The organism is Paraburkholderia haematera (assembly GCF_905220975.1).
In the GTDB taxonomy this organism is placed as follows: domain Bacteria; phylum Pseudomonadota; class Gammaproteobacteria; order Burkholderiales; family Burkholderiaceae; genus Paraburkholderia; species Paraburkholderia haematera.
This window is the reverse complement of record NZ_CAJNBK010000002.1, coordinates 576,717-634,387: the sequence shown is the minus strand read 5'-3', so window position 1 is coordinate 634,387 and position 57,671 is coordinate 576,717. Positions and strand designations below refer to the sequence as shown.

Annotated in this window: 44 protein-coding genes and 1 pseudogene (1 of these 45 only partly in view); 12 read left to right on the top strand and 33 right to left on the bottom strand. The window is 61.4% G+C overall.

Annotated features, from left to right (window positions below; genetic code table 11):
* On the bottom strand, nucleotides 1-289 hold the beginning of the coding sequence (locus tag KHO23_RS07260) for a phytanoyl-CoA dioxygenase family protein (RefSeq protein WP_211610330.1). It extends 905 nt beyond the left edge of the window; 289 of the gene's 1,194 nt are visible here — the first part of the coding sequence; its start codon is at nucleotides 287-289; its stop codon lies beyond the left edge, outside the window.
* A 115-nt stretch (nucleotides 290-404) separates the two neighbouring features.
* On the opposite strand from KHO23_RS07260, the gene KHO23_RS07255 reads away from it, so the two are divergent.
* On the top strand, nucleotides 405-1,445 hold the full coding sequence (locus KHO23_RS07255) for a LacI family DNA-binding transcriptional regulator (protein WP_328821950.1): 1,041 nt from the start codon (nucleotides 405-407) through the stop codon (nucleotides 1,443-1,445).
* A gap of 147 nt (nucleotides 1,446-1,592) precedes the next feature.
* Here KHO23_RS07255 and KHO23_RS07250 read toward each other — a convergent pair whose 3' ends face one another.
* From KHO23_RS07250 to KHO23_RS07200, 11 genes are all read right to left on the bottom strand, one after another.
* Nucleotides 1,593-2,105, bottom strand: a complete 513-nt coding sequence (locus KHO23_RS07250) for an ureidoglycolate lyase (RefSeq protein ID WP_211610328.1) — start codon at nucleotides 2,103-2,105, stop codon at nucleotides 1,593-1,595.
* Nucleotides 2,102-3,115 (bottom strand): allantoicase, encoded by a 1,014-nt coding sequence (gene alc, locus KHO23_RS07245; protein ID WP_211610327.1) that lies wholly within the window; start codon nucleotides 3,113-3,115, stop codon nucleotides 2,102-2,104. The genes KHO23_RS07250 and alc overlap by 4 nt, the downstream gene beginning before the upstream one ends.
* Before the next feature lie 73 nt (nucleotides 3,116-3,188).
* Entirely contained in the window at nucleotides 3,189-3,710 is a 522-nt protein-coding gene (gene uraD / locus KHO23_RS07240) for a 2-oxo-4-hydroxy-4-carboxy-5-ureidoimidazoline decarboxylase (RefSeq protein ID WP_211610326.1), read from the bottom strand.
* Complete coding sequence (gene puuE, locus KHO23_RS07235) at nucleotides 3,707-4,657, bottom strand: allantoinase PuuE (RefSeq protein ID WP_211610325.1); 951 nt, start codon at nucleotides 4,655-4,657, stop codon at nucleotides 3,707-3,709. The genes uraD and puuE overlap by 4 nt, the downstream gene beginning before the upstream one ends.
* 247 nt (nucleotides 4,658-4,904) lie before the next feature.
* Nucleotides 4,905-5,771 (bottom strand): aspartate/glutamate racemase family protein, encoded by an 867-nt coding sequence (locus KHO23_RS07230; RefSeq protein WP_211610324.1) that lies wholly within the window; start codon nucleotides 5,769-5,771, stop codon nucleotides 4,905-4,907.
* A gap of 24 nt (nucleotides 5,772-5,795) precedes the next feature.
* Entirely contained in the window at nucleotides 5,796-7,271 is a 1,476-nt protein-coding gene (locus tag KHO23_RS07225) for an NCS1 family nucleobase:cation symporter-1 (RefSeq protein ID WP_211610323.1), read from the bottom strand.
* Between the two features lie 345 nt (nucleotides 7,272-7,616).
* Nucleotides 7,617-8,357, bottom strand: coding sequence for a GntR family transcriptional regulator (locus KHO23_RS07220; RefSeq protein ID WP_211610322.1), 741 nt, complete (start codon nucleotides 8,355-8,357; stop codon nucleotides 7,617-7,619).
* A 314-nt stretch (nucleotides 8,358-8,671) separates the two neighbouring features.
* A complete protein-coding gene (gene ldcA, locus KHO23_RS07215; protein ID WP_211610321.1) occupies nucleotides 8,672-9,598 on the bottom strand; it encodes a muramoyltetrapeptide carboxypeptidase in 927 nt (308 codons plus the stop codon).
* 30 nt (nucleotides 9,599-9,628) lie between these two features.
* Entirely contained in the window at nucleotides 9,629-10,393 is a 765-nt protein-coding gene (gene tadA, locus KHO23_RS07210) for a tRNA adenosine(34) deaminase TadA (protein WP_407946036.1), read from the bottom strand.
* Entirely contained in the window at nucleotides 10,390-10,791 is a 402-nt protein-coding gene (locus KHO23_RS07205; RefSeq protein ID WP_211610320.1) for a DnaJ family domain-containing protein, read from the bottom strand. The genes tadA and KHO23_RS07205 overlap by 4 nt, the downstream gene beginning before the upstream one ends.
* A 564-nt stretch (nucleotides 10,792-11,355) precedes the next feature.
* A complete protein-coding gene (locus KHO23_RS07200) occupies nucleotides 11,356-11,955 on the bottom strand; it encodes a 2'-5' RNA ligase family protein (protein ID WP_211610319.1) in 600 nt (199 codons plus the stop codon).
* Between the two features lie 425 nt (nucleotides 11,956-12,380).
* Between KHO23_RS07200 and speB (KHO23_RS07195) the strand changes: the two genes are divergently transcribed.
* Both speB (KHO23_RS07195) and KHO23_RS07190 read left to right on the top strand, forming a co-directional pair.
* Nucleotides 12,381-13,352, top strand: a complete 972-nt coding sequence (gene speB, locus KHO23_RS07195; protein WP_211610318.1) for an agmatinase — start codon at nucleotides 12,381-12,383, stop codon at nucleotides 13,350-13,352.
* 121 nt (nucleotides 13,353-13,473) lie between these two features.
* Nucleotides 13,474-14,346 carry a helix-turn-helix transcriptional regulator gene (locus KHO23_RS07190; protein ID WP_211610317.1) on the top strand — a complete coding sequence of 291 codons (873 nt, stop codon included), beginning with the start codon at nucleotides 13,474-13,476 and terminating at the stop codon, nucleotides 14,344-14,346.
* A 143-nt stretch (nucleotides 14,347-14,489) separates the two neighbouring features.
* Here KHO23_RS07190 and KHO23_RS07185 read toward each other — a convergent pair whose 3' ends face one another.
* From KHO23_RS07185 to KHO23_RS07155, 7 genes are all read right to left on the bottom strand, one after another.
* On the bottom strand, nucleotides 14,490-15,632 hold the full coding sequence (locus KHO23_RS07185) for a porin (RefSeq protein ID WP_211610316.1): 1,143 nt from the start codon (nucleotides 15,630-15,632) through the stop codon (nucleotides 14,490-14,492).
* 227 nt (nucleotides 15,633-15,859) lie between these two features.
* On the bottom strand, nucleotides 15,860-17,248 hold the full coding sequence (locus KHO23_RS07180; RefSeq protein ID WP_211610315.1) for an aspartate aminotransferase family protein: 1,389 nt from the start codon (nucleotides 17,246-17,248) through the stop codon (nucleotides 15,860-15,862).
* 24 nt (nucleotides 17,249-17,272) lie between these two features.
* Nucleotides 17,273-18,709, bottom strand: coding sequence for an amidase (locus KHO23_RS07175; protein ID WP_211610314.1), 1,437 nt, complete (start codon nucleotides 18,707-18,709; stop codon nucleotides 17,273-17,275).
* Nucleotides 18,710-18,892: 183 nt separating this feature from the next.
* Nucleotides 18,893-19,933 carry an extracellular solute-binding protein gene (locus KHO23_RS07170; protein WP_211610313.1) on the bottom strand — a complete coding sequence of 347 codons (1,041 nt, stop codon included), beginning with the start codon at nucleotides 19,931-19,933 and terminating at the stop codon, nucleotides 18,893-18,895.
* A gap of 49 nt (nucleotides 19,934-19,982) precedes the next feature.
* On the bottom strand, nucleotides 19,983-20,798 hold the full coding sequence (locus KHO23_RS07165; RefSeq protein ID WP_211610312.1) for an ABC transporter permease: 816 nt from the start codon (nucleotides 20,796-20,798) through the stop codon (nucleotides 19,983-19,985).
* Nucleotides 20,795-21,748 (bottom strand): ABC transporter permease, encoded by a 954-nt coding sequence (locus tag KHO23_RS07160; protein WP_211610311.1) that lies wholly within the window; start codon nucleotides 21,746-21,748, stop codon nucleotides 20,795-20,797. The genes KHO23_RS07165 and KHO23_RS07160 overlap by 4 nt, the downstream gene beginning before the upstream one ends.
* Nucleotide 21,749: 1 nt before the next feature.
* Entirely contained in the window at nucleotides 21,750-23,006 is a 1,257-nt protein-coding gene (locus KHO23_RS07155; protein ID WP_211610310.1) for an ABC transporter ATP-binding protein, read from the bottom strand.
* Between the two features lie 140 nt (nucleotides 23,007-23,146).
* Between KHO23_RS07155 and KHO23_RS07150 the strand changes: the two genes are divergently transcribed.
* Nucleotides 23,147-24,736: an IclR family transcriptional regulator gene (locus KHO23_RS07150; protein ID WP_211610309.1), complete on the top strand. Its 1,590-nt coding sequence runs from the start codon at nucleotides 23,147-23,149 to the stop codon at nucleotides 24,734-24,736.
* Between the two features lie 142 nt (nucleotides 24,737-24,878).
* Here KHO23_RS07150 and KHO23_RS07145 read toward each other — a convergent pair whose 3' ends face one another.
* Nucleotides 24,879-27,116, bottom strand: coding sequence for an NADP-dependent isocitrate dehydrogenase (locus KHO23_RS07145; protein WP_211610308.1), 2,238 nt, complete (start codon nucleotides 27,114-27,116; stop codon nucleotides 24,879-24,881).
* A 365-nt stretch (nucleotides 27,117-27,481) separates the two neighbouring features.
* Between KHO23_RS07145 and KHO23_RS07140 the strand changes: the two genes are divergently transcribed.
* Nucleotides 27,482-28,084, top strand: coding sequence for a PAS domain S-box protein (locus KHO23_RS07140; protein ID WP_211610307.1), 603 nt, complete (start codon nucleotides 27,482-27,484; stop codon nucleotides 28,082-28,084).
* Between the two features lie 358 nt (nucleotides 28,085-28,442).
* On the opposite strand, the gene betA is transcribed toward KHO23_RS07140, so the two are convergent.
* The 3 genes from betA to KHO23_RS07125 all read right to left on the bottom strand — a co-directional run bounded on the left by betA (nucleotide 28,443) and on the right by KHO23_RS07125 (nucleotide 33,343).
* Nucleotides 28,443-30,134 (bottom strand): choline dehydrogenase, encoded by a 1,692-nt coding sequence (betA, locus tag KHO23_RS07135; protein WP_211610306.1) that lies wholly within the window; start codon nucleotides 30,132-30,134, stop codon nucleotides 28,443-28,445.
* A gap of 44 nt (nucleotides 30,135-30,178) precedes the next feature.
* The gene (locus KHO23_RS07130) at nucleotides 30,179-31,705 is read right to left on the bottom strand and encodes a purine-cytosine permease family protein (protein ID WP_211610305.1); all 1,527 of its coding nucleotides are present in this window, start codon (nucleotides 31,703-31,705) and stop codon (nucleotides 30,179-30,181) included.
* Between the two features lie 129 nt (nucleotides 31,706-31,834).
* Nucleotides 31,835-33,343: an aldehyde dehydrogenase family protein gene (locus KHO23_RS07125; RefSeq protein WP_211610360.1), complete on the bottom strand. Its 1,509-nt coding sequence runs from the start codon at nucleotides 33,341-33,343 to the stop codon at nucleotides 31,835-31,837.
* 280 nt (nucleotides 33,344-33,623) lie between these two features.
* Here KHO23_RS07125 and KHO23_RS07120 point away from each other — a divergent pair, with 280 nt between their 5' ends.
* A complete protein-coding gene (locus KHO23_RS07120) occupies nucleotides 33,624-34,550 on the top strand; it encodes a LysR family transcriptional regulator (protein WP_211610304.1) in 927 nt (308 codons plus the stop codon).
* Nucleotides 34,551-34,552: 2 nt separating this feature from the next.
* On the opposite strand, the gene KHO23_RS07115 is transcribed toward KHO23_RS07120, so the two are convergent.
* Nucleotides 34,553-35,695, bottom strand: coding sequence for a branched-chain amino acid ABC transporter substrate-binding protein (locus KHO23_RS07115; protein ID WP_211610359.1), 1,143 nt, complete (start codon nucleotides 35,693-35,695; stop codon nucleotides 34,553-34,555).
* A gap of 237 nt (nucleotides 35,696-35,932) precedes the next feature.
* On the opposite strand from KHO23_RS07115, the gene KHO23_RS07110 reads away from it, so the two are divergent.
* On the top strand, nucleotides 35,933-36,868 hold the full coding sequence (locus tag KHO23_RS07110) for a LysR family transcriptional regulator (protein ID WP_211610303.1): 936 nt from the start codon (nucleotides 35,933-35,935) through the stop codon (nucleotides 36,866-36,868).
* Here the strand turns inward: KHO23_RS07110 and speB (KHO23_RS07105) are convergent.
* The 7 genes and pseudogenes from speB (KHO23_RS07105) to KHO23_RS07075 form a co-directional block, all read right to left on the bottom strand.
* Nucleotides 36,865-37,842 (bottom strand): agmatinase, encoded by a 978-nt coding sequence (gene speB / locus KHO23_RS07105; protein WP_211610302.1) that lies wholly within the window; start codon nucleotides 37,840-37,842, stop codon nucleotides 36,865-36,867. The genes KHO23_RS07110 and speB (KHO23_RS07105) overlap by 4 nt on opposite strands.
* A gap of 247 nt (nucleotides 37,843-38,089) precedes the next feature.
* A pseudogene (locus KHO23_RS07100) lies at nucleotides 38,090-38,272 on the bottom strand (LysR substrate-binding domain-containing protein); the annotation flags it as partial.
* 37 nt (nucleotides 38,273-38,309) lie between these two features.
* Nucleotides 38,310-39,554, bottom strand: coding sequence for an acyl-CoA dehydrogenase family protein (locus KHO23_RS07095; RefSeq protein WP_211610301.1), 1,245 nt, complete (start codon nucleotides 39,552-39,554; stop codon nucleotides 38,310-38,312).
* 67 nt (nucleotides 39,555-39,621) lie between these two features.
* Nucleotides 39,622-40,386: an SDR family oxidoreductase gene (locus KHO23_RS07090; RefSeq protein ID WP_211610300.1), complete on the bottom strand. Its 765-nt coding sequence runs from the start codon at nucleotides 40,384-40,386 to the stop codon at nucleotides 39,622-39,624.
* A 42-nt stretch (nucleotides 40,387-40,428) separates the two neighbouring features.
* A complete protein-coding gene (locus KHO23_RS07085) occupies nucleotides 40,429-41,445 on the bottom strand; it encodes a phosphotransferase (protein ID WP_236066732.1) in 1,017 nt (338 codons plus the stop codon).
* 25 nt (nucleotides 41,446-41,470) lie between these two features.
* Entirely contained in the window at nucleotides 41,471-42,145 is a 675-nt protein-coding gene (locus KHO23_RS07080; protein WP_211610298.1) for a histidine phosphatase family protein, read from the bottom strand.
* A 151-nt stretch (nucleotides 42,146-42,296) separates the two neighbouring features.
* Nucleotides 42,297-43,196 (bottom strand): LysR family transcriptional regulator, encoded by a 900-nt coding sequence (locus KHO23_RS07075; protein ID WP_211610297.1) that lies wholly within the window; start codon nucleotides 43,194-43,196, stop codon nucleotides 42,297-42,299.
* A gap of 293 nt (nucleotides 43,197-43,489) precedes the next feature.
* Between KHO23_RS07075 and KHO23_RS07070 the strand changes: the two genes are divergently transcribed.
* A complete protein-coding gene (locus KHO23_RS07070) occupies nucleotides 43,490-45,451 on the top strand; it encodes an alpha-galactosidase (protein WP_211610296.1) in 1,962 nt (653 codons plus the stop codon).
* Between the two features lie 45 nt (nucleotides 45,452-45,496).
* On the opposite strand, the gene KHO23_RS07065 is transcribed toward KHO23_RS07070, so the two are convergent.
* Nucleotides 45,497-47,461 (bottom strand): beta-galactosidase, encoded by a 1,965-nt coding sequence (locus KHO23_RS07065; RefSeq protein ID WP_211610295.1) that lies wholly within the window; start codon nucleotides 47,459-47,461, stop codon nucleotides 45,497-45,499.
* Nucleotides 47,462-47,481: 20 nt separating this feature from the next.
* Nucleotides 47,482-49,713, bottom strand: a complete 2,232-nt coding sequence (locus KHO23_RS07060) for a SulP family inorganic anion transporter (protein ID WP_211610294.1) — start codon at nucleotides 49,711-49,713, stop codon at nucleotides 47,482-47,484.
* 510 nt (nucleotides 49,714-50,223) lie between these two features.
* On the opposite strand from KHO23_RS07060, the gene KHO23_RS07055 reads away from it, so the two are divergent.
* From KHO23_RS07055 to pstS, 4 genes are all read left to right on the top strand, one after another.
* Entirely contained in the window at nucleotides 50,224-53,508 is a 3,285-nt protein-coding gene (locus KHO23_RS07055) for an adenylate/guanylate cyclase domain-containing protein (protein ID WP_211610293.1), read from the top strand.
* A 335-nt stretch (nucleotides 53,509-53,843) separates the two neighbouring features.
* Nucleotides 53,844-55,505, top strand: a complete 1,662-nt coding sequence (locus KHO23_RS07050; RefSeq protein ID WP_211610292.1) for an MASE1 domain-containing protein — start codon at nucleotides 53,844-53,846, stop codon at nucleotides 55,503-55,505.
* Entirely contained in the window at nucleotides 55,502-56,167 is a 666-nt protein-coding gene (locus KHO23_RS07045) for a response regulator (RefSeq protein WP_236066731.1), read from the top strand. The genes KHO23_RS07050 and KHO23_RS07045 overlap by 4 nt, the downstream gene beginning before the upstream one ends.
* A gap of 168 nt (nucleotides 56,168-56,335) precedes the next feature.
* Nucleotides 56,336-57,511: a phosphate ABC transporter substrate-binding protein PstS gene (gene pstS, locus KHO23_RS07040; protein WP_236066730.1), complete on the top strand. Its 1,176-nt coding sequence runs from the start codon at nucleotides 56,336-56,338 to the stop codon at nucleotides 57,509-57,511.
* Nucleotides 57,512-57,671: the final 160 nt, after the last annotated feature.

Here is a 57,671-nt window from a genome sequence, read left to right as displayed (position 1 = left end):
TAGGTGCTGTGTCGGCGTACACGCGTTTCAGTACCAGCACGCCCGCTCCCACGTTCAGTACGTTCGCCCACTCGGCCTGCAAGTCCGCGCGGCGCGGCGCATCTTCAAGGGCGTTGCCAAGCTCGTGGCAGTCGTACACCGGAACGCGGTCGATTGTTTGAGCCGCGAACCTCAGGCTGTCGTCATCTGGACAGGGCCGAAGTGCCGCGACGAAGTCTTCGAGGGAGCAATCCTGCTCCCGGTACCGGTTGCGTCCGCGGGCGTCGCGACGCGATTCAGTTGCGCTCATGCTGGCTCCTTCTGGTCTTGCTACAACAATAGCCCTCCAGCGAGCACCCGCGGTACGATAAACACCTCAAAAACACCTCAACTGGAGCCTGCTCACTGTGGCGCATCGCTTTCTCATGAAGGAAATCGCCCTTCAGGCAGGCCTTGGACTCGCCACGGTCGACCGGGTGCTGAACGGACGGGAGCATGTCCGTGAACACACCCGTCAGCGCGTGCAGCACGCGATAGCGGAACTGGAGAAACAGCAGTTCCAGTTGGCGACTAGCGGGCGCAAGCTCGTTGTCGATGTTGTTGTGGAAGCGCCGCGCAGATTTTCCGATGAAATACGTGAAGCATTGGAGTCGGAACTGCCTGGCCTGCAGCCGGCCGTGTTCCGCCCACGTTTTCTGATGCAGGACACCATGACGACGGCGGAAGTCGTGGACGCACTGAAAGCGATTGGCCGACGAGGCAGCCACGGCGTATTGCTCAAGGCGCGGGATGTCCCAGACGTTGCCGACGCTATCGCGGACTTGCAGCAATGGGGGATCCCTGTCATCACCATCTTTACGGACATTCCGCAGTCCGCTCGCATGGCTTACGCAGGTCTCGACAACCGGACGGCTGGTGCAACAGCGGCCTATCTCATCGGCCAATGGCTCGCTCGCCGGGAAGGTGACGTCCTCGTCACGAAGAGTAACGAGCGCTTCCGAGGGGAAGAAGAACGCGAAGCCTGCTTTCGCGATGAGTTGCAGCGCCGATATCCGAAGCTAAAACTCGTTGATGCCAGCGGCGGTCACGGCCTGGACGCCCAAACTGAGTCAAGGGTGAAGCGAGCCGTTGGTTCAGGCAGGAAAATCGTGGCGGTGTATTCGATGGGCGGGGGCAACGTGGCGATACTTCGCGCACTCAAGTCGATGGGCCAGACGCCGAAGTGCTTTATCGGGCACGACCTGGATAGGGACAACGTCGAGCTGCTGCGTGAAGGAAAACTCAGCGCCGTGTTGCACCATGATCTCCGACAGGACATGCGGAGCGCATGCCACACCATCATGCACTTTCATCAATTGCTGCCGGCGTCGGCTGTCGGACTGTCTTCGTCGGTTGTCGTGGTCACACCGGCGAACATCCCGCAGTCCGTTGAGCAGCGATTCGGCAGACGGTCTCGTCCGCGCTGACCGTGGTCGTGGAGCGCGAATCAAGAAAGCGCAACGTTAAAAAGAGGCAACCTCAAGCCCCGCGCGGCTCGCCTATAAAAAAAGCCCACAGCATGCACTGTGGGCTTTTTTGCGAGCAACTCGCTCAAAACACTGAAGCAACCGGCCTCAAACCACCACCGCGCTCAACGCATCTTCCGTCAGCCACAGCGACTCGGCCAGATTCTGCTCGTTCAGGTTCAACCCATCCCCCCCACGATCGACGACGATAAAGTCACTCACGTCGCCCAAAGCGATCAGCGGATGGTGCCAGACACCCTTCGCATAGTTCACGCCTTGCCAGCCGCTCGTCACGAACGCACGAATCTGCTTCGGATCCAGTTCACCCGCCGGCGCCACGACCACCAGATACGGCTTGTCGTTCAGCGGCACGAAGGCCTGGCTGCCCAGCGGATGCCGTTCGAGCATCTTCACTTCGAACGGCAACGTGCGCGGCTCACCGCGAAACAGGTTCACCAGCGTACGGCCGTTCTCATCGGTCACGTCCACTTTCGCGAGATCGTGATAGCGGATCGTGGTGCCGAGGTTGATCGGAATCTGCTTCGCGCCTTCGAGTTCGACCACGTCACCGAATGCGGCGAACGCTTCCTTCGTCAAGGGTTCGATCAGCAGCGTTTTCATGATGCGAGCGTGCCCCACAGACGCAGACGCGACACGCCGCCGTCCGGAATGATGTTGAAGCGCACGTGCGTGACCGGCCCCAATGCAGCGATTTCGCTTTCGAAATAGTGCTGGTTGTCCATCTTCAGCTTCTGTTCGCCCAGCAACACCGGCCAGAACATGGCTTGCGTGATCAACGAGCTGTCCGTGCCGCCCGTCACATACGCGGCCTGGATGGAGCAACGGTCAGGAAAGTTGCCCTTGAAGTGAGCCGTATCGACTTCGATCTTCCGGATCACGCCCGGTTGCGCCAGCGCGACAATCGCCCAGTCGTTGCCCGGTTCACGGCGGCGGCGCGTTTCCCAGCCGTCACCCATGTTCACGCCACGGCCCGGCATCAGAATCGTCGATGCAGCGCCGAAGTGCTGGTTGTTCGCCGCGACCAGATACGCGCCGTTTTCCATCGCGGCCAGATCGAACTGCTCGGTGCGGCTTGCACCCGCCCAGTCGACTTGCGGCTGACCATACACACGCAGACGCGCAATACCGCCGTCCGGGTAGATGTTCACGCGCAGGTGCGTGTAAGCGTTCGTGTCGCTAACTTCGTGATAGTGGTGGCTGTTGCCTTGCAGCGTGGTCGACGGGACGATTTCGGTCCATTGCGTCGACTGGTTCGGCACGCCGTCCACCACTCGCGCAGCCTCAACCGAAGCCGCCGGCGGGAAGTTGCCCGTGAAGTGGCTGGTGTCGAGGTCGAGGCCCTTGATCACGCCCGGACGCGCGAGCTTCACGACGCACCAGTCGTAACCGTTGGCGCGCTTGCGGCGCGTTTCCCAGCCGTCCATCCACTTGCCATTGTCGTCGTACTTGCCCGGAATGAAGACGGCCGGCTCCGGATTCAGCATGCGTTCCTTCGGTGCGAAGAAATCGTCGCTGGCCTCGAGCGCCTGCGCGCCCAGACGCGGATCCGCCAGGTTCACATAGCGACGCGTGAATTCCGGTGCGTTGGGGTCGAGAATCGGGAGTGCCATCTTTGTCTTCCTTAGTGTTTGCTAGTGCTGAAAAAACGTTTCAGTTCGAGGTCCGCGACGTGTAGTTGAAGCCTTACGCGTCGATCAGGTCGTCAAGCCGGAAACGTGCGATGCGGTAGATCTGATCGAGGCTGGCGCGCAATTCATCCGCGCGGCTGTTGTTCACGCGGGCCTCGAAGTTCGCGATGATGCCGTGGCGGTCGTAACCGCGCACCGCGAGGATGAACGGAAAACCGAACTTCTCGCGATACGCGCTGTTCAACGCCACCAGCTTGTCGAATTCTTCCTGCGTGCACTGGGCGAGACCCGCGCCACTCTGCTCACGCGTCGATTCGGCCGTCAACTCGCCGCGCACCGCAGCCTTGCCAGCAAGCTCCGGGTGGGCGTTGATCAACGCGAGTTGCTTTTCTTCGCCAGCAGTCTCGACGATGGTCGACATCTTGCTATGCAGTTCGTCGATGCTGGCAAACGGTCGTTGCTGCGCGGCGATTTCCGCGACCCACGGCGAGTGCTCGAAAATGCCCGACAGCGCCGCGACGAACGCGTCGGTCGAAGTGCTGTTGAGTTGGTCAAGTGTGTATTGCATCGCCTTCATGCCGCAGCCCCGCGGTTATTTTGTTGGTAAGGGTGATGTTCGCGCCAGTGACGCGCGATATCGACGCGACGCGTCACCCACACGCGATCGTGCTGCTCGATATGGTCGAGAAAACGTTGCAGCGCGCGGAAGCGCCCCGGGCGGCCGAGCAGACGGCAGTGCATACCGATCGACAGCATCTTCGGCGCTTCGTCGCCTTCTTCGTAGAGCACGTCGAATGCGTCGCGCAGGTACGTGAAGAAATGGTCCGCGGTGTTGAAGCCTTGCGGGCTTGCAAAGCGCATGTCGTTGGTGTCGAGCGTGTACGGCACGATCAGTTGCGGACTCTTGCCGCCGCCCGTCACTTCAACATCCATCCAGAACGGCAGATCGTCGCCGTAGTAATCCGAGTCGTACAGGAAGCCGCCGTATTCGGCGACCAGGCGATGCGTGTTGGGACTGTCGCGGCCGGTGTACCAGCCGAGCGGGCGCTCGCCTGTGATGCGCTCGATCGCTTCCATGCCGAGGCGCATGTGCTCCGCCTCTTTTTCCGGCGACATGTCCTGGTAATGAATCCAGCGATAGCCATGGCAGGCGATCTCATGGCCGAGTTCGACGAACGCGCGCCCGAGATCGGGATGCCGTTCCATCGCCATGCCGACGCCGAACACCGTGAGCGGCAGGCCGCGCTTTTCGAATTCGCGCAGAATGCGCCACACGCCTGCCCGCGAGCCGTATTCGTAGATCGACTCCATGCTCATGTGACGCGCCGGATAAGACGCCGCGCCGACGATTTCCGACAGGAACTGCTCCGAGCCCGGATCGCCGTGCAGCACGCAGTTCTCACCGCCTTCTTCGTAGTTCAGGACGAATTGCACCGCGACACGCGCCCGCCCCGGCCAGTTTGCCTGCACCGGGTGGCGGCCGTAGCCGATCAGATCGCGTGGATAGTTCGAGTCGAGTGGCATGGTTTGACGAAAGCGTGATGACGGTACGTAAAATTCGCGTGGAACTCACGTGACATGCACGTGGGTTTGCGTGCCTTGCGTGCGTTTGCGTGCGTTTGCGTTGCTACGCATGCCGGCGCGGGCGGAAACAGCCCGGAATAGCGGCACCAGAAGCAACAGCAAAATAGCGTTCGGGCACCAGCGCCGAGTGGGACCAGTGTAGCGAAAACGCCCGGGTGCGCCCATACACCCGGGCAGATAGTGCGTGTCAGACTGGATGTATGTGCGGAGCCCGTCCCACCGGGCGTTCCGTGGTGTTTACCCGCAGTAAACCAGGCGAATTTACGCTTTCCGCCGCGCTTGCGGCTGAATTGCGATGAGGCTGAGGATTTGGGTCCACATCGGTCGGACTGAAGGCTTCCAGCGCGCCGTCGTAACGCTTGGGCAGTGGCCGCGCGTAGTCGCCTCGCTTGGCCGTCGACAAGCGCAGCGCGACCAGCGCCTCGGCCCATTTGACCGCCGCCGTTACGCCCTCGATCACCGGCGCACCCAAGGCGTCTTCAATCTCCGCGCACAATTCGGCCATGCCGGCGCAACCGAGCACGATCGCGTCCGAGCCGTCCTCCGCCAGCGCGCGCCGGCATTCGTCGAGGATGACCCGGCGCGCCGCCGAGCCGGGCTTATCCAGGTCCAGCACGGCGACATCCGTGGCACGCACATTGCGGCAAAAACGCTTCATGCCGTAGCGCTCGGCGAGATGCCACGCCATGCCGCACGTGCGTGCCAGGGTGGTCACCACCGAAAATCCCGGCGCCAGTACGCTCGCGGCATGCATCGCCGCTTCGGCGATGCCGATCACCGGCCCGCGCGCCAACTCGCGGGCCGCGTATAAACCGGGGTCGCCGAAGCAGGCAATGACATACCCGTCACACCCCTCACGCTCGCCGGCGATAACCTCGGCCAGCAAACCGGGCGTCGCGAGTGCTTCGTCGTAATAGCCTTCAATCGACGGCGGCCCCATTGTCGGGTTGACCGCGATCACTTCGGTGCCGGGCGCGGCGACTTCGCGCGCGCAGCGGCCCATCGCCTCGGTCATGCGTTGCGTCGTATTCGGATTGATCAGTTTGATGCGCATATCAGCTCCTGTTGCAGCCCTGGCTCAGCGAGCCAGCACGCGGTAGAACACGGCACCCAATGCAGCCCCGATGAACCACGAGAAATTGGCCAGCCCGTCGAGCGTCGGCACCATGACGCAGATCACGGCGATGACCGCGGCCGGCAACAATGCCGCGACAGCGCGGTAATTGACACCATTGCTGTACCAGTATGAGCCGCTTGGGGAGATCGAGTAGAGATCATCGAGCACGATCTTCTGACGCTTCACGAGAAAGTAATCAACGATCAGGACACCATACAACGGTCCGATGAAACTGCCGAGCACATCGAGCGTGTAGTGAATAACCGCAGGATTGTTGAACAGATTCCACGGCGTGATAAAAATCGACGCCACCGCCGCAAGCATGCCACCCGCTCGCCAGCTGATCAGACGCGGCGCGACATTCGAGAAGTCGAAGGCCGGCGACACGAAGTTAGCGACGATGTTGATGCCGATAGTCGCAATCGTGAAGGTCAATGCACCGAGAATCACCGCGGTCGGATAGTCGATACGGCCCACCGTTTCGACCGGGTCCGTGATCAGTTGCCCAAACACCGGGAGCGTGGCGGCGGTTGTGACCACCGTCACCAGCGAGAAGGCCAGGAAGTTGACCGGCAGCCCCCAGAAGTTGCCGCGCTGCACGCTGCGAAAGCTCTTTCCGTATCGGGAAAAGTCGCCGAAATTCAGCATCGGCCCGGAGAAGTACGAGACCACCAGCGAGGTCGCCGTGATCATTACCGGCACCACTTCCATGCCGTGATATTTGACACCACCCAGGTTGATGCCGATGTTTCGCCATCCTGCGCGATACACCATATAGCCCGCGAGAATGAACATCACCACGTAGACGGCCGGACCGGCGAAATCGATGAACTTCTTGATGGTCTCCATGCCGTGCCAGAACACCAGCGCCTGCAACACCCACAGCAGCATGAACCCAGCCCAGCCCAAGGTGGAAAGGCCCATGAAACCATGGTGATGCACGTCCGCATACGGCAACAGTTGCGGAACGAACTTCAACACAACGATCACCAGTGCGCTCGACGCCAGATAAGTTTGGATTCCATACCATGCGACCGCGATCAGGCCGCGAATCACGGCGGGAATATTCGCACCGAGCACGCCAAACGTTGCGCGGCAGGCTACCGGATAAGGCACACCGTTCGCCTGGCTCGGCTTCGCGATCAGGTTGCAAAGCAGGTTGACAATCGTAATGCCGACCAGCAGTGCGATCAGCACCTGCCAGCTTGTCAGTCCAAGCGCGAACAGACTGCCCGCGAACACATAGCCACCGACGCTGTGCACATCCGACATCCAGAACGCGAAGATGTTGTAAGCGCCCCAGGTTTGATGGCGCAGCGGCGCCAGGTCTTCGTTGTACAGCCTCTCGCTGTAGCCTGCGGGGATCGACGGATCGCTGGGCGCGTCTCCGTATGTGGGAATTGCGGGACTGCTGGGCGCTGCACTGAACTGAGCCATGATTCCTCCTTGGAATAGAGACCATCGAAAGTCAATCGAGGGACATTGCATCGGTCATGCCAGCCGCCCTCTTCTCCCCGATTGGCAACAAGAGGAAACATGAGGTTCGAGCCAGTTGATTGACCGCGCCGCGGGTGTCTCCGTACTTGATGTACTTGTGGTTGTCGCACCGCCAGCAGCCGCGGATTCCCGGCGATGCGTTACTACTCCAAGGCTGTCATTCCGTGACGGCCACGCGTGCGCAAGCCGGCAGCGCTCACGCCGAGCCGCCTTGCAACGCCTGATTCAGTTCAGTTCAATTCAGTGCGGCGCGCACCAGCAACGGGCGCGCACCTGCCGCGTGCCTCAGCCTGGCACGGACTTGGGTCTAACTGCTTCCTTCGCTGCGCCGTTAAGTGCGCCGAATACTTCATGCAGATCCGCCGCGCCACGTGCGGGGCGCTCCAGCATCTTCAACTCGACGCTTTGCAAATGGCGCGACATCAGTGCCGCCGCCTCTTTGGCATCGCCGGCGTCGAGGGCGGCGAGAATCGCTTCATGGTCTTCGAACGAGCAAGGGCTGCGTCCGAGCGACTCGTACAGTGCCGAAATCAGTGTGGAGCGCGCCACCAGTCCGTTCAGGCAGTCGCACAGCACGGCGTTACCGGTGAGCCCGGCCAACTCGGTATGGAACTCGCCAGACAGACGAATCCACGCCGGAAAATCACGTGTTTCGAACGCTTTGCGTTCACGGCCGATCATGCTGCCGATGCTCTTCAAACGGCGCATGCCATGACCGCCGCAAATCTTTTCAACGACAGCCAGTTCGATGATCCGGCGCATTTCGAACACTTCATGCACTTCCTGCAGCGACGGACTGGCGACAAACGCGCCACGATTCGGTTCGAGGTCGACGAGGTGGTCGGTGGCCAGCTGCGCGAGCGCCTGCCGGATCGGGCCGCGCTTCACGCCGAATACTTCGCACAACTGTGCTTCTGTCAGCTTGGCGCCCGGCGCGAGCCGATGCTCGAGGATCGCGGCGCGGATGCGCTCGGCGATCGCTTCGGGTTTCGAACTATTCGCGGCGGCGGAGTCTGTCTCGGACATGATGTTCGTCTCGGTATGTTGGTCATCATAGGATGGACATAAACATTGTCAACAATTTTTGCATCCATTTTCGACAATTTGAACGGCCCGACCGTGCTGTGGGCTAATGAGCGAACGCACAGGCCTTACTCTGCTTCACTACCAGTTTAATTAATGTAGGGGACGGTCGTCTATTGAAGACCGTTTTTGTCAACAAAGTGATTGACCTTCATGGGACTGCCCTGCTGGCGGATGCCTCAAAACAATGACCGTTAGTTGCGTTACTAGGCAAAAAGAAAGCGGGCGATCGCCCGCTTCGCTGCTCCCGTGACTTCTCAGGCGAAGTGGGGATAGCCCGATAAGGTCAGCTTGAATCCGTGCGCGCTAGAGACAAGGTGCGCATCCGCTCCGACCGGCAGCGTCAGCATGTTGGGAATATGGCCGAATTGCAGCCCGGTGACGACCGGAATCCCGATCACCGACCTCACCTGCTCGATGACCGCGTTCAGGTCGTAGCCGTTGTCGTAATCGTACTGTTTGCCGCCGGAGAAATCGCCGAGCACAAGTGCCTGCTGCTGCGCGAGGATGCCCGACAGGTGCAACTGATAAAGCATCCGCTCAAGCCGGAACGGCTGCTCGTTGACATCTTCGACGAACAGAATGCCGCCCTGCACCGGCGGCATGTACGGCGTGCCGATCAGCGATGTCACCACCGCCAGATTGCCGCCCCACAACATGCCGGTCACGTCGGCAGTTTGCGCTTGCGGCACGTTGCTCGTCACCGTCATGGTCGGCCTCGTCAGTGCGGACCAGAAGTGCTGCATGGTGAATTCGCTCAGATCTTCCGCGCCGAAGTCGCTCATCAACATCGGACCGCCGAAGGTTTTCACACCGGCGCGCGCCAGCAGAGCGAGCTGCACCGCCGTGAAATCGCTATGCCCAACCAGCGCGACCGGCTGATCGGTGAGCCGCCGTTGCAGGCCTTCGTAGTCGAGCCCGTGCAGGATGCGCGCCGCGCCGTAGCCGCCACGCACGGCCAGAACAATGTCGGGCAGCTTACGCGAAGGGTCGGCCAGCCGGTTCAGATCGGCGGCACGCTCGCCGTCGGTACCGGCGAAGCGCTGGTAGCGGCGCCTTGTCACGTCCACACCCTCGACGCGATGCCCCTGCGCATGCAAGCGGTGCAACGCGCGATGCAGCACCTCGGAATCATGCGGATACCCGGACGGCGCGATCAACTCAATGGTGCGATGAACGGTCATTGGCAAGACCTGTTGGATGATGTTGTTGTTTTAGAGCGGCTCGGCCGACCCCGGTTCGCTGTGTGTTTCGACGCGCGCATCGGCGGGAACTTCGCCCCGTGCCGCCGCGCGTGCTTCGCGGCTTGCACGCCGCCTCTCGGCAAAGAACGATTTGAGCGCGGCCCCGCATTCGGTTTCGAGCACGCCGCCGGTCACCGTGGTGTGGTGATTCAGTTGCGGATTAGCGAAAGCGTCGACGACACTGCCGCACGCTCCGGTTTTCGGATCGCGCGCCCCGAACACGACGCGCGCGATGCGCGCGTGCATGATCGCGCCCGCGCACATCAGGCAAGGTTCCAGCGTCACATAGAGTTCGCAGCCCGGCAGACGGTAGTTTTCGACAGCCTGGGCGGCTGCGCGCAATGCGATCATTTCCGCATGTGCCGACGGGTCGTGAGCACCGATCGGATGGTTAAACCCTTTGGCGATGACTTCGTCACCCCGCACGAGCACCGCGCCAACCGGCACTTCGCCGGCTGCGCGAGCCTCTTCGGCGGCGGCCTGGGCGAGCGCCATGAAACGGCGGTCGCGCTCCGTGACAGGCGCCGCGGGCGATTCTTCTGGCGTGAGGGTGTCAATCGACGTAGTGACGGCAGTTACCGAAGCCGAATCACTCGCCGCGGGTGCGGGAGTGCCGGGATCAGCGGAACCAACGGAGCCGGCCTGAGCAGCCGGCAATGTCGCTGTTTCTGCCGATTCGCGGTACTCGACCGACGCCGAATCGGGCGTGGCGGAGCGGACAAGCGGCTCGCTCACTGCGAACCCGCATCGGCCATATTGAGGTTGCCGACGCGTTCCGACAGCCGCTCAGCAATGCGGCGGCAGTATTCGCGCGGCAGGACCAGCGGGCCGCCGCGCAGCGATTCAAGCGCCATATCCAGCGCCAGCAAGCGCGCCTGGAGACGGCAGCGGGTGGACCGGTCGCTCACGGCATTCAACTCCGCTTGCAGGTCGCGCAAGGCGCGCAGCTGCTCGACAGCCGGCGGCACGAAACCCGCATTTTTCAAAATCCGGTTGGCGACACGCACTTCCTCCGGGACCAGGGCATCGTCCTCCAGAAGCAGCGGCGTACCCGCGCCCGGTAAATCGTCGAACTCACCGCGCGCGGCTGCGGCGGCAATACGCTGTTCGACTAACGCATCAAGCAATTTCATCTGCAGTCCACTACGTTGCGGCCCAAGCATTCTATCAGGGAGCGCGCGACGGTTCTGGCTGTCTCACCGACGAATCCCCCTGGTTTTCAGATTTTGCGTATTTGAGGGGCGTATGGCGTGAATTAGGGTGGAGCGTTGCCGGCACCGGCCGGCAACGCCGCTTCATGCCCGCAAAGAAACTTACGAATATCTTTCGATGCGCACTGCAACAGCGGCCTCTCGCACCTGCCTCATTCGTGGAGTTCATTACGCTATGCAATTCAGAATCGCCGACCACCGCCTCGACTCCGCCCGGCAAACTTGCGCCGCACGCTTCGATCCACACGTGACTGCATCGACCGCGCGGCTTCGAAAGCGCGCACTCAGGCGATGCCTGCGCACAACGTTGGCGGCCGTTGCGATCTCCGCCGCGCTATCAGGCTGCGGCGTGTTCTGCGGAGGTGCAGGCGGAAGCGGCGGCGGATTTGCCGGCGGTTGCGCGACCGGCATGCGGTTCTAGTCCGGCACGCCTCAACACCTTGGCTTCACGACGGCCGACGCGAGCCGGTACGCGAGCCAGTACATTCAAGCAGCCGCCAATGTCCATCGCGCCAGAACGACATGCCGGGTCCGGCCAAGCAGACTGTGCACCAAAGCAAACTCCCGCACGTTCCAACTGACGGCTTCGACAGAACGTGTGGCGACCCACGGCATGCCATACGCGAGGGTCACGTGCGGGGTGTACACGGTATTCGAGGCGCCCGCGCGATCCCCAAATCCAGCGTCTTGCAGCGCCAATCCGAGTGCGTCGTGAAGCGCGTGGAGTCCACCGACACCCTCACCTCCACCCAATACCAATGGCCCCGGCCGCGGCTTCAGCGCAAAACTGAGCGCACTGTCGAACTCGACGCTAAAAGGCTCCATCCTGATCGACGCGGCTGCGTTCAAGGCCCGATCCACCCGCGCCGGCGGCAAACCGCCCGCGAAATTCCCGAGGTGAAGCAACGTGACGTGCATACGGTTGGCCGCAAGAGGCTTGCTCTTCGAGCGCGTCTCCCCGCAGAGGTGTTGCGCGAGCTTCGAAATGTTCGCCGCCGTACGGGTATCCGGAAAGACGGCGAAGAACAGGCCATCTGTCGGTACAGGTGGCGCCTCGAGTCCGGGCAGCCAGAGTTGCTCAGGCATGGCGCGCCTGAATGGGTGAAGCCGGCATGGGAATGAATCTCCGTTCAATGGTGTGCACTTGCCAGCGCCTCTGGAAAGAGCAGTCAGTTGGTTGCGGGCGCGGAGCGCAGGACGGCTTGCGCTCACTGCCCGCCCGCACACGCAACACTGTACATTCATACAGTATTTGCAGCAACCTGGAAGGGCCCAATTACTGAGACCACCGGCCAACGCCAGCGCGTTCGAGAAGATCGTCACCGTAGTTTTCCGGGCGCCGGCGCGATTCACACTATCTCAGCCGGAACGGCGCCAGCAGCCAACCCGCCGCGCGTTGAATATTCTTCCGGCTGTCCCCTCCTTGCATGGCAGACCGCGGTCGCACGATTGCATAAGGTGTGCGTGTTTCGCCCAATCGGCCACCACATCCAATCAAGGGGACTTTCAGTATGGATACCACCGACACCGTATTCGGCGACGGCGCCATTCACCGGCAATCATTGTATGGATCGTCGCGTGAAAACACCTACGCGGGCGTACTGTCCTTCATGCGGCGCAAATACACTCGCGATCTGGCCGGCGTCGATCTGGCGATAACAGGCGTACCGCTCGACATCGCCACGACCTTTCGCCCAGGCGCGCGACTGGGACCGCGCGCGATGCGCGCCGCCAGCGCCCAGCTCGGAACCTTGTTGCCCTACCCTTGGGGCGTCAACCCGTTCAACGACTATGCCGTCGTCGACTACGGTGACTGCTGGCTCGATGTGCACAATCCACAGACGATCAGACAAACCATTGTGAAGCACGCCCAGACCATCCTGAACGCAGGCTCGCGCATGCTGACATTGGGCGGCGATCACTACATCACCTATCCGCTGCTGGTCGCCCATGCGCAGAAATACGGACGCCCGTTGTCGCTGATCCACTTCGATGCCCATTGCGACACGTGGCCCGACGATCAGCCCGACAGCCTGAACCACGGCACAATGTTCTACAAGGCGGTCAAAGAAGGACTTATCGATCCGCTGCATTCCGTTCAAATCGGCATTCGTACATGGAACGATGACTTCATGAAGTTCAACATCGTCGATGCGCCGTCGGTCCATGAACACGGGACGTCGGCGGTACTCGATAAGATCAGGGCTGTGGTCGGCACGCGGCCTGCGTACCTGACATTCGACGTGGACTGCCTGGACCCAGCCTATGCCCCCGGAACGGGTACGCCCGTGCCAGGCGGGCTATCGACCGCGCAGGCGCTGGCGATCGTCCGCGGCCTCGGCAGCATCGACCTGGTTGGCGCGGACGTTGTCGAAGTGGCGCCGGCTTACGATCACGCCGATATCACGGCGCTCGCCGGCGCCCATATTGCGGCCGACCTGGTTTGCCTGTTCCGTCAATGTGCACGACAGCGCGGTCAATAGCCTATTTCCCACTGTAGGGGATTAGCCCCATGACCGGGCTCGCGGCGGGCCGGTCGCAGCATGCATTGCCCATGCATCGCGCGTATCATCGGGACCAGCGCCCCCGCACGCCAACGACCGAATGGCGGATCGACGTGTGACGGATCGCGGCGCTCACCTTCTCGCGATCATGATCCTTCTCGCTGAATCACCGGGCCCGGCCTTCGTCGCAGGCCACACCGCGTTCGAAACACTGGGCCCTGTCATCGAACACGTGGGGACACCCGCTTTTGTCGCGGCACTGGGTCAATTCACTCGCCGCTTCGCCGCGTTCGATTCGCTCCACGTCCTCAGGTTGACGCCACAGCACGGCACCTCGGGCAAGCCCCGGGCCGAGTGGTTCGGCAGTCACGTGGACGTCTGCGAGCAGGACCATCAGCGGGACATCATGAGGCTCTATATGCACCGATTTGCCGAGCGCGATCCGGTCATGACCCGTGTGCCTGCACCCGATTCAGTCGAAGTGATTCAGCGTTCGGCGGCCGGCACGAACGACCGCGAACTGTGCGAGGCCATTTTTGAGCCGAGGCAGTTTCGCGAAGAGTGCGTCCTGCTGAAAACCGTGTCGGGCGCGCACTATTCCATTTCGTTGAGCCGGTCGCGCCGCATGCCGTCCTTTTCGTTGAGTGAGATGGCGCGTATCCGGTTGCTGGGCGACGTCCTTCTTCCGCTAGCAGCGCTTCATGCGCAACAGGTCACGGGACCCGGTCCGTCACACCGGCATGCGGATGTGCCCGACCTGCTCACCGCGCGCCTCGCGCAGATTGGCGCGGCCCTGTCGGAACGCGAACGCGCGGTCTGCGCGGCCCTCGTGCGAGGCGACACCTACGCGGCCATCGCCGAAGCGATGGAGATCAGGAAATCCAGCGTTGAAACCTATGCACGGCGCGCGCTCGTCAAACTGGGCGTAAGCTCACGCCGCGATCTGCTGGCATGGCTGCATGAGACCGGCTGACACCACGGCACGGTTCGTGGTGAACAGCATGCGGTCATCCACTGCGACTCATGCACGATCGCGGCAGCCAAGCCGTTTGCAAGCTCGACGCCCGCGCGCCGATCTCACGAAATTCGGCCTTGCAACGCCCGGCCACCTGACAATCAGAACGTATGAACCATTGCAAGGCGGACAATCGCCTGCTTGTTCGACAGCGCCGGGGCAAAGCTATAGCCGATAACCGGATCGACACCGCTCGACGCCATCAACCCGTCCACCGCACCGTATAGGGTCGTCCGTTTCGACAACGCGTAGTCGAGCCCCAGAGACACCTCGTTCCAGTTGTGCGACTCGAACGTGGTGTGCTGATAACTGCCTGCCGCCGACCACGCAGGATTGATCTGCCAGGTACTGCCAACTTCGTAGACGCGCATGGTCGACGACTGCCCCTCCGTGACACCCGTTCCCTTGAGCTTCGTATCCGTAAAGTTGGCGAGCAACGCAACCGGGCCAATCTGATACTGTGCGCCGAGCCCGAGCGTGGCGAGCGATCTCAACGCGAACGAACCGTCGCCAAAGAGATCGGTTGCCACACCATTGGCGCCATGTGTGGCAACTGTCTGACCGAGGAAAGTCGACACGCCAATCGCACCATAGGGATCCAGCGAAGGCGTCGCGACGTAGGTATAGGCCCCCACCAGCTTCAGCGGCCCGTGCTCATACGACGCACCGACGCTCCAGCCGCTGCCGTCGTGGAAGTTCCCCGCCTGATTACTGAACGAATACATGCCGCCGAAGCTGAACCCACTGAAGTTCGGGCTCGTGTACTTGATGGCATTGTTCATCCGGTCTCCCCCTTCACGGTCGAAATCGCCCTGATGGATACCGTAACCACTTGCGTCCCAACCGCCCACATTGAACGGCGACAGGTAATCGTGCGTGAAGTCGTATTGCCTTCCCAGCGTCACCTTGCCGAAACCGCCGCTCAACCCGACATAAGCTTGCCGGCCGAATAGCGCACCGCCCTGGTTCAGCTTGCCGTTCAATACGCTGAAGCCGTTTTCGAGCTGAAAGATCGCGGCGAGGCCGCCACCCAGATCTTCCTTCCCCTTCAAACCCCAGCGGTTTGGAACCAGCACCCCATCGTCCATCTTGATGTTGTGGCTACCGCCGTCGTTCGTGACATAGGTCACGCCCGCATCGATGATCCCGTATAACGTGACGCTCGATTGCGCGGACGCGCTGAGCGGCGATGCCGCAATCACGCCGGCCAGCATTCCGAATCTGCAAACCTTTCCCGTATTCATTTTGTATACCTAAATATAATGATTGAACTGATCCGCGAACCTTCTGGAAAGCGGTCCACGTCCATGACTTATGCAGCAGACGTCCCCGCTTCCGATCTACTCCCCCCTAATACCCGAACATCGATCTGATTTCGAGAAACGCCTTGAAACCATAGCGTCTCCCGATATAGAAGCGCACTTGCCCGTTCATCCTTGCAACATGGCTGATTGATTGCGACCAATCCGGTTCATGCGGCCATCAAACCCTGCTGGCTGGCCCACGCATACGTGTCGTCCAACGCACGGCCGATACCGTCGAACATCTCGTCGAGTTCGGCGCGCGTGATGATAAGCGGCGGACACAGCGTCACGGTGTCGTTCAGGCCACGCGTGATCACACCATGCGCCAGCGCGCGCTTCGCCGCATAGCCGGCTACGCCTGCGGCAGGCGCAAACGCTTCGCGACGCGCCTTGTTCATTGATACTTCGAGACCGCCGAGCAAGCCGACGCCGCGCGCCTCGCCGATTAGCGGATGCTCGCCCAGGCGCTGCAGATGAGCGTGGAAGACAGGCATGAGTTCGCGCACGCGCGCAACGATGTCGAGATCTTCATAAATCCGCAGCGTTTCGAGCGCAACGGCTGCCGCCACCGGGTGGCCGGTGTAGGTGTAGCCATGACCAAAGGTGCCCACCTTCCGGCTCTGCTCCACCAATGCCCGATAGATCCGGTCGTTGATCATCAGCGCGGAGATCGGCTGATAGCCGGCGGACAGTTGCTTGGCTAGCGTGACCATGTCCGGCCGAAGGTCGTACGTCTGGCTGCCGAACATATTACCGGTGCGGGCAAACGCGCAAATCACCTCGTCGGCGATGAACAGCACGTCGTATTTCTTCAGCACCTTTTGCACTTTTTCGAAGTAGGTGCGCGGCGGGACGATCACGCCCGCCGACCCCATCACCGGTTCCGCGAAGAATGCGCCGACTTCATCCGGGCCTTCTTTCAGGATCAGTTGTTCCAGCGCGTCGGCACAGCGCGTCGCGTAATCTTCTTCGCTTTCGCCCGGTTGCGCCGAGCGATAGAAATGCGGGCAGTCCGCATGCACGATGCGCTCAATCGGCAGATCGAATTCGCGGTGCGCATAGGGCAGTCCCGTCAGACTCGCGGCAGCAACCGTGACACCGTGATACGCCTTCTGGCGCGAGATGATCTTTTTCTTGCGCGGCTTGCCCACTGCGTTGTGATAGTACCAAACGAGCTTGATCGCCGTATCGTTCGCCTCGGATCCAGAGTTGGCGAAGAACACTTTCGACATCGGCACGGGCGCCATTGAAATCAGCTTTTCCGCGAGTTCGATGCCAACGTCCGTCGATTTCTGGCCGAACGCGTGATAGAACGGCAGCTTGCGCATCTGGCGATCCGCTGCATCGGCAAGACGCCCTTCGCTGAAACCCAACGACGCGCAGAACAGACCCGACAGGCTCTCCAGATAGCGATTGCCCGCTTCGTCGTACACGTAGCAGCCATCGCCGCGTGTGATGACGAGGGGCCCTTCCTGCTCGTGCACAGCGAGATTCGTGTAGGGATGCAAATAATGCGCCACGTCGCGTGCCTGGTTCGTGCCGGATTGGAATGTCATGTCTTGCTCCTGTAGGGTTGAAAGTCAGGCGGGCGCACGCACGAGCAGGTCCAGTTCCCGCTCGCTAGTGGCCCACGTGCCGATGATCGATTCGATCGCAGCCGCGATCGACAACAAGACGGCCTCGCCGCGAGCGCGGCCGACAATCTGAATGCCGACCGGTAAGCCGTCGCGCGTCATGCCGCAGGGAATCGAGATCACAGGAAGTCCGAGCAGTGTCAGTCCGTATGTGATCGCGAGCCAGTCGATATAGGTATTGAACTGTCGGCCCGCTGCGTTCGTCACGTACTTCTGCTCGACAGGAAAGGCCGGAACGATCGAAGCCGGGCAGATCACCACGTCGTACGTCTCGAGTAACTCCGTCATACCGTGGGACAGTTCGCCACGCGTGCGCCGCGCAGCGGCGATCGACGGACCGTCGAGCGACAGTCCGTACTCGATGTTGCCAATGACGTTTGGGTTCAGCAGTTCACGATGCTTTGCGAGCGCGTCGGCATGGTTCGTCACGTACAGCACGCCACGCAGCACATGAAATGCCTTCGTGCCAGCCGACAGATCGATGCGTGGCTGCTCGATGCCAATGCCCTCCCCGGCAAGCCGGTCCATTACCGAATCGCAGATCGCGCGAATGTCCACCTCGGGCTCGGCGATGCCGAGTCCGGCGCTATACGCGACACGCGCCGGTATCCGCGGGCGCCGCGCGTGATCGAGAAAAGTGGTGGCCGGCGCGGACATCGACAACGGCGCGTGACGCTCGAGGCCACACATCGCGTCGAGTAGCAACGCAGTGTCGGCCACATTGCGCGCCATCGGTCCCTGGACCGACAGCGTGTCGAACGGATCGCGCGCAGGACCGCTTGCCACGCGTCCTGGCGTCGGCCGCAGGCCTACCACACCGCAGAACGCCGCCGGTGTACGCAGCGAGCCGGCAAGATCAGAGCCGTGCGCGACCCACGCCGTGCCGGATGCGAGCGCTGCCGCCGCGCCGCCGGACGATCCGCCGGCGGAACGCGACAACTTCCACGGATTGCGCGTCAGCCCCAGCACGTCGTTATACGTATGACCGCCCGCACCGAATTCCGGCGAGTTGGATTTTGCGTAGACAATGCCACCGCTCGCTTCGATACGCGCAGGCGTCACGTCCGTCGTGCCCGGCACGAAGTCCTCGTACACCCGCGACCCGTACGTCGTACGCACCCCTTCGACAGCGGAGAGATCCTTGATTGGCACCGGCAACCCGCATAACACCCCGCGCTCGGCGACCGGCTTGCGCAGCAGTGCCGCCGCATGCTCATGCGCGCGCTCCCAGCACAGCGTCGGCAACGCGTTGACGTGCGGCTCGACACGCTCCACCTGCGCGGCCAGCGTGTCGAGCAGGTCGTGCGGACTGACGGCCTCGCGACGCAGCAGATCGACCACCTCGCAGGCGGATCGATTGATAAGGGTGGAATCGACGCTCATAGTTGATCACTTGCTCCATAAAATTCGCAAGGAAACGGATGTGCCGCTAATGGACGCCGCTCCTTGCGGACCGCATGCATGTTTGCGAGCAGCGCGCGATAACGCGGAAATGCGGATAACGCGATAACGCGATAACGCGCGCGCAGCCAACGCCATGCCGTGTTGTTGTAAAAGCCCGATGTCTTACTTGAGGAGGTCCGTCCAGACCCGGTCGTGCAAGCGGATCGCCGCCACCGAACAGGCTTGCTGCTCAAAGACCAGTTTTGTGCCGGCAGGCGGACTCATTGCCGGCGCACCCTTCACGTCGTTGGCCACGTACGCATCCGAGCCATCGATCGCGTTCTGGTATTTCAGGAAATTGGTATTCATGGCCGCTGCCTTCGGTGTCAGCAGAAACGCGATGAATTTTTTCGCGTTCTCGAGATCAGGTGCCCCCTTTGGCACGACCACATTGTCAACCCAGGCGACCGAGCCTTCCTTGGGGTACGCATAGCGGATCGAACGCCTGAGATCGGTCGCGCGCTGCGCCGTGCCGCTCCAGATCGCTGACATGGCAATTTCACCGGAAACCATCGATTCCCTGATCGCTCCGGCCTTCGAACTGTATGTCTTCACGAACGGCTTCTGCTGCTTGAGCACGTCCAGCACTTTCTGCATCTGCTTCGGATCTTCGCTGCAGAACGGCACACCGACATAGAGCGCCGCCAGCGCGATGGCATCATTGGCGGAATCAAACATATTGAGCTTCCCGCGCAACTGCGCCGGCGGATCGAACAGCACCTTCCAGCTATTGATGTCGCCGTTGTACGCACCCGTGTCGACCGCGAAGTTCATCGTGCCCCATACATAGGGAACCGAATAGTCGCCGCTTGGATCCCATTGGGGTTTGCGAAAGCGCGCGTCGATATTGTTGTAGCCCGGAATGCTGGTTGCATCGATCTTCTGGATCAGACCTTCGCGCACCAGCACCGGAACCATCTCCTGACCGCTCACGGCGATGTCGTACCCTGCCCCGCCCTGCTTGAGCTTGGCAAGCAGGGTCTCCGCGGAATCGTAGTTGTCAATGTTGACCTTGATGCCGGTCTGCTGCTGGAACTGGGCAATCAGGTCCGGCGCGACATAGCCGGACCAGGTGTACAGGTTCAGGGTACCCGCAGCATGGGCAACCATGGCCGGCGCAACGCAGGCGAGAACGACGCCGGTGGTGCTCAGGAATTTCTTCATGACCTCTCCGTTGGGTGTGATGTTTTGATATTTAACGTGTTGATATGGACTACGAATGCTTGCGGCCGCCCTTGCCGATCATGTGAGCGGCCACGACCAATGCCACCGAAACCGCGAGAATGATGGTCGATGCAGCGTTGACGTCGGGTGTGACACCCATGCGCATCAGACTGAAAATAAAGATCGGCAAGGTCGTTGAACCGGCCTGCGCGACGAGCACTGAAATGATGAAGTTATCGAGCGAGACCACGAAGGCGAGCATCAGGCCCGACACGATGCCCGGCATCAACAGCGGCAGCGTCACATAGCGCAACGTGGCCCATTCGCGTGCATAGAGATCCATCGCAGCCTGTTCGAGCCGGGTGTCCATCCCTTGAAGACGCGCGCGGATCGGCAGGTACGCAAACGGAATGCAGAACACCGTGTGCGCGATAATCAGGTTGCCCGCGCCGAGCGAGAGTCCGATCGCGCTAAAGAATCCCAATGTCGCCACGCCGACCACGATCTCAGGCAGGACCAGCGGCAGCATGATGAGCCGCTCGGACATCGCGGTGGTGCGCGTGCGCTGCCGGCGCGCGATGGCGAGCGCGGCCATCGTCGCGAGCACCGTCGAGAGTGACGCCGCTGTCAGCGCGATCACGAGGCTGTTCTGGGCCGCATCGCGCAACGCCGCATTCTGGAACACCACCGCATACCATTGCAGGCTGAACGACTTCCAGACTGTGGCCGACGAGCTGCCGTTGAACGACAGGACCACGAGCGCGACGATCGGTGCATACAGGTACAGGTAAAACGCCCCGGTAATCGCGCCGAAGCCGCGGAAATGATTGGCGCTGAATACGGCTGGCCGTCGAAGGAAACTCATTGCGGCCTCCGTGCACGGGATGCGGAAAGACTGGATCGGATCAGCGTAATCAGCGCGGCAGCGGTGGCGATAGCGATCAGCAGCACAACGGCGAACACCGAGCCGAACGGCCAGTCGCGCGCCTCGGTGAACTGCCGGTAGATGAGATTGCCGAGCATCAGCTTCTTGCCGCCGCCTAGCAGTTCGGGGGCGATCATCGCGCCGAGGCAGGGAATGAACGTCAGCATGCAGCCCGCGACGATGCCCGGCGCCGCCGCCGGCAACACGACGCGCAGCAGCGCCTGGGCTTTCGACGCGTACAGGTCGTGCGCGGCCTCGATCAGGCGAATATCCATCTTCTCGACGCTCGAGTAGATCGGCAGCACCATGAACGGCGCGTACGTATAGACCAGGCCCACCAACACCGCGCCATCGGTGTAGAGCATGGTTATCGGATGGTGGATGATCCCGAGCGCCTGCAGCACGCCGTTGACTACGCCCGTATCGCGCAGCAGCAGGATCCACGCATAGGTGCGCACCAGCAGGTTGGTCCAGAACGGGATGGTGATCCACAGGATCAGCCGGTTACGCCGGGCAGCGGGCTGCAACGCGATATACACCGCGACCGGAAAGCCGACCAGCATGGTGATCAGCGTCGTCATGCCGGCTACCGATATCGAACGCAAGGCGATCATCAGATACGCGTCGGTGAAGGTCAGGCTATCGTCGAGATTGCGCTCGAACAGCAACTGCACGTACGCGTCGAGGCTGAACTTGTGCAGCACGCCGCCGTAGCCATTCGCCTCCATGAACGAATAAGCGACCACAAGCAGCAGCGGCGCGACGAGAAACAGCGCGATGATCAGCGGTGCCGGCAACAAGCTGGCGAGTTGCAAACGCCGTTCACGGCGCTCCAGCGGGCCGGGTTCGGCGCGCAACGGGATCGATTGGGGAAGGTCTGGCTGCAGCATCTCAGTCCCTCAGCAGGTTGACGGCATTCACGGCGACATCGAGCCAGACCGGCTGGCCGATTTGCGGACGATGAGCGGCACGGCCGGCGCTCATATCGCGAACCACGATGCGCTGCCCGTTGCCGAGCCGCACGTGACAGGCCGTGTCGGTGCCGAGATAAACCGTCGCGGCAATCTCGCCTTTGATCCGCGGACCCACCGATACCGATCCCGTGGCAAACGAAAGCCGCTCGGGCCGGACCGCCACGGTGACCGCATCGCCCACTGCGTAACCGTCCTGCTGATCCGCCATGAAATCGCCGACCTCCGGCACCGCGACCCGCACGAAACCCGCGCCCTGTTCCGCGATACGGCCGGCCAGCATGTTGTTTTCGCCGATGAAGTCCGCCACGAAACGGGTAGCGGGCCGGTCATAGATATCTTCAGGTGTGCCAATCTGTTGAACGAGGCCATCCGACATCACGGCAATGCGATCGCTCATCGCCAGCGCCTCTTCCTGATCGTGCGTGACGAAGACAAACGTGATGCCGGTCTTCTCCTGCAAGCTCTTGAGTTCGAGGCGCATTGCCTGGCGCAACTTCAGGTCGAGCGCGGACAGCGGTTCGTCGAGCAGCAGCACGCGCGGCTGCGGCGCAAGCGCCCGGGCCAGCGCGATGCGTTGCTGTTGCCCGCCCGAAAGCTGGTTGGCGCGCCGGTCGGCGAATTTTTCCATCTTGACGAGCGCCAGCATGGCCGCAACGCGCTGCTTGACCTCGGCCGGACTGCGCTTGAGCATGCGCAAGCCGAACGCGATGTTCTGCGCCACCGTCATGTTCGGAAACAGCGCGTAGTGCTGGAACACCGTATTGATCGGGCGGCGATACGGCGGCAACGCATGAACAGGCTCGCCGGCCAGCAAAATTTCGCCCGACGAAGGTTGCTCGAACCCGGCCAGCAGGCGCAACAGCGTTGTCTTGCCACAACCGGACGGCCCCAGCAGCGTGAAGAACTCGTTGTCGTTGATCGACACCGACACGCCCTTCAATGCGTGGGCAACCCCGGACGCGTCGCCCGGATAGATCTTGTGAGCGGCGCGCACGTCGATAATGGGCGTGCCATGCAGATTGGACGCGCTTGCCGCGCCGGCAACCGGCGTCGCGTGGCTACCGGCATGGCTGCCGGCATGGCTACCGGCCTGACTGCCGGACGGAGAAGCGCCAATGGTCCGCGCGGTTTGCCGCGCGGGCGGTTCGTTGACCCTGTTGATAGACGTCGACACTGTGTTGCTCCTTGATTTTGCCGTGAACACTTGACGTTTTACCGCAATGCGATTATCTTTACTGTTATTCGATTGACGCAATCATTGGCCGACCAAAAGTCGATGTCAATGACTTTTTGCCGTCCCTAGAGGAACCCCTAATGAGTGAAGACCATCGTTCTCGGATCGCGGCGCTCGACAAAGCGCTGGCGGTGTTAGAGGCGTTTGGCCCTGCTGCGCCTGATCTGCGCATTGCCGAAATCGCCGCGCTGACGGGCATGAACCGCAGCAGCGCGCAACGCGTCACGCATACCCTTGTGCGCTGCGGGTACCTGCATCGCGATGAGGTGTCGTTGGCGCTGTCGCTGACGTACCGGAGCGCGTGTATCGCGCACACCTTCATCAGCACGAATCACCTGATCGATCTGGCCATGCCCGAGCTGGTCGATCTGAGCGCACGCACGCATCTGCGCGCGGACCTGTGGGTGATGCAGGGCGCGGATATCGTCAACATCGCGCGGGTGCCGTCCGCCGCTCATTCGCGCGCCATGGCGCCGATCGGCGAACGCTTGCCCGCGCTCGCCTGCGCCCCCGGACGCGCGATGCTGTCGCGCCTGCCTGCCGAGGTCCTGGCTGGGCGCATCGCGGAATTGGCGGAAGCTTCCGATGCGGTCCAGGCGCCCGGCGAGCAGGCCGCCTGCGAACGCGCGCTGGCGGATGCTGCCGCGCGAGGGTATGTCCTCGAAGCCGGCAGCACGGTCAATGACGAAACGACGATCAGCGCCGCCGTGCTCGACGCGGATGGCGAGTGTCTAGCCGCCGTATCGGTATCCGGATGGCTTGGCGAAGTAAGCGAGGACGATCTGGTCAGCCAGGTTGTGCAGCCCGTGCTGGCCACCGCGCGCGCTCTCTCCAATCTGAGGATCCAGACGTGGTCGCGCGCGGTATCGCGCCCGGCCGAGGGCAAGGACGCCTTGACGGCCCCTGAGGAAGACGAAGACGATCCGTTGTTCATCGCGTCGGTCGCGCGCGGCTTCCGGGTGCTCGAAGCGTTCACGCCCGCCAACTCGGTGCCTACGCTGACTGCCCTGCACCGCTTGACCGGACTCCCTGTCGCGACGGTCCAACGCATCGTCGAGACGCTGATGGCGTGTGGCTACGTCGAGAAGGATGCGCGGCACAAGACCTTCCGGCTGACCGTGAAGACGCTCGACATGCTGTTCAACTTCCAGATGAGCAACCGCATCATCAAGACGATCTGGCCACGTCTGGTGCAACTGCGTGACCACTGCGGGCTACGCTGTTCGTTTTGCATACTGGCGGACAACGACATCGTTCACTTGCTGCACGTACAAAGCCATCCGCACGCCGACTACCACACGGCGTTCGTCGGCCGACGGCTGCCCGCACTCAGTACGTCGGGCGGCCTCGCGATTCTTTCGACGCTGGACGATGACCGGCTCGATACCGTCCTCGCGAACAGCGCGCCCAAGCCGATCACGCCGTTCACGATTACCGACAGAAACACCCTGCAGCAAGCCATCGTCGCCGCACGCGAAAAGGGCTATGCGTTCACCGACCAGCAATCGATCATGTTCGAAGTCAACGTCGCCGCGCCGATCGTCGAAGCTGACGGTCAGGTGCTCGGCGCGATGGTGGTATCCGCGCCGAAGCGGGACTGGACGGTAGCGCGTCTGGAAGAGGAAATCGTGCCCCGCCTGCTGTCTTACACGCGTTCGATGTTTTCCTGAGAGGACAGTCTTCACGCATGCGGAGTTGGCCTATTCTCCGGATCCGTTCGTTGTCGCCTAACGTGGTACCGGGACCAGAAAGATGGCGGTCAACGAGCAACAGAGCATGGGCTGCCCTGATTGACAGGGCAGCCCGATTTTCTTAAGCCTGTGTCGCCAACAGCGCCGCGTTCAGAATCTTGCTCGGACGCATCACGGCATCCAGCTTTTCCGTGTCGGGCATGTAGTAACCGCCGATGTCCACCGGCTGGCCTTGCACGGCCGAAAATTCGGCGACGATAGCCTGCTCGTTCTCAGTGAGTTGCTTCGCCAACGGCGCAAAATGCGCGGCAAGAGCAGCGTCTTCGGTTTGCGCGGCCAGCCCTTGCGCCCAGTACATGGCGAGATAAAACTGACTGCCGCGGTTGTCCAGTTGTCCCGTCTTGGGTGAAGGGTTCTTGTTGTATTCGAGCAGCTTGCCAGTGGCATCATCCAGCGTCTTGGCCAGTATTTTGGCCTTGGCATTGCCGGTCTTGATGCCCAGGTCCTCCAGTGACACCGCCAGCGCCAGGAATTCACCCAGCGAATCCCAGCGCAGATGGTTTTCTTCCACCAGCTGCTTGACGTGCTTGGGCGCCGAGCCGCCCGCCCCGGTTTCGTACATGCCGCCGCCGGCCATCAACGGCACGATGGAGAGCATCTTCGCGCTGGTGCCCAACTCCATGATGGGAAACAGATCGGTCAGGTAGTCGCGCAGGATATTGCCTGTGACCGAGATGGTGTCCAGCCCGCGAATGACGCGCTCCAGCGTATAACGCATGGCTCGCACCTGCGACATGATCTGAATGTCCAAACCGGTCGTGTCGTGGTCCTTGAGATAAGTCTCGACCTTCTTGATGACCTCGGCCTCGTGTGGGCGGTACGGGTCCAGCCAGAAGATGGCCGGCATGCCGGAGTTGCGGGCGCGGGTGACCGCCAGCTTGACCCAGTCGCGGATCGGCGCGTCCTTGACCTGGCACATGCGCCAGATGTCGCCTTCTTCCACGTTCTGCACGAGCAACACTTCGCCTGTGGCGATATCGACAATGCGGGCCTCGCCCGCTTCGGGTACTTCAAACGTCTTGTCGTGCGAGCCGTATTCCTCAGCCTGCTGGGCCATCAGTCCGACGTTGGGGACCGTGCCCATTGTGACCGGATCGAAGTTACCGTTGGTCTTGCAGAAGTTGATGATCTCCTGATAGATACGCGCGAACGTGCTTTCCGGAATCACCGCCTTGGTGTCCTTCGGACGGCCGTCGGCGCCCCACATTTTGCCGCCAATGCGGATCATGGCCGGCATCGATGCATCCACGATCACGTCGTTGGGGGCGTGCAGGTTCGAGATCCCCTTGGCCGAATCCACCATCGCCAGTTCGGGCCGGTGCTCGTGGCACGCGTGCAGATCGCGGATGATTTCTTCGCGCTTGGAAGTAGGCAGGCTCTCCAGCTTGTCGTAGAGGTTCACGAGGCCATTGTTGACGTTCACGCCCAGTTCGTCGAACAGTTTGCCGTGCTTCTCAAAGGCATCTTTGTAGAAGATCTTCACGGCGTGACCGAATACGATCGGATGCGAGACCTTCATCATCGTGGCCTTCACATGCAGCGACAGCATGACATCGGTCTTACGGGCATCTTCCATCTGCTCTTCGTAAAAGTCGCAGAGCGCTTTCTTGCTCATATACATGCTGTCGATGATCTCGCCGTCCAGCAATGAGACCTTCGGCTTGAGTACGATCGTCTCGCCGTTCCGGGTAAGCAGTTCCATCCTCACGTCGCGGGCGCGGTCCAAAGTCATGGACTTTTCGCCATGGTAAAAGTCGCCGTGCTTCATGTGGGCCACGTGGGTGCGCGAAGCCATGCTCCACTCGCCCATGCTGTGAGGGTGCTTACGAGCGTAGTTCTTCACGGCGCCAGGCGCGCGGCGGTCCGAGTTGCCCTCGCGCAGCACAGGATTGACGGCACTACCGAGGCACCTGGAGTAACGCTGACGAATAGCCTTCTCGGCTTCGGTCTTCGGTTCCTCAGGGAAATCCGGCACGTGGTAGCCCTTCCCCTGCAACTCCTTGATCGCACCGACCAGCTGATGCACCGAGGCGCTGATATTGGGCAATTTGATGATGTTGGTATCGGGCAGCAAGGTCAGACGACCCAGTTCGGCCAGGTTATCGGGCACCCGTTGCGCCTCGGTCAGAAACTCCGGAAATTCGCCCAGGATGCGCCCGGCCACTGAAATGTCGCTCGCGGCGACGTGAATTCCGGCCGACGCGGTGAACGTGCGGACGATGGGCAGGAAGGCACTCGTCGCCAGCAGCGGCGCTTCGTCGGTCAGGGTGTAAATGATCGTAGGTTGCTGGGTAGTCATTCATTACCTCGAGATCGTGAAATGGGATGGTGACTGGTGTCACTGACCGGCATTGGCAGTTGAATTTTGCCTGACTTCGCTTTCCAGCGGGCTAAACCGCGCGCCCTTTTCACGTTAGGCTTGCATTGCAATCGAAGAATGAAGAATTCGCTTAAATGCGAATCGTCCTATACCCTGGATCGTGTCACCCCGGGGCCATATGATCCACGCTGACCAGTGCGCCCACCTACCCGACCAGTAAAATTGACCATCAATTTGTATCGCGATACGCTGTTTCCCCAACGCGGCCTGCGGCCATCTCTCAAGCATCGCTCGAGGGTGGTCTCGCAGGCGCGATCCGGCAGCACCCAAGCCCGTACACGGCCATGAAAAGCGAACTCATCTCAGACCTTGTCATCACTGCCGCGGATTATTCGCCCGACGCAATCTTCCTCGTGAACGAGCACGGACGTATACGCCATGCCGGCCCTGCGTGCGAGGATATATTTGGTTATAAACCGGGCGAGTTCGTCGATCAGTTCATTATCGACTTCGTGGTTCCAGCCGATCAGGACGCCACGCGCAAGGAAGCGAAAGAAGTATTGGCCGGCCGCAAGCGGGTCGGCTTTGAGAATCGTTATCGCCACAAAAATGGGGACGACGTCTATGTCACGTGGTCGGCACGCTGGCTGGAGCACGAGCGCCTGCGCGTCGGTGTAGCCCGCGACGTGACCGAGCTCCGCCGCCGGGAGGCCGCGCCCTCGGCACTGTTATCCGTCCTTGCGCCGTATGAACGCAAGGTTCTTGAACTGTTGCTGACCGAGGCGACTGAGAAACAGATCGCCGAGCAACTTGGCCTCGCCGCCTCGACCACCCATTCCTATATCACCGGGATTTTTCGAAAATACGGCGTGCGAGGACGGGCAGGCTTGATGAGCCTGTGGCTCAAGAATCTTTCCAATGGAATCGCCCAACTGGGCGACAGGTAGGCGCGGCTATTCCCGCGTGGGTACTGCCGCCCCCGAGCGGCAGTACCCACTAACCATGCGGGTCAGCATTGTCGAGTAGTTTTCCTGCGCAGAGCCCGCCGGTTTTGCACACGTTTTCCGGGCTCTCATTGGGGTCTCTCAGGCTTCTAGCTTTCAGCTTATTTTGGCCCAACGTTCGCACTTTCAACACCACCGACGAGACAGTCAAGCCCGTATGCAGGAAGGGATGCTACCGGAAACGCCGTGCCCAACCTATCCTGCTAATCAGAGGGGTGATGAGCGAATCCCAGCGCGCCAACGATTCAAACTGACGGGCTGCTGAGGAAGTTATTTCCCCGCCCACACGCCGGCCACTCCCCTATTCGACGTGCAAATCTCGCGTTGGCGCATGGGTGCGTTGCCGTGTCTCCCATCCCTCGGCCAGGCCCACGTCAACGTCGGACGAGGGCAGCATGGACACCGACCGGACCAGGTCGGACGCACGTTCGGCGAGCATGATCGTCGGCGCGTTCAGATTGCCGTTGGGTTCGGTCGGAAATACCGACGAATCGATCACGCGTAAACCCTCAATGCCGCGAACCCGCAATTCGGAATCGACCACAGCCATATCGTCTTCCCCCATGCGACACGAACCGCACGGATGCATCGTGCTTTCCAGGTTCGCCCTGACGAAGGCGTCGATCTGTTCATCCGTTTGCACGTCCGGTCCGGGCGCGAGTTCGACATCGCGGAAACGGTCCATGGCCGGCTGACCGATGATTTCTCTCGTCAACCGAACGCAGCGTCGGAATCCTTCCCGGTCCTCTTCGCGATCCAGGTAGTTGAAGCGGATTTCCGGGTGCGTATAGGGATCGGCCGACGTCGCTCGCACGTAGCCTCGGCTCTTCGGCTTGTTCGGTCCGGTCAGCACCATGAACCCGTGGCCTTTGAACGGCTTGTCGCCGTCATAGCGCATGGCCGCGGGCAAGAAATGGAACTGAATATCCGGCCACCGCAATCCCGCTTCCGAGCGGATGAATCCACCCGCCTCGAAATGGTTGCTGGCGCCGAGGCCATCCTTGAACAGGAGCCAGCGCAGCCCGATCATGAATTTGCTGAACGGGTCCATTTTTGCGTTGAGCGTGACGGGTTCCTTGCACGCGTACTGGATATAGATCTCCGCGTGATCCTGCAGGTTCTCGCCCACGCCCGGGAGGTCATGCCTGACCTCGATCCCCGCCTTGCGCAGCACGTCGGCAGGTCCGATGCCGGAGCGTTGCAGCAAGTGCGGCGAGCCGATCGGACCCGAGGCGATCAATACTTCCGCACGGCATCGCACGGTATGCGTGACCCCGCCTTGATCGTACGCAACCCCGACAGCGCGCTTGCCTTCGAGAATCACGTGACGTGTCATCGCATTCGTGACTACGGTCAGATTGGGCCGCTTCATTGCCGGGCGCAAATAGGCGTTGGCGGTAGACCAGCGCACGCCGTCCTTGACGGTCATGTGCATCGCGCCGAAGCCTTCCTGCATATGGCCATTGCAGTCCTCCGTCTTGATGTATCCCGCCTCCGCACCCGCCTCGATCCATGCACCGTACAGCGGATTCGCCATGTTATTGCCGTTGTTGGTGCTGAGCGGCCCCTCCCCGCCCCGGTACGCGTCGCCGCCGAACTTGTAGCTCTCCGCGCGGCGGAAATAGGGCAAACAGTTGCGATACCCCCAGCCTCGCGCGCCGAGTTCCTCCCATTCGTCGAAGTCGCACGCATGGCCGCGAATATAGACGAGACCGTTGATCGACGACGAGCCTCCCAGCACCTTGCCGCGCGGACAGTGCAGTTGGCGGCCGTTCAGATGGGCCTCGGGGGCGGTCTGATACTTCCAGTTGTACTTTTTCGTATTCATCGGCATCGAAAACGCGCTCGGCATCTGAATGATGACGCTGCGATCGCTGCCGCCGTATTCCAGCACCAGAACACGGACTGCCGGGTCCTCGGTGAGCCGGTTGGCCAATACACATCCGGCCGATCCGGCGCCCACAATGATGTAATCGAATTGCTCGGTAATCATGATATTTGCCTGCTTCCTAAAATCTCGACGGGCTCGTCGGTGGATCAGTAGCGATTCTTGTCGCCGGTGGTGTATTGCGGTGAGGTCTTCTCGATCTGGGCGATGACCGATGCCTCGTACTTCAGATCGAGCGAGCGCGACAGCACGTAATACGCGATCCCCGAGACGAGCAGCCCGACCAGCCAGGCCAGATCGACGCTGCCCATCGCGCGGGCAAGCGGGCCGACATACACTTCATTTGAGCCGTCGAGAACGCAAAAGAATGGAATCATCGCGACAAAACCGATCGCGTACGCCAGCAAACCGCGCGCGCCCCATGTGCCGTACAGGTTGTTGTGAGGCATGAAAAAGTGCGGAATCGCATAGCGTCCCTTGCGGACGAAAAAGTAATCCGTCAGGTTGACCGCAGTCCAGGGCACCAGAAAATACAGCATGACGACAAGGTAAATATTCAGCACGGAGAGACCCTTGCCCGAGGTATAGATGCTCAGCGCCACGCCGAGTTGAAGGATCACCACGAAGAGGATCGCCAGAATGCGAGTCCTGGGCGTCGGCTGGATTTTGCGGAACGAATCAACTGCCGTGATAGCCGTCAATTTGGCGCTGTAGATGTTCATCGCGATCACCGGCAGAAACGCCAGGATCGTGACGCCAACCACCACGCTGCCCATGCCCGGCGCCAGATCGCTACCCACCTGATTCAACGCGACCAGCACATCGGTTGCATGCAGATGGTCCGCGAGCCAGCCGCCAATCGCGATCATCCACGCGCCCGACAGCGATGCGCCAAGGAACACCGCCGCGATCAGCTTGCCGCTCGGCGTGTTTTTCGGCAGGTAGCGAGAATAGTCGGACACATAGGGTGCGTAAGCGATGTTGTAGCTGGCGGCGGCTGCGAATTGCGCTATGAACGCGGTCCAGTTGAAGCCCAGTGGCGGCGTCGGCGCCGCGCCCGGTGCGACAGCGGCGAGCGGCACGTCATGCACCCAGTGCATCAGGACGGCTACCGTTACCAGACCGTACAACGGAAGCGACAGATACAACGCCCATTTGAAACTGCGGTGCATCCAGTCGTGGCCAAAAATGGCCAGAATCGAAGCCGGCACCGTGACGGCCAACGCCACCTTGATTGGATCCCAGTTGAACAGTGCATTGAGACCCTGCATCATCAACACCAGGTTGACGATGTTGAATCCCGCAAACACGAATAGCGTCGCCAGCAACACGACAATGACCCCGCGATAGCCGAACTGCGCTCTCGACTGAATCATCTGCGGCAAGCCGAGATGAGGGCCCTGCGATCCGTGAAAGGCCATGAACAAGGTGCCGAACATGATGCCCAGCGTACCGGCTATCGTCGTCCACAGCGCGCTCAGGCCAATGCTGGGACCGACAAAGCCGATGGTCATGGTGAAGAACGTGAAATTACCCAGAAACCAGAACGGTCCCTGCCTGGATAGCCGGTCCGTTCTTTCGTTATCCGGAATAAAATCGATTGAATGACCTTCGATAGCCCCGTGTTCGATCCCAACTACGGTACCTTTAATTGCTTCGTCTGTTGCTTGCATCATGTACCCCTGGCTGTATTGAGAGGTTGATGGAATAGAGATGGATTCGCCATGCATGCCGGCCGCGACACCCGCTCGTCACGCGGCGCTCGGCTCGCGTAAGTCTCAGGGCGTCAGCGGCACAATTGCGCTTCAGTGCAGCGTGATCCAGACCGCCTTGCTTTCCATCAGATGATCAAGTTGCTCCGGGCCGAGGTCCTTGCCGAAGCCGGACTCTTTGAATCCGCCGAATGGCATCGACGGATCAATGGTGCTATGCGCGTTGACATAGACTGTTCCTGCGTGCAATTGAGGAATCAGCTTGTGCACGCGGTTCAGGTCGTTGGAATAGATCGCGGCCGCGAGACCGTACGGCGAGTCGTTCGCCAGCGACAACGCGTCGCCTATGTCGTCGAAGGGAGCGGTCACCAGTACCGGCCCGAAGATTTCTTCCCGGACGATCTTCATGTCGCTGCGGCAGTGCGCGAAGATGGTTGGCTCGACGAAATAGCCAGGCCGATCCAGTTCATGGCCACCGTGCACGACTTCCGCGCCTTCGCGGCGGCCGGCTTCGATATAGGAAGTGACGCGATCCTTCTGAAGCGCGGACACCAGCGGGCTGATGAAGCAATCCCGATCGAGCCCGGGCGCGATCTTCATCTTGCGTGTGTGTTCGATCAGCGCGCCAATAAACTTGTCATGAATGCCGCGTTGGATGTACACGCGTGTGCCCGCATCGCAAACCTGTCCGGAGTTGAAGAAGATGCCGTTGGCGACCGCTTGGGCCGCTGCGTCGATGTCGGCGTCCTCCAGCACCAGCACCGGAGACTTTCCGCCCAGTTCGAGCGTGAGGCGTTTGAAGCCGCCCACAGCCGTGTGCCCGACCGTGCGGCCCACTTCGGTGGAACCCGTGAACGTGATCTTGTCGATACCTGGATGAGCCGCCATGGCCGCGCCAATATCGCGCCCGCGCCCGGTTATCACGTTGATGACACCGTCCGGAAACCCGGCCTCCTGCACCAGCTCTGCGAAGCGAAGCGTCGACAGCGAGGTGAGTTCGGCGGGCTTGATCACCGTTGTGCAACCGGTGGCGAGCGCCGCCGCCACCTTCCACGCCATGGTTTGCAGCGGGAAGTTCCATGGAACGATGACGCCGATCACGCCAATGGGTTCCTTGCGGGTATAGGCAACGTAGTCACCCGGCAGGGAGGGTTCAACCGTGCGGCCGTGGAGCTTCGACGCCCAACCGGCAAAATAGCGGAAGGTGTCGATCGTGCCTTGAATATCGACGTCACGCGCAATGGCGACGGACTTGCCTACGTCGATCGATTCGATCTCGGCCAACTCCGTTGCGTTCGCTTCGATCAGATCGGCGAGCCGATGAATCAGCCGCTCGCGTTCAAGAGGCTTGAGCCTGCGCCACGCGCCACCGTCAAATTGCTTGCGGGCAGCCTCTACCGCGCGATCCAGATCGGCGGTCGTGCCCAAGGGAATGTGGGTGATCACGCCCGCGGTGGACGGCTCGATCACCGCGCAAGATTCCCGTTCGCCTTGCGGCACCCAGGCGCCGCCAATGAACATGCTCTGCGGCTTGGCGAGAAAGCGTTGCGTCTCTTCGCTGACGCCGAACTTCTTCAGGTAATGTTGTACGACGGTGTCCATCATTGTCTCCTGACTTATAGATTGAGTGCTACCCGGCCTCTCATGGGCGAGTTTCATGCACGTGTGTCCGCCTGCTTCCGCAACGTCTGGCAATGACCTAGCGGGATTGCCGCGAGAGCCGATTGCTCACAATCGATCGGGGGTCCATCGATATAAACGCGGCTTGTGGCAGCGCGGTGTTTAGAGAGACTATGGACGACATGCGCGGAGGTAAAAATCACGTGAATCAGATGTTCATATCGGGAATATCGAAGCAAGCAGTGCAAGAGGAGCGACGACGGTGATCCAGCTGCAGGACGTGGACCTCAAACTACTGAGGGTGTTCATGACGGTGGTTCGGTGCGGTGGTTTTTCAGCCGCCCAGGCGACCTTGAACGTCAGTCAGTCGACCATCAGCGAGCAGATGACGACGCTCGAAACGCGCCTGGGGCTCAAGCTTTGCGAGCGCGGGCGGAGCGGATTTCGCCTGACCGAACACGGTGTGGCGACTTACGAAGCGGCGCAGCGGCTGCAGGTGGCGGTAGAGAGCTTCTGTGTGGATACCGATGCGCTAAAAAAGCACATCTCGGGAAAGCTGTACCTCGGCATCATCGACAACACGGTTACCGATTCGGCCTCACCGCTGCCCCAGGCACTGCAAGCGTTCGTGTCGAGGGGGCACGACGTGCATCTGGATGTCTATGTCGGCACGCCTGCGGAGTTGGAGGAGCGCGTGCTGGATGGCCGGCTGCATATCGCTGTCGGGCATTTCCCGCTTCATGTGCCGGGGTTGACCTACACCGATCTCTATTACGAACCGGACGGCCTGTATTGCGGAAAGAGCCACCCGCTCGCCGGCAGCGCGCTCGACGATACCGCGCTCGAGCAGGCCATCGCGTCCAGCCGTGTGGTAGCGCGAGGCTATCTGCAGCAGCACGACCTTCAAATGCTCAAGGTCAGTAAAGCCGCAGCAACCGTCGACAATATCGAGGCGCAGGCTATCCTCATTCTATCGGGCGCGTATATCGGATTTTTACCGGATCACTACGCTGCCCGATGGGCCGCGCGCGGCGAGATGCATCGGATCTGCCCGGACCAGTTCGGCTCGCAGTGGCCATTCTGCGCGATCGTACGGCGGACCGCGGTACCTCCAACCATCCTTCAGGTATTCATGGTCGACCTGATGGAAAGCTACCGTAGGGTCGCGCAGACCGCGCGCTCGGCGTAGGCCTAGGGTTGCGCGGACGCAAGCGGCGTCGGCTCACCGTTTCGATACGTATAGATGGTGATCGGGGAATCCGTGAGATCGCGATTCTTGTCGAACCGGTAGTGGCCGGAAACACCCCGAGAATCGATGTTGGCCAGCGCAGCGCGGTACTGCGCCGGTTCGATCGAATTGGCCTTCGTCATCGCTTGCGCGACGATGTTCACGCCATCGTACAAGGCCGCGCTGTAGGTCAGCGGATCGGTATGAAAGCGTTGCTTGTAGTCCGCCTTGAACTGGCGGCCTTCGGGTGTCTGATCGAGAACGGGGCCGCCTTGCGGGCAATACACGCGCGTGTCGACCGCGTCGCCGCCAAGTTTCGCCAGTTCGGCATTGCACATCGCGTCGCCGCCCAGCAGGTAGCCGTTCATCGCGAGGCGCTTCATCTGCTTGCGCAGCGCACCGGCCTGAGCGTAGTAGCCGCCGTAGAAAATCCCTTCGGCGTTCGAACCCTTGATGTGCGTGAGGATCGAGACGAAGTCGGTTGCCTTGTCGGTCGTATATTCACGATCGACGATCTCGATGCCGTTGGCTTTCGCCGCGTTGACGAACTCGTCGGCAACGCCCTGCCCGTACGCAGTGCGATCGTCGATCACCGCAATACGTTTGACCTTGAGCTGCTTTGCTGCAAACTCCCCCATCCGGCTGCCAAGTTGCGTATCGCTCGCGGAAATGCGAAACACGAACGGATAGCCGTGCTGCGTGATCGAGGGGTTCGACGCGACGGTCGCCATCACGATGCCCGACACGTTCACGAGGTTCGAGATCGGAATCGCGACGCCGGAGTTGAACGGCCCGAAAATAACCTTGACGTTTGCGTCCACCAGGTTTTGTGCGACCGTCATGCCGGTTCGCGGGTCGGCGGCGTCATCCTGTGAGACCAGTTCAAAGCGCGTCTTCTGGCCGCCGATCACGAGACCCTCGGCATTCAGGCGCTCGATCGCCATTCTCACCCCGTTTTCGTCGTCCTTGCCGATGGCGGCCTGCGGGCCGGTCAATGGTCCCGTCAAACCGATCTTGACGACCTGATCGCCGGCCGTCGCGCTCAGAGAGATCATGCCCAAAGCAACCGCTATCAACCCGCTTGCACCTGCATATGACTTCTTCATCATGCTCTCCTCACCTCGTGTGGTGTGCCGGACCGGGTCCGTCGTATCGTTGCCGAAGGCGGCGAATCTTATCAGTGTGGGCACAGAAAATATCGCATGGCCCCTCCCGCCGCGACGCTTCTTCCAATGTCCGGACAGTGGGGTTGACAGCAATTCTGTGTAGCCAAAATCCCCAATAAAATGCACCATTGATGAAACACATTTCGGAATTTCCCGAAGTAAGCGCGAGGCGGCACGATGCAAGTTCAGGACACGGATCTCAAGCTATTGCGGATCTTCGAAACCATCGTGCGATGCGGCGGGTTCGCGGCTGCCCAGCCCATTCTCAACATCGGCGCATCGAGCATCAGCGAATACATGTCGCAACTGGAGACGCGGCTCGGACTGCGGCTATGTGAACGCGGACGCGCCGGTTTCCGGCTTACCGAGGAAGGCGCGAATCTGCACGCCGCCGCGCAACGCCTGCTCGGCGCCGTAGACTCGTTTCATATGGAAGCGGGCGCACTGCGCAATCAGCTTTCCGGTGTGTTGCGTTTCGGCATGATCGAGGCGACGTTGACCGACCAGTATTCGCCTCTGCCGATAGCGATTCGGGAGTTCGGCCAGATGGCGCCGGAAGTCCGCCTGCATGTGCAGATCGAAACACCAGGCAGCATGGAGCAGCACGTGCTGGACGGCCGCCTGCATCTTGCGGTGGGGCCGTTCCCCGTGCGCATTCCTGGCCTCGATTACCTGCCGCTCTATCGTGAGGAACAAGGTCTCTACTGTGCGTCGACCCATCCGTTACACGAACGGGCGAAAGGCAGGGTTCCGGTTTCGCTGCTCAGCAAACAGCGGCTGGCGGCCCGCGCCTATCTCGGCAGCCAGGAATTGAAGCTGCTGCGCATGCCGGAAGCCGCGGCCTCCGTCGATAACGTTGAAGGCCGGGCCATGCTGATCCTATCGGGCAACTACATCGGCTTCCTGCCGCCGCACTATGCCCGGCCGTGGGTGGACAGCGGTTTGTTGACCCGCATCGATCCCGAGCACTACGCGACTCATCTGGACTTTCAGATCATCACGCGCAAGGGGGCGGAATCGGCACGGGTCGTACAGGCCTTTTGCAATCAGCTGCGCACAGCAGCCAGGCAGTTGAATCACACCACGCGAGGCGGCAAGAAACACGTGGATTAGCGGGAAAGGTTTCGTTTGACCTTGCGTTGATGCATGACACGGCCGATGGTGTTCAGCAGCAATTGCGCCGCCAGAATCGAAGTCGATCCCGAATGGTCGTAATCGGGCGCGACTTCAACGAGGTCGATGCCGATTACGTCGCCTTGCGCGGCCAGACCCGCGAACAGTTCGAGTCCTTCGTAGTACAGCAGACCGCCGTGGCTCGGCGTGCCCGTGCCAGGGGCGATCGAGGGGTCAAAACCGTCGATATCGATGGTCAGGTAATAGCGCACGCCCTTCGGAATGCGGTCCAGCACACCCTGAATGCCGAGGCGCCGGAGATCGCGCACCGAAATGATGTCGGAGCCCATTTCGCGCGCCTGGGCGTAACCCTCGCGCGCCGTCGACGACACGTTGCGAATGCCGATCTGCGTCATGCCCGTCACCACGCTTTTCTCTGCCGCGCGCCGCAGCGGATTGCCGTGGCCGTGCCGCACACCATGGCGCTCGTCAACGAAATCGAGGTGTGCGTCGATGTGGACGATATGAAACGGCTCCTGGCCTTCGAACGCGTTGATGCACGGAATGTTGATCGAGTGATCGCCGCCCATCACCACCGGCAACGCGCCGGCCGCCAGAATCTTGCGCACGCCGTACTCGATGTTCGCGTGGCTCTTTTCCGTGTTGGTATGCACCATGTCCGCATCGCCGATATCGACGATACGAACTTCGTTCGTAGGCAGATAAACAACATCGTCTTCGAAGTCGTACGCGCCGCCGTGGCCGAACGAGAACAGCGTCGACGCGTCGCGAATCGAACGCGGACCAAAGCGTGCCCCGGCCCGCCACTGGGTGCCGCAGTCGAAGGGCGCACCCATGACCGCGACGTCCGCGTCGATCTTGTCCCAGTCGAGACACAAGGGGGATTTCGCGAACGTGCAGATTCCCACAAACGGCAAATTGAGCCGACCGGTTTCGTAGCTGTTTTCAGACATGCATGCCTCCGTCCTGATTTATTCGTGTAGATAAGTGCGGCGCCAAGGCGCCGCCGTCTCCATTGCTGCAGCAACGCCCTTTGTCGGGAGCGAGTGGTGCATCTGAAACGGAGTCTAGGTAAATAAATTCAACGGAAAAATGCGGGAATCAAGAAATACACTTCGGGACAATCCGAAGTGATGTTTAAACGTGAATGAGTGATTCGCGCAACGCGATATCGTCAGGCATCGTGCCTCGCGATAGGCGTTACTTCGCCAGATGCTCTCGCAAGAATTCAATGAAGCGTTGCGTCTTCGCCGGCAACAATCGCGTCTCGGTGACGGCGTAGACCGGAACGGGTGGCGCCTGCCAGTCCGCCAACACTCGACACAGCAGCCCGGCGGCGACGATTTCGTCCGCCAGCACTGCAATGCCGAAATCGAGCGTCGCCGCTCCCCCATTCACGCTTCGAAACCTGCGCTATGCCTTACACCGAGGCCGTCAGGTAGGGACTATCCTGCCCCGGCTCATAGGGCCGCGCCTTGATTTCCATGCGTGCAATGCTCTGCAGGTGAACTTCGTCCGGGCCATCGGCGAACCGCAACGCACGGCCCCACGTCCAGCTATCGGCCAACGGCGTGTCAGGGCTCAACCCCATCGCGCCAAACACCTGCATCGCCCGCTCGCAAACAGCGGTATGAACATTCGGCACGAGCGCCTTGATCATCGAGACCTCTTTCTTCGCCTCCTTCGCGCCTACGTTGTCAATCATCCACGCGGCCTTGAGAACGAATAGCCTCGCCTGATCGATTTCGATTCGCGACTTCGCAATCCATTCGCCGATGACCCCCTGCTTAGCCAGCGTCTTTCCAAATGCCGTGCGTGCCTGGGCCCGTTCCACCATCAACTCGAGCGCCAGTTCCGCGGCGCCGATCGAACGCATGCAGTGGTGAATCCGTCCTGGCCCAAGGCGCGCCTGTGCGAGCGTAAAGCCGCTGCCCTCTTCGCCGAGCAGATTCGACCGGGGTACGCGCACGCCTTTGAATTCGATCTCGCAATGACCTTCCGGCGCCACGTGATTGACCACCGTGATATTGCGGATCACCTTGACGCCGGGTGTATCGCGCGGCACGAGAATCATGCTCTGCTGACTGTGGCTCGGCGCGTCCGGATCCGTTTTGCCCATGACGATGAAGAGCTTGCAATTCGGGTGAGCCGCATTCGTGATGAACCACTTCCGGCCGTCGATGACATAGTCGTCGCCGTCACGTCGAATCGACGTCGTGATATTGGTGGCGTCCGAGGAAGCCACCGCCGGCTCCGTCATTGCAAACGCCGAGCGGATCTTACCGTCGAGAAGAGGCTTGAGCCACGCTTCGCGCTGAGCGGGTGTGGCGAACATATGGAGCAGTTCCATATTGCCCGTGTCCGGCGCATTGCAGTTGAACACCTCCGATGCCCACGACACCCGCCCCATAATTTCGGCCAGCGGCGCGTACTCGAGATTGGTCAGGCGGGTGCCGGGCTCGTCATCGCGCAGATGCGGCAGGAACAGGTTCCAGAGACCCTCTTCACGCGCCTTCTCCTTCAGGTCCTCCATAAAGGAAACCGGATATTGACCCGCACTCACTTCCTCGTGCCATTGCTGGATGCGCGGAACGATGTGGGCGTCCATGAACGCACGCACCTGTGTGCACAGCGCTTCGACTTTCGGGCTATATGCAAAGTCCATTTTCACTCTTCCATAATGTGATTGGTGTCGTCGAAGCATCGGTCAATACCGCGCTTCGACCACTTGCCTAGATCGTCAGTCCACCGTCGACGACGATGCACTCACCATTGGTGTAGCTTGCAGCATCGGACACCAGATAAAGCACGGTGCCCGCCATCTCACGAGGTTCCGCGTGGCGCCGCAGCGGGATTTTCGACATCCAGCTTTCGTAGATGGCCTCGTCGCTAAATAGCGCCCCGGCGAATCGGGTTTTAGTCAAACCGGGGAGCAGCGCATTCACTCGAATCCCCAACGGCCCGCACTCCTTCGCAAATGCCCGCGTCATGTTGACAACGGCGGCTTTGGTGATCGAGTAGATGCCCTGCTTGTCACCAGGCTGCAAGGCGTTGACCGAAGCCGTGTTGACGATCGCACCGCCGCCGTGCTCCCGCATCAACTTGCCCGCCTCCACGGACATGAAGAAGTAACCGCGCAAGTTGACTTCCACGGTCTTTTCGAAGGACGAGATATCGGTATCGAGAATGTGGCCAAAATACGGATTGGTCGCCGCGTTATTGACGAGGATGTCGAGACGCCCGTGCCGTGCGCGAATATGCTGGAAGATCGCGAGAATGTCCTCGACACGCCCGACATGGCACGGTTGCGCTTCAGCGCTCCCGCCCGCTTCCTTGATCTCGCGTACCACCGCCTCGCAATCTTCCACCTTGCGGCTTGACACGATCACATGGGCACCCTGCTCGGCGAGCAGTTTGGCGATCTCCTCACCAATACCGCGGCTCGCGCCCGTCACCAGCGCAATCTTTCCTTTCAGATCAAACAAATTAGTAGTCACAATCAGCTCCAGTATGTCTAGGTTCCGCTTTATTTTCTGTGTTCAGATCAGATCAATGCCCATCTTCGCAAGCACCCCGGCCATCTCCCCCACCTGCCGTGCCTGTTCATTCGACGCGTTACCGCTCAAGGCCCGCTTCTTCACGCCCTGTGCGATAGCTGCAAGCCGGAAGAAGCTGAACGCCAGGTAGAAGTTCCAGTTTTCAATCGAGGAAATTCCCCGCAACTCGCAATACCGCCTGACAATCGACGCCTCGTCCGGCACCCCCAACGCCGCTCGATCCATGCCCTCGAGTCCGGCGATGTGGCTGCCAGGCGGGAGCCGCAAACACATGCAGAAGTACGCGATGTCAGCGAGTGGATTGCCGAGCGTGGACAGCTCCCAGTCGAGCACCGCGCGGACTTGCGGCGCATCGCGCATGAAAATGAGGTTGTCGATACGGAAATCGCCGTGCACGAGCGTAGGCTTTCCCGCTTCCGCCGGGCAGTGCGCGGGCAGCCACGCGATCAGCGACTCCATCGCCTCCAATGTATCGGTTTGCGCGGCGCGATATTGCTTGGTCCAGACGTCGATCTGACGCGCGAAATAGTTGCCCGGGCGGCCGTAGTCCGACAATCCGACTTCGTCGATATCCACGTCGTGGAGCGCCGCCATCGTGCCGAGCACTGCGTCGTAGATGGCGCCGCGCTCCTCCAAAGCGACTTCGGGCAGCGCCGGGTTCCAGAAGATTCGCCCGTCTTCAAAGCTCATGACGTAAAACAGGCTGCCGATAACGTCGCGATCCTCGCAAAGGTGATAGGCACGGGCCACAGGAACCGGAGTTTGGCCGAGCGCCGACAGCACGCGAAACTCGCGATCAACGGCATGTGCGGACTTGAGCAGTGCGCCGGGCGGTTGACGCCTCAACACGTAGCGGCCGCTTTGCGCCTTCAGAAGAAACGTCGGGTTGGATTGTCCGCCGGGAAACTTCCCGACGGACATCGGCCCTTGAAACCCGGGCACGTGCGCCGTCAGATACCGCGTGAGACTTTCGATGTCGAATTGAAGGCTGGCGTTCATGATGGATGAAGGATCCCGATTGAGGTCAGCCGTAGGTGACAAATTCATGCCGCTCGGCACGCTCGAGATGAGGCACCGAATTGAAGCTGACTAGCGACATCGCACTGTCGTTAAAGACATATTGGCAAACGCTGCTGTTTCGAATCTGCATGTTGAGTGCAATCGCGGTCTCTGCAGGCGCCTGCAGAACCTGTTGGGCGGTTACCGCAATCGGACCACCCGAACTCACCACCAGAACGCGCTTGCCGCCCGCCCGCTGGAGTTCGATGCGCGCACGCTGGACACGCGCCTGGAATTGCCGCCATGTCTCTGGAACAGGACCCGGCAGGCGGTCATCGGCCCAAAGCTGCAGCACTTGCCGGAGCCCTTCGTAAAAGTCCTTCTTCGAACTTGCGGCCGACCAACCTGGCGGCATGCCCTCTTCACCGAGGGCTGCGAACAACGCATGGAAATCGTATTCGTTCAAACCCGCGTCTTGCGCGACCTCGGCTTGCGGGCCACCCATTGCGTCGAGAATGGCATCGGCCGTTTGCCGATGCCGCTGCATCGTCCCGATAACAACGCGATCGAACCGCAATTCCGCCTGCGCGAAGTACTCGCCGAGCCAACGTGATTGGGTACGACCGGAAGGAGATAGCTCGTCATAGTTGTCGGCGCCGAAAGACGCCTGACCATGCCGTACCAGATAGAGTTCTGCCATGCCATCCTCGTCTGAACATGACTAGCAGAATACCCAGCGCCGCGTCATTCAGGAAATTTATTGTTTTTATAGCTGACCATAAGTTTTCGTGACACCGGGAGCTGTACGCGCTGTATGCTCCGCATGCCCCATATGTACCCGCAAGCTCCGGCTACTGGTTCATTTCCCGCATGAGACGGCCAATCTGCTCGCGCAACCAGCGATGAGCCGGGTCCCCGGTAACGCTTCGATGCCAGTAGCAATGAGACTCAAGATCCGGCAGATGGAACGGCAGCTCCAGGATTCGCGCGTCATACCGCTGAAGGAGCACGAGAGGAGCCGTGAGAACCAGATCGGTTCGCATCGCGACCAACGGAGCGACCAGATAGTGTTGCACCCGCGTCTGGATGGATCGCCTGAGGCCCAGCCGGTTCAGTTCCCCATCGACGAGACCCTGTCCCTGGCGGCGGCTGGATACGTGGATATGACCGAACCCGAGGTAGTCGTCGATCGTCAGCTTCTTCTTCGCAAACGGATGGTCGTGACGCAGCATGCATGCATACCGGTCGCGGCCCAACGGCTCCTGCTCGAGGTACGGGTCGTCGATCAGCGGCGCGTCGATCGCAAGATTGACCGCACTGCTGGCGAGCGCTTCCGGAACCTCTTTACGGGTCGTGAAATAGCTCTCGATGCGGATGCCGGGCGCCAGTCGCTGCAGCACCTCCTCCAGTGCGGGTAGAAGGAGCGCCTCCGTGAGGTCGGTCATGCTGAGCCGAAACGTACGCTCAGACGAGGCGGGGTCGAAGCGCCCTCCAATGTGAGTACTCGAATCTAGCAACTGCAGCGCCTCACGCACTTGCCCGATGATGTTTTCCGAAACGGGGGTCGGCATCATGCCGGCCGACGTACTCACAAAAAGCTGATCGTCGAATGTTTTGCGCATCCGCGCCAATGCGTTGCTCACAGCAGGCTGAGTGATAAAAAGCAGCTCCGCTGCGCGTGTCAGATTTCGCGTTCTGTAGACGGCTTCGAAGACAACGAAGAGATTCAGATCGAGCTTTGACAAACGCATTTTCAAACTCCCCGACGCAACTTGAACGGTATTTCCGACTCCTTTTGTTCACGCGCATGTATCGGCACATGTATCGGCGCATAGCACCGGGCGGCGTGCTTCCACGGAGCGACCCCGGCGAGTCTACTCCTGCCGGTGCGAGACGGCCAACCAGGGATAGGAGGACGATGGAGTTCAGATAGTCAATGGCATCAGTACGCGCAGTGGCGCCGCCCCGAATGTCGGCTCACCCTTGTTGAATCCGCCCGCGGTACTCTACGGATCAGGCACCCTCCTCATCCTGGACTTCGTCAATGCACACCGATGAAACTGCGTCCACACATCCGGGCATGCCCGTGTTCCAGACGAGTGGTGACCGCCATTCTTTCGGCAATGCGGCGATCGTCTTGAGTTGGACCGTCAGGCACCAGCATCTGGCCGATTTCGCTCTGACCGACCGCGTGCACATGCGTACGCTGCCGGTCACCGCGCCGTTTGCGCTATCGCTGGCCGACGGTCGCACACTGGGCATTGCCGACCTGAAGCTGCTTGCGCCGCCGCGCGAAGAACGGCTCACGGCGAATCCCACCGCGTCCCGACTGGCCGAACGGATCGCGGGCCGACGCGTGCGCGCGATCCTCGGTGACGAACAGGATCGCCTGCGGGTGGAATGGAGCGTGGAACAACGCGATAGCTCGCAGTATTTGCGCTTGCAAGTGGCGATTACCGCGATCAGCAAGGACGAGCATATTGCCACCGTTTCCTTGCTGGAGACGCAGGCGGCCGGTGCGCAACCCGGCGGCGAGTTCAAGGGAACGCCTGTAGTCGCGGGCAACGTCTATCTCGGTTTCGAGCTTCCGTTGTCGGAAAGCCAAATCTGCGGCGACACCGTCAGGTTTATCGTGCAGCGGGCCCTGCCGCTGGAAAAGGACAAGACCAGTGTCTTCCCGGCGGTGGCGGGTGTGGCTCGCGAAGGCCAGCTACGCCGCGATTTCGCGGCCTATCTCGAACGCGAACGAGCCCATCCGCACCGCCCGTTCCTGCACTACAACTGCTGGTACGACATCGGCTACCTCACGCCGTACACGCAGCAGCAAGCGCTGGAACGCATCGACGACATTGGCCGCGAGTTGCACGACAAGCGCGGCGTACAACTCGACTCCTTCCTGTTCGACGACGGTTGGGATGACTACAGCGGCAGTTGGCATTTCGGCAAAGACTTTCCGCATGGATTCGTGCCGCTGCGCGACGCCGCCGCCAGGTACGGCGCGGCGCCCGGCGTGTGGCTATCGCCGTGGGGCGGCTATGGCGAGACTCGGCAGGAACGCGTGACGCGGGGCCACGCCGCCGGATACGAGATCATCGATGGTTGCTTCGCGCTATCCGGGCCGACATACTATCGACGCTTCCATGAGGCCACGATGGAACTGCTCGTGCAGCACGGCATCAATCTGTTCAAATTCGATGGCACCGGCAATGTCGACAAGGTGGTCCCGGCCAGCCGTTTCAGCAGCGACTGGGACGCGGCGATCCAGCTAATCGAGGACATCCGTGAGGCCAGGCCCGATACCTTCGTCAACCTCACCGTCGGCACCCATCCATCGCCATTCTGGCTGCGTTACGCTGACTCGATCTGGCGCGGCGGCAAGGATGACGACCTGGCCGGTGCAGGCAGCAATCGCGAACGCTGGATTACCTATCGCGACGCGCAGACCTACCATAACGTGGTAGTCAGGAGTCCGCTATTTCCGCTTAACTCGCTAATGCTCCACGGCATCATCTACGCGCAGTGCAACGAGCGGTTGAACACCGCTCAAGGCCAGGACTTCGCCCATGAAGTGCATTCGTACTTCGGCAGCGGCGCACAACTGCAGGAGCTGTACATCACGCCCTCGCTGCTAGGCGACGGCGACTGGGACGTTCTCGCCGAGTCTGCGAAATGGGCCCGGGCAAACGCCGAGACGCTGCGCGACAGCCACTGGATTGGCGGTGCGCCGGATAAGCTCGAGGTGTACGGATGGGCTGCATGGTCGCCGGTCAAGGCAATCATCACACTGCGCAATCCGAACAGCCGGGCAACGCGCTTCGTACTCGATTTGCAGCGGCAACTTGAGTTGCCGGCCGGCGCGGCGGGACGATTCCTGACGCGCAGCTTATGGCACGAGCGTGCCTCGGATATTCCCCCGGCGCTGGACGCGGACCGGCCGCAGACTATTTCGCTCGCACCTTTCGACGTGCTCACTTTGGAGCTGGTCCCGGCCCGGGACGAAGGGTAATCGCGGTTGCCGCGGATTTCCCGAGGCTGGCTTCCGGCGCCTTCATTACGATAGCATGCGCGCCAGTTCTACCGGTTTCGCTTCCAACTGGTGCTGGTCGAAGATGATGACCTCGTTGTCACCCGGCCTCAGCCAGGGAGCGGGACAATACAGGCGCTGTTGCGGACCGATATTCCAGTAGCGACCCAGATTGTGCCCGTTGACCCAGACCACACCTTTGGTCCAGTTACACATGTCGAGATAGGTATCGCCGGTTGCATCCAGCGGCAGCGTCGCTTTGAAAAACAGTCCGGCCTTACGAGGATTCGCGCAGACGGAGCGCAAGTTCGCGATAAACGCGGTATCCATCGGCAACAGGAACACTTCCCAGCCGGTGAGCGTGTCGCTCCAGCCTCCCGCATCCTGTAGCGTGAGCGGTTCGAGAATGCCTTTTCGGTCGATCATCGCGTGGCCATAGTTGACGCGCCCCATGCCCTCGACGAGGAGTTCCAATGACACGTCGCTGTCCGGCGCCGACGACACAAGCGGAATCGTAAGCGGCGCGCGGTGCGTGACATTCAGCGGCCGAGCGCGGTGCTCGGGCATGAAAGCTCTCGACACGCCGCCCACGTATTGCTCGCCGACGAAGACGGTCGCGTAATCGTGAACATCCTTGATATCCAGCACACCGTAGCAATTGCGCTGAAGCTTCTTGCGATACAGCACGAAACCAAACGCCTGACCGTACAACTCGAACGGCTGCGGGTCGACGGTTTGCGCGGCCGGGAGCGCGGCAGGCAGGTTGTCCCAGATCGACGCACAAAGTTCCGGCATCAAGGCCTCGCCTCCTTTGCGGCTGATCGTCGGAACGGGTTTGGGTAGATCGGGCAGCGGCGTCGAGAGATAACGGGCAATGACGCCGCGGTATTTCATGTACTTCAACGTCGCCACGCCTTGCTCGCTGATGGGCGCTGCGTAATCGTAGCTGGTAATGTCGGGTTGATATTCACCTGAATCGGCATCCACATTCGCACCGGCATAGAAGCCGAAGCTCGTGCCACCGTGAATGACATAAAGGTTGAACGAGCGCTTCAGTTGCATGAGCGCGTCTAGCGTGCCGGAGATATCGACGGCGGTACCATTGAGACCCTCGTCGCCCCAATGAGTGAGCCACCCTGGATACACTTCACCGGCCATCGCCGGAACGGCCGGAAATTCCCGCCGGACGGCCGCGATTTGCTCTGCATCGCCATTGCTCAGCGCAATCGCGCCGCCGGTGACGTTCGTGCGATTCTGTTCAAGCTGCCTGATGCCATCTTCGGTATAGAACGGCCCCTGTACCCCTTCCTGAAACCAGATCTGCCGTATTTCCTCGAGGTAAGCCGGATTGCTGGCGTACGAGCCGAATTCATTCTCGATCTGAATCATCAGGATCGGTCCACCGTGACTTACCAGCAGTGGTTCGATGCGCGGACTCAGCTCCCTGATGTAGCGGGCGACCGCCGACATGTAGCGAGGATCGTTAGCGAAGTCGGTCCTGAGTTGAATGTCCGGGTAACTCAACAGGTACGACGGGATGCCACCCAGATCCCATTCGCCACAGATATAGGGGCCCGGCCGCAGCAACACCCACATCCCCTCCTGCTGGCACAGTCGAATGAAGGCTTCGATGTTGCGGTTCCCAGTGCGGAAATCGAAAACGCCGGGACTCGTTTCGTGGTAATTCCACATGACGTAGAGGGCGATACAGTTCATCCCCATCGCCTTGGCCATCAGAATGCGATGCTGCCAGTATTCGGCGGGGATGCGCGCGGGATGCATCTCCCCGCTGCGGATCTGGAAAGGCTCGCCGTCGAGCAGGAAGCTTTCGCCATCGTGGCTGAAAGAAAAAGTATGTCCGTTTTTGACGGTTGGGGTTGGGACGTCGACTGCGGACGTTCCGGTTAGGCTGCTGTTCGGGTCATTGCCGCTATCGCGTGCAATTCTGACTGGCAGATGCACGGCGAATGCTGAGGATGCTCCTGTTTCCATTGATTGCCTTTCCCAGGATGCTAATGAGCCGCGCGCAATGCCTCGTCCGCAACAGCCAGCCGTGACGCCATGACCTTGACGACAAAACGGTGAATCTGCTGCGCAGTCACGGGATCGTCGCGTTCGAGCGCATGCAACGACTCGAGCGTCAAACGCCGGACACGCGCGGGGCCCTCAGCAAGCACATCCGCGCTGCGCACCTGCTGCGTGTACACCGCCATTTCGCCGACGATCGTACCTGGCCCGAACGAGCGCAACCTGATGGATCGGCCGTCCGCAAGCGGCAGTAAAACGTTGACGCGGCCGCGCTCCACAAAATACATGGCGTCCCCCGCCTCGCCGTGACGGAACACCGGCTGCCCCGCGTCAAGCTCGCGCACTTCCAGAAGGGCCAACAGCCTTTCGAGCGCGCACGACGTGAAATGCGGCGCGAGCATCGCCTGGAAATCCTCTTCGCCGCGCGGCAGCGTGCGTGAATCCGGCACGAGAAGCGTATCTTCGACCCATTCCAACCCGGCATCCAGCGTAGCGAACTCGTGGATCCGGAGATTCAGTGTGCCGGTCTTGATGAGCAGCGCACGCGAGCGTGCCGGCAGTCCGGTCAACACCAGGTCCGCATCATTCGTCGCACACAGTTGCCTGAGCTTGACGAAGCTCACCGATACCGACGCGTCCATGCCGTTGGTCGAAGCGAAATCGAGCACGACAAAGCGAACCGGAACCGGCCCGTGCGGGGTTAGCCGTTCGCGCACGCGCTGCAAGATCGAATTGGCGGTGCCAAAGAAGAGGAATCCCTGCAAACACGTTCCGCATACCTGTGCACCCAGTTCGTGAAGGCGTCCGGTTGCCTCGATACTGCGCTCGACATTCGAGGTGCGCGTACTGCCATCGAACTCCATGCGAACGCAACTGACACGGCCGTACAGCAAAGCGAACATCACACAGGCGGCGATGACGCCGGCCACCACGCCCGGGACGACGCCGTAGAACGCAATAGCACCCAGAATGAGCGGTACAAGCAGATACTCATGCCAGTTGAGCTGGCGATACGCACCGACCAGCCACTGGATCAACAGACGCAGTCCCATGAAGAGCTGCAGTCCGATCAGCACCGGCACCGGGAATAGCGCCACCAGGTCCGGCGAGGCAGCCAGCACGAACAGGCACGCGAGGGAGGCGAATACGCCTGCCATACGACTTGTCGCGCCCGCACGTGCGTTGAGCATCGAGCGGTTGTACGACTGGTAACCGACCATCCCGCCTAACATCCCGCTCGCGATGTTGGCGATGCCGGCCGCCCTCATTTCGCGGTTCAGATCGATGTCTTCGCCCGTGGCTGCGCCGATCGCCGTCGAATTCATCAGGATCGTGATGGCCGAAATCGACGTGACCATGAGTGTCTCGGGCAAGTGCGCAGCGATTGCCGACCAGTCGACGCCCCCGTGCGCCAGCGATGCCGGCAGATGCAGCTCAGGAATCCGAATCGGGTGCAGCGCCACGCGCGGAAGCAATAATCCCAAGTGACGGGCGTCACCGACCGACAAGTCTGCTGCAAGCAGGAGCAGGTAAAACAGCGCGACGCCGAATGCCAGCGTGATCGGCAGCGCCGCGGCGTGTTTCCATGTGCGCGACAGAAATGTGGCTAAGGCGCACACCAGCACGGCGGGTGCCCACACCAGCCAGTTCAGGTGCGTCACCAGCGCCAATGTGTGCCAGTTCAAGGGCTCGCCGGTCGCGACCCGAAACGCGCCGGCCAACAGGAGGTAGCCCGTACCGGCAAGGAAGCCGCCGACGACCGGGTAAGGCAGGAATTGCAGGGACCGGCTGCGCTTCGACGAACCGACCGCATACAGAATGACGCCTGTCACCACAGAACACAGCGCGATGGCGATCAGCACCGTCAGCAGAATTGTCTGGGGCGTACCGCCGTCAGTCCGCACGCTGCTCGCCACGCCGGCCGCCACACCGGCAAGAAACGCCGTCGCGTTGCCGTCGGGTCCGGCGATATTCATGCGCATCGAACTCGTCAAGGCGATCACGAGTGCCGTCACGACGCAACTGATGAAGGCTGTGGGTACGCCAAGTTCGGCGTAACGGGCGAGATCCGCGCTAAAGATCAGGGTGCCCAGGCTCATTGCGTAGCAGAGCATGACCAGGGTCGATACCAAGCCGGCCGACAGATCTCCGACCAGGCCCGTGATACGTGGCCCGGAGCGGGCATCGAGCGAGGAACCTGTCGTAGCTGGCTTCACGGTGCTCCCCCGGTGAGGGCGGACGGAATCTCGCCTGGGCCGTGCGGTTCACGCGGCGCTCTGCGGTTGCGCCCTGCTCGAACCTCACCCATCGTTCCGGATGACGAACGACTGCACGTCGCGCTTGCCTGCTCACCAGACACCGTGGCCGATACGCTAAGCAGTATCCGTCGTGGCCATAAGCAGTGTCAAACGCTGTGCCAAGCGCGGTGTCAAGCGCGCGCGGCGCGCCGCCGCGCGCCTGGCCGAATCGGCATCCACCTCGTCGCTCATGCCCGGTAGCCGTTTCCTTCACGCTGGACGTACACTGTATTTTCGGCGGGAAGGATTTGAACACGCAGCACGTCGCGCCAGCCACAGCGTGGCAACAGGCGGTGCGTCGATTCGTATGATCTGTTGGTGCGATCCGGCCGGTTCGGACATACGCTTCGACAACCCGCGCGGCAACACGCTGCGAAACAGGCTGCGAAGCGGCATGCGTGTTCGCACGTACCGGATGGGGCGGCGGCGATGGATATCGAGCAATGGCTGCATGCTTTGGGGCTTGAGCAATACGCATCCGCATTTGCCGGAAACGACATCGATCCCGCGATGCTGGCGCAGCTCGACGACGCCGACCTGAAAGAGCTCGGCGTCCTGTCGCTCGGCCACCGCAAGCGCCTGCTGGCGGCGATCGCCGATCAGCGCGGCGCCGCATCGTCCGCGCTGCCGCCCGCTGTGAATGCGCCCGCGAGCGAGCGCCGGCAAGTCACCATTCTCTTCGCCGATCTGTGCGGTTTTACCGCGCTGTCGCAAACGCTCGATCCTGAAGAGTTGCGCGAGGTGACGGGCCGCTACACAGCGCTCGTCGATGGGATCGTCCTCGGTTACGGCGGCACGATCGACAAGCACATCGGCGATGCCGTGATGGCGATCTTCGGTGCACCGCGCGCGCACGATACCGATCCGCTGCGCGCGGTGCGTGCCGCGCTGGACATTCATGAGGCACTTAACGGACTGGGTCTGCACGCGTCGCCCCCGCTGAGAGCGCATGTGGGAATCGCCAGCGGCGAGGTGGTCGCGGGGCCGCTCGAGCGCGCGGACGTTCAGGACTACACGGTGCTCGGCGACTCCGTGAACCTCGCTGCCCGGCTGGTTGCCGCCGCAGGTCCCGGGGAAACGCTGCTTTCCGATAGCGTGCATCGCGCGCTGGGCAACGGCGTGATGAGCGACGCCGTCGGCGCGATGCACTTCAAGGGGATCGACTCGCCGGTGCGCGTGTGGCGTCTGCGCGGTCTCGCCTTTGAACCCGTCATGGCGAACCGCAGCGTGTTTGTCGGCCGCAAGGCTGAACTCGAACAGTTCAAGTGCGTCGCCCGCACGTGCCTCGAAGAGCGAGTCGGCCACGTCGTCTATGTTCGCGGTGAGGCGGGCATCGGCAAAACCCGGCTCGTCGACGAGATGCGCCGTTTCGTCGAAACGCTGGGCTTTACCAGCCACCGCGGCCTCGTGCTGGATTTCGGCGTGGGCAAAGGCCAGGACCCCATTCGCACGATTGTCGGCAGTCTGCTGGGCTTGCCGCCCGCGGCCGGCTCCGACGAGCGGCGCGCGGCCGCCGATCGGTTTGCCACGTCCGGCGCAGTCGGCCCCGATCAGTTGATGTTTCTCCACGACATCCTCGACCTCGCGCAAACCGGCGAATGGCGCACGCTTTACAACGCGATGGACAACACCGCGCGCACGCGCGGCAAGGCCACGGTTGCCGCGGCGATCATGCAGGATGTCTGCCGGCACGGGCCCACCATGGTTGTCGTGGAGGACCTTCATTGGGCGGACCCGCAGGTGCTCGGTTACCTGGCCGCCTTCTCCATGGCGATTGCGAACGGCCCTGGCCTGCTTGTGATGACTTCGCGCGTGGACGGCGATCCGCTCGATGCGGCATGGCGGGCGGGTTGCCGCGGCACGCCCTTCGCCACGATCGACCTTGGCCCATTGCGCCGCGACGAGGCGCTGAACCTTGCCGGCGGCTTTATCGATGCGACCGAGCGTGTCGCGCGCGCCTGCATCGAGCGAGCCGGGGGCAATCCGCTGTTCCTCGAACAGCTTCTGCATAACGCCGAAGAAGGCAGTGAGGAGGCGGTCCCGGCGACGATCCAGAGCCTCGTGCTGGCGCGCATGGACCGGTTGACTTCGCGCGACCGCGAGGCCTTCCAGGCGGCCGCGGTCATCGGACAGCGCTTTGGCCTTGCCTTGCTGCGGCGGCTGATCGATGCACCGGACTACGTCTGTCACGGGCTTGTCGCCAACGCGCTCGTCTTACCGGAGGGTGAAGATTTCCTGTTTGCCCATGCGCTCATCCAGGAGAGCGCCTACTCGACACTGCTGCGGGCACGCCGGCGCGCGTTGCATCGCCGCGCCGCCGACTGGTTTGCGGCGACGGACCCCGTGCTATGCGCCCAGCATCTCGATCGCGCCGAGGACGAGCGGGCACCGCAGGCCTATCTCGACGCCGCGATCGCACAACGCGCGGCCTACTTCGCCGACGCGGCCTTGCGGCTCGTCGAGCGAGGTTTGCACATTGCGCAAACGGATAGGGATCGCCACGCGCTGATCTGCTTCAGGGGAGAACTCCAACGCGATCTCGGCGACATCGCCGCCTCGATCTCGACGTACCGTGCGGCGGTGGCTGCCGCTCCAGAGGAAGCCAGTCTCTGCCGGTCCCAGCTTGGGCTCGCCGAAGGTCTGCGGGTGAGCGAAGGCCTCTCCGAAGCCCTCTCGCTGCTCGACGCGGCCCAGCAAGTGGCGCAACGTCTGGATCAGGTGCCTGAACTTGCGCGCCTGCATCACCTGCGCGGCAACATCTTCTTTCCGCTTGGCAGGATCGACGATTGTCGCGCCGAGCATGAGCGCGGGCTCGCCTATGCACGGCGCCTCGGTTCGCCGGAAGCGGAGGCGCGTGCGCTTGGCGGCCTTGCGGATGCAGCCTACGCGCAGGGGCGCATGCGCACTGCTTTCGAGCACTTTAGCCGGTGCGTTGCGCTAAGCCGCGAACACGGCTTCGGCCGCATCGAGGTCGCGAATCGTTCGATGGCGGGCTTCAGCAGGATCTACCTCAACGAGGCACGCGCGGCGCACGAGGACGTCAGCGCCGCCGCACGCGCCGCTGCGCTGGTCGGCCAGCCACGTGCGCAGATGCTGTGCGAAACGCTGGGTGCCTTTGCCTGCTGCGAATTGGGCGACATGCGGGCTACGCTCGCCCATCTCGAGCGCGAGAGGCAGATCATCCTTCAACTGGGCGCTCGCCGCTTCGAGCCACAAAATATGGAAATGCGGGCACGCGTGCTGCTCGCGACCGGCCATCGGCGTGAGGCGACGGAATTGTTGCGTGAAGCGCTGGCGATGTGCCGTGAAGTGGGCACGCAGTTCAGCGCACCCAAGGCGGTGGGCGCACTGAGCCTCGCGGTCGAGGACGACGGCGAACGCGCGCATCTGCTCGCCGAAGGTGCCGACATGCTGGAGCGCGGCGCGGTGGGCCACAATCATCTGTGGTTCTATCGCGACGCCATCGAAGCGATGATGTCCGCCGGCGACGCGGCTGGCGCACTGCGCTATGTCACTGGGCTCGAAGACTATACGCGCGCTGAGCCGCTGCCGTGGGCGGACCTGTTCGCGGCGCGCGGCCGCGCCCTCGCTCGCGCGCAGCAAGACCATTCTGGTGGAGAAACGCTGCGCGAACTCGAGCGTGTGCGTGCGGCCCTCGTGGAAGCCGGCTTCAACGGCTATCTGCCTGCGGTAGACGCTGCGCTCGCCGCGTAGCCGAGGCGTTGCCCGGAGCGTTCCATGGATTCGGCTCAGTCAACTGCCCCGGAAATCACCGTCTTTCGATCTCGAAGTCCTGGTCACGCAGAACGCGACACCCGCCTGAACGAACTCACCCTCTACTGCCGTGATGTTCCTGTGTATGTGCGATGACGCGCAGAAGAATTCTGACGTGGGTTCATAGTCGTTTTTTGGTCGTCTTGAAATGAAGTGTGTGACCTGTGCAGTCCCGGCATCAATTTCGCCCTATTGACAGGTTCGTCAGGATTGCTGCTTGCAGACTGTGCCGGGATGCGTGGGGCATCTCTCGCGCAGAGGGTTTGAGGCGAACCATGGTCATTACTCGGGGCAAGTCCGGCTTTAGTCTCTTCCTGCACACCGGGCTTGTGGCATTGGCGTACTACGCATGCGCAAAAATAGGACTTGCCTATGCGATAGTGGGCGGCGCCGTGTCTCTGGTGTGGCCTTCCAGCGGCATCGCCCTGGTTGCGCTGCTCGCGCTGGGTTTCGAAGTCGCCCCGGGAATTGCCATTGGCTCCTTCCTGGCCAACGTGTCGGGGGGCGTGCCCATTGCCGTAGCCGCGGTGATTGGCGCCGGCGCCATGGTTGCAGCCTCGACGGCGGCAATATTGCTCAAGCGTGCGGCCCGATTCCAGATCACCCTCGACCGCATCACTGACGTGTTGGCCTTCATCGGCCTTGCTGCCGTGGTGAGCACGGCAGTCAGCGCGCTGATTGGCGCGACCGCCCTGCTTAGAGGGGGCCTGGTGCCGATCACCGAGTACGGCGCAGCCTTTCTGAAATGGTGGCTCGGTGACATGATGGGGGTCCTGGTCGTGGCCCCACCGCTCTTCAGCTTCCTCACGCATTCGAACCCTGTCCGCTCCGCGAAGCAGACGGTAGAGGCGTGCGGACTGACGGTTGCGAGCCTGGGGGTGAGCTACCTCATCTTCGGCGCGCCGCAACTTGCCGGGCACGGCTACTATCCTGCAGCCTTGGCGATCTTTCCGTTCGTTATCTGGGCTGCCCTGCGCTTCAATCACCTGGGCACCAGCATCGCGACCTTGATCGTTTCGATCATGGCCATCTGGGGTACCACCCACGGCACCGGCCCCTTCGCCGCTGAATCTCCGGTGGATAGCCTCGTGAGGTGGTGCACCTTCGCGAATGTCATGGCGATAACCGGACTGTTGCTGGTGGCGGCACGTGCTCAGGAGAAGCGCGTCCATAGCCTGCTGCAGGCATCCCACATCGAATTGGAGCGGCGCGTCCAGGAGCGAACCGAAGACCTGGAGAAGACAAACGGCGAACTCAAGGAGGAGATGGCGCAACGCCGTCTGCTGGAAGAAGAACTGATCCAGATCGGCGATCAGCAGCAGAGACTTATCGGCCGCGAACTGCATGACGGACTTGGGCAACACCTGACCAGCCTGGGGCTGTACAGCGCCGCCTTGAATCAGAAGCTGCAGACGCAGGGCCACCCAGCCGCCGCCGACGCCGCTACCATCGTCGGCTTGGTGAAGCAGGCGTCCTTGATGACCCGCAGGATTGCCCATGGCCTGGATCCGGTCGCCATGGAATATGGTGGCCTTGCGGCCGCACTGCACGGGCTGGCCGAGACGGCTCGCACACTCAATGGCGTGGACTGCGTGCTGCGGATCGCGCCAGATGTGGACTGCCTGGATCCGCCGATGCAGATCAACCTCTACCGTGCGGCACAGGAAGCAGTCAACAATGCACTGAAATATAGCCACGGCCGCCGCATCTGGATCGACCTGGTGCGGGCAGACGGTATGCAGACGCTTTCAATCAGTGACGACGGGGTGGGCGTCGACCAGGAAGAAATGGAGCGGGCCTCGGGACTGGGACTTCACAGCCTGCGTCACCGGGCAAGCCTTCTGGGCGGTTCCTGCAGCGTTACCCGCAATGCTTTGAGTGGCACCACGGTGGCCATCCGCTATCCGCTATCCGATACCGGAGGGTCCGCACCGTGAACGGAAAATCGCCTGACCCAGGCTGTGCGACTCAAATCCTGATCGTGGATGACCACCCCATCATCCGGGAGGGGATGACGCACTTGCTGAATCTGCAAGCGGATCTGCACGTATGCTGTGCGGCCGGCAGCGCCGAGGAAGCTCTGGCGGCAATGAACTGCCAGCCCGGCATGGCCATTGTGGACATCAGTCTGCAAACGGACTCCGGCCTGGATCTTGTCAGGACCCTCCGCCACCGCTACCCCAATCTGGCAATCCTCGTCCTCAGCATGCATGACGAAAGCCTGTTTGCCGAACGCGCACTACGGGCCGGGGCAAACGGGTATTTGATGAAACTCGAAGCCACTGAGCATGTCGTGAGCGCTATCCGCGAAGTGCTGGCAGGCAATATTTATTTGAGCGCCGCCATGCATGAAAAGTTGGCGCGAGCCCTTACTGTCCCCCGAAGAAAACCGGAGGGCCCCATTGCGAGCCTTTCGGAACGGGAATTCGAGGTCCTGCACCTGATCGGACTCGGCTTCAGCACCCGCGAAATCGCCGATAAGCTGAATCGGAGCGTGAAGACCATCGAGACGCATCAGGCCAACATCAAAGAAAAGCTGAATATCCGCAACGGCAAGGAGCTGATGCGCTTCGCAATCCAGTGGATCGAGAACCAGTAGGGCGGCATCCGTCCGCTGAATAAGGCAATCCCCTAGCCTCTTTTAGGAACGGCGCCTTATTCATGCGCGTGCGGTCAGCGCGTACAGTGCAGGGGTACCTGCCAGCGTGCCGCAATCCTCGGGCGGGAGGGGCAGGCGCAACCCAAAAGCTCAATGGGGATCGCCGCCATGAACACCAAATTCCAGCGAATCGTTGTCGTTCTGATCTCCGCACTTATTCCTGGAGCGGCCCGCAATCCAAGGCGGGTGTTTCGATGTATCGCGATGACGTGCCTCCTCGCGAGTCAAATGGTGGCAGCGCAGGCGGCAGGAGGAATCACGGGCGCAGGCTCGAGCTTCTTCGATCCCCTGGTGCAGAAGTGGGCCGCCTCCTATTACGACAAAACCGGCCAGCAGGTGAGTTTTCATCCCATTGGCTCCGGGAACGGCATCGATCAACTGAAAGCGGCCACGGTGAATTTTGCCGCCTCTGACATGCCGCTGAAACCAGACGAATTGCGCGCATTGGGACTTATCCAGTTTCCGGTGGCGGCGGGCGGCCTCGTGCCGGTGGTCAACCTCGATGGCATTGCCGCGGGACAGCTTCACTTGACGGGTGCGCTGCTGGCGGACATCTACCTGGGCAAAATCACTGATTGGAACGACGCGGCCATCAAGGCGGTCAATCCCGGCCTCGCGCTCCCCGATCTGAAAATCGTCGTGGTGCATCGTGGCGATCGCTCCGGGTCGACTTTCAACTGGACGAACTACCTGTGCGCGGTGAATGCTCAATGGCGCGAGCAGGTGGGCAGCGGTCTGACGGTCAAATGGCCTGTGGGGATCAGCACCACGAGCAGCCAGCTCGTTGCTACCTATGTCAAGCGGATCAAGGGCGCGATCGGCTATGTTGAACTGGCCTACGCCGGGCCGGCGCCGTTCGCCTATGCGAGCGTTCAGAATAAAAGTGGCGCGTTTGTCGAGCCATCGGCCACGAGTTTCAAGGCTGCGGTCGAAACCGTGGCTTGGGGCCGTGAGGACGATTTCTACCAGCTCGTCACCAATCCGCCGGGCGACCAGGCCTGGCCGATTCCTGGTGTCGTATTCATCTTGATGAAAGCCGACCCCAGGGACAAGGCTGGCTCGAACGCGGCGCTAGCGCTCTTCCGTTGGGCCCTCAGGGAGGGCCGGGGAGAGGCAGCCGCTGAAAATTACGGCACCCCGCCGCCGGACCTGGTCGGGGAGATAGAAGCGTATTGGGCCCAGAACCTGACCAACGGGCAAATCATCGGAGTCGCCGCCGTCGGCTCGCCAAAGAGCCGGACAAATGTGGTCCACGAAACCACGTCGTTGCCGGTAGGCTTTTGAGCGTACTTCACGCGCAAGCGCACCGCGTGGTTTATCCACGAGCGCGGTTTCGCGCAAAACATGAGCTACTCGTATCATTCTTTAAAGAAGCTCAAATGAAAATCCGGACAGAGCCTCGAGCCGGCTAGCGTAAGTTACACCGGCGTACGGCTTGCGGATC

Coding starts and splice junctions, on each gene's coding strand:
- KHO23_RS07095 (WP_211610301.1), bottom strand. CDS start 39,554: ATGGACTTTGCATATAGCCCGAAAGTCGAAGCGCTGTGCACACAGGTG.
- KHO23_RS07220 (WP_211610322.1), bottom strand. CDS start 8,357: ATGTCCGAGACAGACTCCGCCGCCGCGAATAGTTCGAAACCCGAAGCG.
- KHO23_RS07065 (WP_211610295.1), bottom strand. CDS start 47,461: ATGGAAACAGGAGCATCCTCAGCATTCGCCGTGCATCTGCCAGTCAGA.
- alc (WP_211610327.1), bottom strand. CDS start 3,115: ATGGCACTCCCGATTCTCGACCCCAACGCACCGGAATTCACGCGTCGC.
- KHO23_RS07080 (WP_211610298.1), bottom strand. CDS start 42,145: ATGGCAGAACTCTATCTGGTACGGCATGGTCAGGCGTCTTTCGGCGCC.
- KHO23_RS07125 (WP_211610360.1), bottom strand. CDS start 33,343: ATGGACACCGTCGTACAACATTACCTGAAGAAGTTCGGCGTCAGCGAA.
- KHO23_RS07230 (WP_211610324.1), bottom strand. CDS start 5,771: ATGCGCATCAAACTGATCAATCCGAATACGACGCAACGCATGACCGAG.
- speB (WP_211610302.1), bottom strand. CDS start 37,842: ATGTCTGAAAACAGCTACGAAACCGGTCGGCTCAATTTGCCGTTTGTG.
- KHO23_RS07175 (WP_211610314.1), bottom strand. CDS start 18,709: ATGAGCGTCGATTCCACCCTTATCAATCGATCCGCCTGCGAGGTGGTC.
- KHO23_RS07070 (WP_211610296.1), top strand. CDS start 43,490: ATGCACACCGATGAAACTGCGTCCACACATCCGGGCATGCCCGTGTTC.
- KHO23_RS07250 (WP_211610328.1), bottom strand. CDS start 2,105: ATGAAAACGCTGCTGATCGAACCCTTGACGAAGGAAGCGTTCGCCGCA.
- KHO23_RS07185 (WP_211610316.1), bottom strand. CDS start 15,632: ATGAATACGGGAAAGGTTTGCAGATTCGGAATGCTGGCCGGCGTGATT.
- betA (WP_211610306.1), bottom strand. CDS start 30,134: ATGATTACCGAGCAATTCGATTACATCATTGTGGGCGCCGGATCGGCC.
- KHO23_RS07075 (WP_211610297.1), bottom strand. CDS start 43,196: ATGCGTTTGTCAAAGCTCGATCTGAATCTCTTCGTTGTCTTCGAAGCC.
- KHO23_RS07190 (WP_211610317.1), top strand. CDS start 13,474: ATGGCGGATCGACGTGTGACGGATCGCGGCGCTCACCTTCTCGCGATC.
- KHO23_RS07205 (WP_211610320.1), bottom strand. CDS start 10,791: ATGAAATTGCTTGATGCGTTAGTCGAACAGCGTATTGCCGCCGCAGCC.
- KHO23_RS07170 (WP_211610313.1), bottom strand. CDS start 19,933: ATGAAGAAATTCCTGAGCACCACCGGCGTCGTTCTCGCCTGCGTTGCG.
- KHO23_RS07145 (WP_211610308.1), bottom strand. CDS start 27,116: ATGACTACCCAGCAACCTACGATCATTTACACCCTGACCGACGAAGCG.
- KHO23_RS07055 (WP_211610293.1), top strand. CDS start 50,224: ATGGATATCGAGCAATGGCTGCATGCTTTGGGGCTTGAGCAATACGCA.
- KHO23_RS07050 (WP_211610292.1), top strand. CDS start 53,844: ATGGTCATTACTCGGGGCAAGTCCGGCTTTAGTCTCTTCCTGCACACC.
- KHO23_RS07150 (WP_211610309.1), top strand. CDS start 23,147: ATGAGTGAAGACCATCGTTCTCGGATCGCGGCGCTCGACAAAGCGCTG.
- uraD (WP_211610326.1), bottom strand. CDS start 3,710: ATGAAGGCGATGCAATACACACTTGACCAACTCAACAGCACTTCGACC.
- KHO23_RS07225 (WP_211610323.1), bottom strand. CDS start 7,271: ATGGCTCAGTTCAGTGCAGCGCCCAGCAGTCCCGCAATTCCCACATAC.
- KHO23_RS07110 (WP_211610303.1), top strand. CDS start 35,933: ATGCAAGTTCAGGACACGGATCTCAAGCTATTGCGGATCTTCGAAACC.
- KHO23_RS07160 (WP_211610311.1), bottom strand. CDS start 21,748: ATGCTGCAGCCAGACCTTCCCCAATCGATCCCGTTGCGCGCCGAACCC.
- KHO23_RS07085 (WP_236066732.1), bottom strand. CDS start 41,445: ATGAACGCCAGCCTTCAATTCGACATCGAAAGTCTCACGCGGTATCTG.
- KHO23_RS07165 (WP_211610312.1), bottom strand. CDS start 20,798: ATGAGTTTCCTTCGACGGCCAGCCGTATTCAGCGCCAATCATTTCCGC.
- KHO23_RS07200 (WP_211610319.1), bottom strand. CDS start 11,955: ATGCCTGAGCAACTCTGGCTGCCCGGACTCGAGGCGCCACCTGTACCG.
- KHO23_RS07130 (WP_211610305.1), bottom strand. CDS start 31,705: ATGATGCAAGCAACAGACGAAGCAATTAAAGGTACCGTAGTTGGGATC.
- puuE (WP_211610325.1), bottom strand. CDS start 4,657: ATGCCACTCGACTCGAACTATCCACGCGATCTGATCGGCTACGGCCGC.
- pstS (WP_236066730.1), top strand. CDS start 56,336: ATGAACACCAAATTCCAGCGAATCGTTGTCGTTCTGATCTCCGCACTT.
- ldcA (WP_211610321.1), bottom strand. CDS start 9,598: ATGACCGTTCATCGCACCATTGAGTTGATCGCGCCGTCCGGGTATCCG.
- speB (WP_211610318.1), top strand. CDS start 12,381: ATGGATACCACCGACACCGTATTCGGCGACGGCGCCATTCACCGGCAA.
- KHO23_RS07115 (WP_211610359.1), bottom strand. CDS start 35,695: ATGAAGAAGTCATATGCAGGTGCAAGCGGGTTGATAGCGGTTGCTTTG.
- KHO23_RS07255 (WP_328821950.1), top strand. CDS start 405: ATGAAGGAAATCGCCCTTCAGGCAGGCCTTGGACTCGCCACGGTCGAC.
- KHO23_RS07180 (WP_211610315.1), bottom strand. CDS start 17,248: ATGACATTCCAATCCGGCACGAACCAGGCACGCGACGTGGCGCATTAT.
- KHO23_RS07140 (WP_211610307.1), top strand. CDS start 27,482: ATGAAAAGCGAACTCATCTCAGACCTTGTCATCACTGCCGCGGATTAT.